We start from the raw sequence: 54,895 nt of genomic DNA, 5'->3' as shown, positions 1-54,895 counted from the left end.
CGCCCGCGCGCCGGACGCAGCCCGTTTTCCGCCGAGCCGCACCAGGGTCGGGCACGGAGGACCGCTTCCTCAGCGGCGGCGATCTGGGGAGGGGTGCCGTTGGCGCCTTGGCCGGGGCGCGGGGCGGGCATTCCGGATGTCGCCGGTGGAGGGGCCGATAGCGTGTCGGGCATGGCGGACATGGCGGGCGATCGGATGCTGGGGTGCCTGTTCGGCGGGGCGGTCGGCGACGCCCTCGGACGGCCCGTCGAGGGTATGTCGCTCGCCGAGATCCGCGCGGCGTACGGGCCCGCGGGCGTCACGGGGCTCCCGAGGCGCGCGGAGATCGGGGAGGCGACGCAGCTGAGCCTGGTCACCGCGCAGGCGGGCGTCCAGGCGTCGATCCGGGCCCGGGCGCGGGGGATCGGCGGCGCGTACTTCGGGCTGGTGCAGGCGAACTACATCGAGTGGCTGCGCGTCCAGGGCGAGCCGATGCCCGAGCAGCACCTGAACACGGGCGGCCCGGCGCAGCGCGACCCCGCGGTGACGGCACCGCGCGGCGCGGGCCGCACGACGCTCGCCGCGCTGCGCATGGCGGCGGCGCGCGGCAAGCCGGGCCATCCGCTCGGCAGGGTGGACGACCCCGTCAACGACTCCAAGGGCTGCGCCGGCACGGTCCGCGCCGCGCCTTGCGGCTTCGGGTACCCCGACCCCGGGGCCGTCTTCACCCGGGGGCAGGGCGTCGCGGCCCTCACCCACGGCCACCCGTCCGGCCACCTGCCCGCGGGCACGCTCGCCGTCGCGGTGTCGGCGCTCGTCAACGGCGTCACCCTCGTCGACGCCCTGGGGCGCGCCATGGCGGAACTGCGCAAGCACGCCGGGCACGAGGAGACGGCCGCCGCGCTGGAGAAGGCGCTGGAGCTGCCGCGCGGCGGCCCGGCGTTCCAGGCGCCCGAGCGGCTGGAGAGCCTCGGGCGCGGCTTCACCGGACCGGAGGCCCTCGCCATCGCCGTGCATGCCGCGCTGGTCGCGGAGGCCGCGGGCGGGTACCCGCTGGAGATCGTCCCGCGCGGGCTGCTGCTCGCCGTCAACCACTCCGGCGACAGCGACTCCACCGGCGCGATCTGCGGGAACCTCCTCGGCGCCCGGTACGGGGCCCGAGCCGTCCCCGAGCACTGGCGCGGCGGCGTCGAGGCCGCCGGGACCATCACCGCGCTCGCCGAGGGCAGCGCCGTGGAGTTCGGCGCGCGTCCGCCCGCCGACTCCTACGGCGAGCCTCCGATGGACTGGCACATGCGCTTCTACTCCTGAGCCGGGCCGTCGATTAATCGAGGGACGCGCGCGGGGGCAGCGCTTACGATCGCGGCATGATGCATGAGGTCCGGACGGCGCGGGACGAGGACCTGCCGGGGCTGGCGGCGATCGAGGACTCGGGCGACGCGATGTTCGGCGAGATCGGGATCGTGTTCCCGCCCGGTCCGACGGTGATCGAGCAGGTGGCCGGCAGGGGCGCCGAGATCGTGGTGGCCGGCGACCCGCCGGTCGGGTTCGCGGCCGTCGAGGAGGTCGACGGCGCCGCGCACCTGGAGCAGATCTCGGTGCGCGGCGACCTGACGGGGCGGGGGATCGGCGTCCTGCTGCTGGAGGAGGTCAAGGCGCGGGCCGCCGCGGCCGGGGCGCCCGGGGTCAGCCTGCTGACGTTCCGGGACGTCCCGTGGAACGGCCCCTGGTACGCCCGGCACGGGTTCGCGGAGCTGCCGGAGGAGCGGTGGGGCCCGGGGATCAGGTCCTACTGGGACGCCGAGATCAAGGCGGGCCTGCACGAGCTGGGGCCGCGGCTCGTCATGTGGGCGCCGCTGGGGCGGCCCACTTAAAGATCTACAATGTAAAGGCGGGAACCCGGGACGGCCGGGAGACGTCTGGCCCATGGGCGTCCCGCGCCATGGACGCCGGGTTCGTCGACGGAGGAGGATGATGATCAGCCCGGTCGCGTGGGTGCGGGGCCGTCTCGGCGAGCGGGGAACGGCGCTCGCCTGCCTGGTGCTGCTGCTGGCGCTGGGGGTCGTCCCGCTGGTGGCGCTGCCGGCGGCCCGGTGCGAGGTCTTCGGCAAGGGGTGCCGGACGCCGGATCCCGAGACGCGGGCGGACCCGGTCGCGGCCACCCGGACGCCCACCCCGGTCGAGGTGGCCACGCGGGGCGCCTACGTCGCGCTGGGGGACTCGTACTCGGCGGGCGTCGGGGCGGAGGCGACCGTGGCCGACCAGAACCCCCTCGAACGGTGCCACCGGACGTCCAAGGCCTACTACCACGAGGTCTCGCGGGCGTTCCGCTTCGCGAAGGGCACCGCGTTCTGGGCGTGCTCCGGCGCCACCACCGACGACGTCCTGGACGGGCGAGGCGGCGAGCCCCCGCAGATCGACCGCATCGGGCGTGACACCAGCCTGGTCACCCTCAGCATCGGCGGCAACGACGTCGGGTTCTCCCGGGTGCTCGCCGGCTGCGTCGTCAAGCTGCCGTGGGGGAGGGGCTGCACCTCGCAGGGCGAGGAGATCGCCCGCCGCCTCTCCGAGCTCCGGCAGGACCTGCCCGCCCTGCTGACCAAGATCACCGCGCGGGCGCCGTACGCGCGGGTGGTCGTGATGTCCTACCCGAAGGCGTTCTCCGAGATCAGCGGCGTGGACGGGGACAACATCACCGTGCCCGACCAGCGCTGGCTGAACGCGCGGGCCTACGAGCTGGGCGGGGTGATCCGGCAGTCGGTGATGGAGGCCGACGCGCGGAAGGCGGCCGGGCGCCGGCACGGCAGCGTCGAGTTCGTGGACGCCTACAGCGCGTTCGCCGGCCACGAGGTCGGCAGCCGCGACGCCTACATGAACGGCCTGACGCTGAACCTCGCGGCGCTGGAGGCGGAGCCGCGCAGCTACCATCCGACGGTCGCCGGGCAGCAGGCGCTCGCCCGGCTCTTCGTCGACCAGATCAAGAAGGGCCCGGGGCGCCCGCTCTCCTGACCGCCGCCGCGCGTTCCGGGGGCCCATATTCATCCGCCCACCGGGTGAGGACCGCCCCCGAGCAGGGCACGACTGTTCAAGGGGTTCTGCGATGCCCATCACGATCGCGCTCGCCGGGGACGCGATGCTGGGACGCGGCGTGGCGGAGGAGATCGCCGCGTCCGGTCCGCACGGCCTGTTCTCCGAGGGGGTGCGCGAGGTCTTCCGCGAGGCCGACCTCGCCCTGGTGAACCTGGAATGCTGCGTGTCCGACCGCGGGCGGCGATGGGACGCGCCGGGCAAGCCCTTCCACTTCCGCGCCCCGCCTGCGGCGGCCGAGGCCCTCGCCGACCTCGGCGTCGACTGCGTGACGCTCGCGAACAACCACGCCCTGGACTACGGACCCGACGCGCTGGCGGACACGCTCGACATCCTGCGGCGGGCGGGCATCCGGACAGTCGGCGCGGGCGAGAGCCTCGGGCGGGCGCGGGAGCCCGCCGTCGTGGAGGCCGGGGGAGTGCGGGTCGCGGTCCTCGGCGTCACCGACCACCCGGCCGATTTCGCCGCGGCCGCCGACCGACCGGGCGTCGCCCTCGCCGATCTGGAGAGCGGCGTCCCCGCCTTCCTGCTGGAGGAGATCCGGCGGCTCCGCGACGGGCACGACGCCGTGCTGGTCATGCCGCACTGGGGCCCGAACATGATCCCGGCGCCGCTGCCGTACGTGCGGCGTGCGGCGGAGAGCCTGGTGGACGCCGGCGCGACGCTCGTCGCCGGGAGTTCCGCGCACGTCTTCCACGCCGTGGTGCGGCCGGTCCTGTTCGACATGGGCGACTTCATCGACGACTACGCGGTGGACCCCCTCCTGCGCAACGACCTCGGCCTGCTGTTCCTGGTCACGCTGGACGCCGCCGGGCCGTCCCGGATCGAGGCGGTGCCGATCCGGCTCGACTTCTGCCGCACCCGCCTGGCCGGCGGCGCCGACCGCGCCTGGATCGCGGACCGGTTCACCGCGGCCTGCGCCGCCTTCGACACGCCGGTGGCCGTCCGCGACGGCCGGCTCGTCGTCGAAGGGCCGTAGCGGCCCCGGAGGCGGGCGACGGTCAGGGCAAGGCGGGCGCGACGACGCCGGCCACCATCCTGCGCACGGCCTCCTCGTCCGGCGGTGCGGCGGCCCGGTCGGCGAACAGCAGGTGGGTCGTGCCGATGAGGGTGGGGGCCAGCAGGTCGACCTCCGCGTCCGCCGCGAGGCGGCCGAGATCGCGTTCGGCGGCGAGGTAGGAGGCGACCAGATCGACGGCCTCCGTCAGCACCGGGACGCCCGCCGGCCAGGTCTCCCGAAGCCGGGCGCGCAGCTCGTCCCGGAAGGTGATCAGGGGCACGATCGCGACGGCGACGGACCCGAACACCGCCGTCAGTGCGGCGGTGAGGTTGCCGACGACGGTGCCGGTGCCCGCCGCGTCGCGCAGGGCGGCGGCCTCGGCGTCCATCCTGTGGACGCGGTCAAGCACGAACTCGGCGAGGAAGGCGTCGAAGTCGTCGAAGTGCCGGTGCAGGACGCCCTTGGCGCAGCCCGCCTCCGCGGTGACGGCCCGGCTGGTCAGCGCGCTCGCCCCCTCCCGGAGCAGGACGCGCTCGGCGGCGTCGAACAGCTGCCTGCGCACGTCGCGCATGGCGACCCCTGTCGGCACGGCGGCCTCCTTGACGAGTGGGCATGCGCCCACTAAGAATGGGCGCATGCCCACTATACCGACCGCCCCTTCCCCCGAGCCGCATCGCGCCCGCGAGGTGGCGGAGTCCTTCGGCGCGGACCCCGAGCGCTACGACCGCGCCCGTCCCCGCTATCCCGACGCCCTCGTGGAGCGGATCGCCGCGGCCTGCCCCGGCCCCGACGTCCTCGACGTCGGCTGCGGCACCGGCATCGAGGCCCGGCAGTTCCAGGCGGCCGGCTGCACGGTGCTCGGCGTCGAGCCCGACGCGCGGATGGCCGCCTTCGCCCGGCGCGGCGGGCTGGAGGTCGAGGTCGCGACGTTCGAGGCTTGGGACCCGGCCGGCCGGGACTTCGACGCCGTGATCGCCGGGACGGCCTGGCACTGGGTGGACCCGGTCGCCGGCGCGGCCAAGGCGGCGCGGGTGCTGCGGCCGGGCGGCCGGCTGGCGGCGTTCTGGCACGTGTTCCAGCTCCCGCCGAGCGTGGCGGACGCCTTCGCCGCCGTCTACCGGCGGGTCGTGCCCGATTCCCCGTTCCAGCTCCAGTCGGACAAGCCGGCCATGGAGATCTACCAGGCGATGTTCACCAAGGCCGCCGACGGGATCACGGCCGCCGGCGGCTTCGGCGAGCCGGAGCAGTGGCGGTTCGACTGGGAGCAGGCCTACACCCGCGACGAGTGGCTGGACCAGATGCCCACCCACGGCACGCTCACGAGGCTCCCGGACGCCGAGCGGGCGGCGGTGCTGGAAGGCGTCGGCGAGGCCATCGACGCCATGGGCGGGAGCTTCACCATGCCCTACGCCACCATGGCCGTCACCGCGTCGAAGGCCGCCGGCCCCGCCTGACGCCCGGTCAGGCAGGCGGGACCGGGTCCACGCGGCGCCGGGTGTCGATGCCCGAGGCGTTGCGCGGGTCCCGGCCCGGCAGGTGCACCTCGTATCCGGTCGCGTCCGCGCGGTAGAGGCGCAGCGGGGCGTCGCCGCTGAGCTCGTCCGGCCGGAAGGCCACGGCACCCGGATCGACCCTGGGGAACGCCTCGGCGCAGCGCTCCGGCAGTTCCTCGTCGGGCACGAGGGAGGCCGCGGCGTCGATGTAGACGGCGCGGCCCTGCCCGATCTCCACCGACGAGTCGAAGATGACGATGGCGACCTCCGGGCGGGCGGCGATGTTGCCCGAGTGCCGCGCCTCCGGAGAGGAGACCCAGTAGAACGTCCGGTAGCCGGCGTGCGTGAAGTACACCGGCGACAGGCGCGGCCGGTGGTCGGCTTCGCTCGTTCCCAGGGTCATGTAGCGGTTCCCGTCGATGACGGTCCGCGCCAGCGCGTCCAAATCCTCTGGAAGGCTCATGGGGCAGGAGTGTGGCCGACGGGTACGACATCGCGGCGGCGGGCGCCGGTGCCGGGCAGCATGATCTGGATCTTTCACGCTCCATCGTCTATCGTCGATGGACGATGGATGTCGAGAAAGGGCCGCTGGACCGGTCCACCGCCGCCGAGTACGCCTCCTGGTTCAGGGCGCTGGCCGATCCCACCCGGATCCAGATCGTCTCGCTGCTGGCGCGCCAGGGCCGGCCGATGGCCGTCGGCGAGATCGTGGACGCGGTCGAGGTCGGCCAGTCGACCGTCTCGGCCCACCTGAAGGTGCTGGCCGGGGTGCGGTTCGTCCTGGCCGAGCGGCGGGGCACCGCTTCCTACTACCGCGTCAACGAGGCCTGCGTGCGCTGCTTCCCGTCCGCTGCCGACGTCGTCATGGGCAGGCCCGTCCCCGCCCTGCCCGCCGGGGCTCCGGGGGGACGGCCATGACCGGGCGGGCGGCGGGCCCCGGCATCGCCGTCAGGCCCATGCGCCCGGACGACGCCGCACGGGTGCTGGCGATCTACCAGGACGGCCTCGACACCGGCCAGGCCAGCTTCGAGACCACGGCTCCGACCTGGGAGGAGTTCGACGCCGCCAAGCTGGAGCGCCACCGGTACGTGGCCGCGGACGCGGCCCCGCCGGGCGAGGTGCTCGGCTGGATCGCCGCCGTTCCGGTGTCCGGCCGCTGCTGCTACAGCGGGGTGGTCGAGCACAGCGTCTACGTCTGCCCGCGCGCCCGGGGGCGGGGCGTCGGGGCCGCCCTGCTGGCCGCGTTCATCGCGTCCACCGAGGCCGACGGCATCTGGACGATCCAGTCGGGCATCTTCCCCGAGAACACCTCAAGTCTCCGGCTGCACGCCAAGGCCGGGTTCCGCACCGTGGGCGTCCGCGAACGCCTGGGCCGCCTCAACGGCCACTGGCGCGACGTCGTCCTCCTCGAACGCCGCAGCCCTCTCGTGCTCTAGCGGGAACGCCCGGCCCCGGCCGGGCGGACCGGCCCGCGAAGCGGCGGCTCAGGGGGCCTCGGTGAGAGGTGCCGGACGGCCGAAGCGCACCGGCACGCCCGGCGAGTACAGCACGCTCGCCGGCGTCCCGAGCGGCCCCGGCAGACCCGCCGCCGCCACGAGGTTCTCCTCGCAGCGCAGGAGCGACGCCCGGTGCAGCGGCCACCGCGGATGGACGTTCGGCAGGAAGGCGACACGTCCGAGCTGGGCGTTGTGCATGCCCCAGCGGGCGGTCAGGAAGTGCTCCAGTTCCGAAGGCTCCTCCACCCGTTCGCCGATCCGCACGGCGATCCGGCTGTAGGCGCCGCGCGGGCCCGGCCAGCGCCGCGAACCGGCGTAACTGATCACGTCGCCCCGCGCCCGGATGGCCATGCGCGACCACTGGTACGGCAGTCCGAGCCCCGCCCGCGCGATCAGCACGGGCAGCAGCCGCGAGGCGTCCAGCGACCGGAAGACCACACCGCGCCGCCCCTGCGCGTCCACCGAGTACAGCCGCACGTTGGTCTCCGGGAACGTCCCGAAGTACGGGACCCCGGGCAGTCGGAACCAGCCGACCCGGTCCATCCAGAACGCGATGAGCCCGACATACGTGGCCCCGTGCAGCGTGTCCGGGACGACGCCCTCCGGCAGCAGCGGCGCCACCCGTCGCGGCTCCACGCGCCAGTGGATGAACGCCAGGTCACGCCACGACTGCGTGACCCACGGCCTGGGGACCACGCCGGGCGGATCGGCCGCGATGGGCTGCGGAATGGGCACGGCCCCATCGTCTCACTGGGAACGTCGCCGATGCCGGTATCCGCGCGGTAACCGAGGGACTCGGAAGTCCCGTCTTCCACGCTCACGGGCGGTGCCGGACGATGTTGCCGGTTACAAGTGGGAACCGGCAGTCACCAGGGGAACCGCCCCGCCCGGTTCCCGTCGAAGGAGAGCCGGGCGACGATGTCGGATTCGAGCGAGCGAATGAACGGGCGCGCGTGGGCCGTCCTGATGGTGCTGTGCGGCGCGATCTTCCTGGAGGGGATCGACGTCGCGATGCTGAACGTCGCGCTGCCGTCGATCCGCGCCGACCTGGGCCTGTCCACGGGGATGCTCGGCGGCGTGGTGAGCGCGTACGTGCTCGGCTACGGCGGCTTCATGCTGCTGGGCGGCCGGGCCGCCGACCTGCTGGGGCACCGGCGGATGTTCGTGCTGTGGCTGTCGGTCTTCCTGGTCTTCTCCGGCGTCGGCGGATTCGCCACCGGGGGGTGGATGCTGCTGGTCGCGCGCTTCCTCACCGGCGTCGCGGCGGCGTTCATGGCGCCCGCCGGGCTGGCGCTGGTCACCTCCGCCTTCCCCGAGGGGCGGGCGCGCACCCGGGCACTGGGCGTGTACGCGGGGACGGCCGCGGGCGGGTTCTCGCTGGGCCTGGTGGCCGGCGGCGTGCTCGCGTCCTTCGGGTGGCGGTGGGTGTTCTTCGCGCCGGTCATCATGGCGGCGGTGATCCTGGTGGCGGCGCTGGTCCTCCTCCCCGGCACGGGCGCGGCGCGGCGCGGGGGCGGTTTCGACGTCGCGGGGGCGCTGGCCGTCACGGGGGCGATGCTGCTGCTGGCGTACGGGGTGGTACGGCTGGAGAACCTCGGCGCGGGCCCCGGCCTGACCGCCGGCGTGTTCGCCGCGGGCCTGGCGCTGCTCGGGCTGTTCGCCGCGATCGAGCGGCGGTCGAGGTCGCCGCTGGTGCGGCTCGGCATCCTGCGGACGGTCCCGCTGGTGCGCGTGAACGCGGCCGCGCTGCTGTTCCTGAGCGCGTTCGCGGGCTTCCAGTTCCTGGCCACCCTGTACTTCCAGGAGGTGCGCGGCTGGAGCACGATGCAGACCGGCCTGGCCATGCTGGTGATCGGCATCGACACGGTGCTCGCGCCCACGCTGACGCCCCGCCTGGTGGAGCGCTTCGGCAACACCCGCGTGCTGTTCGGCGGGATGGTGCTCGCGGCGGTCGCGTACGCGCTGTTCCTTCCAGTCGGGACGGACTGGACCTACGCCGCCATGCTGCCGTCGCTGGTCCTGCTCGGCCTCGCGTTCTCGCTGGCCTACGGACCGCTGACGATGGCGGCGACCGAGGGCGTCCAGGAGGACGAGCACGGCGTGGCGGGCGGCCTGCTCTACACGGCCATGCAGTTCGGGACGGCGCTCGGGCTGTCGGCCGTCACCGCTGTCAGCGTCGCCGCCGGAACGGGCCCGGACGCCCTGCGCACCGCCCTTGCCGTCCCGGTCGCGGCGGCGGCGCTGGGCGCGGTCGTGATCGCGTTCGGCCTCCGCACGCGCCCGGCCCCGGATGGCGCCGCCCCGGAGGCGGCCCTGGACGATGCGGCCGCGAACGGGAACCCGCCCGCCGAAACCGCAAAGACCGCCGTCTGATCTGGAAGGGAGACGACAGTGGCCGCGAAGGTGAAGCCGTTCGCCGAGATCCAGGACCAGTTCGACGCCTACATCGGCGACATCGTGTACGCGACCATGACCACCGTCGACGCGAAGGGCCGGCCCCGCGCACGCGTGCTCATCCCCGTCTGGGAGACCGGTGACGGCGGCCCGCTGACCGGGCACCGCGGAGGCGGTTCCCCGGGCCCTGCCCTCGCTGCGGTGATCACAGCGAGGGCGGGGCTTCGGGGGCCCGCGGTTGCCGGGCCGAACCGGCGGGCCCGGCCTGGTCCTCCAGGGGCGAGCGGTCTACTCCTCGCCGGTGACGCGGTTCAGGCGCTCCACGGCGTTCGCGAAGTCCTCCACCATGTCGTAGACGACCTGGCGGGCGGGCTTGACGGTGTTCATCAGGCCGACACACTGGCCGACGAAGTAGTTCGCGAGCGCGCGGGCGCCCGGGTTGCCGGACTCGGCCACCTTGGTGATCTGCCGCATGGCGCCCTCCGCGACGATCATCTGGAGCGGCATGCCGAGCGGGCCGGGGCTGGCGGGGCCCTCCCACTCCTCCGTCCAGGCGGAGCGCAGCTGTCGGGCGGGCTTGCCGGTCCGCGAGCGCGACCGGATCGTGTCGCGGGACGTGGCGGCGAGCATCTTCTCCTTCACCGCCGGGGGCGTCTCGGCCTCCTCGGTGGTGAGCCACACCGAGCCGCACCACACGCCGGACGCGCCGAGCGCGAGCGCGGCGGCCATCTGGCGTCCGGTGGCGATCCCGCCCGCGGCGAGGACGGGGACCGGCGCGACCGTGTCGACCACCTCGGGGACGAGCACCATCGTGGAGATCTCGCCGGTGTGCCCGCCGGCCTCCCCGCCCTGCGCGACGATGAGGTCGACCCCGGCGGCGACCTGGCGGCGGGCGTGCTCGGAGGTCCCGACCAGCGCGGCGACGGGGATCCCGGCGGCCTTGGCCTTCTCCACCATCAGCGGCGGCGGGGTACCGAGGGCGCTGGCGATGAGGCCGATGGGGTGGGCGAGCGACACGTCGATCAGCTCCGTCGCGCCCTCCTTGGTGACCTGCGAGCCGCCGCGCGCGTTGGACCGCTTGGCCTTCTCGAAGTCGGGCAGCGGGACGTCGTACTTGGCGAACAGGCCGGTGAGGAACGTCCAGTGCTCGTCGGGGACGGCGGCCAGCAGGGCGTCCAGCCCCGCGCCGCCCTCCGCCGCCTTGTCGATCTTGCCGGGGACGAGCACGTCGACGCCGTAGGGGCGGCCGTTCACGTGCTCGTCGATCCAGCGCAGCTCCTCCTCGAGCCGGTCCGGGGTGTACGCGACGGCGCCGAGGACGCCGAACCCGCCGGCGTTGGTGACGGCGGCGACCACGTCGCGGCAGTGGCTGAAGGCGAACAGCGGGAACTCGATACCGAACCGTGCGCAGACCTCGGTGTTCATGCCCCGACGCTAATGGACCGAACGCCATTCGGTCTAGGGGTCGTCAGACGCCGCGGATCTTGAGACGGTCGAGGAGGCTGCTCCAGGCGTCGAGGGTGAAGGTGAGGACGGGACCGTCGGGGTCCTTGGAGTCCCGCACGGCCACCGCCCGCTCGATACTGGCGATCTGCACGCAGTCCGCTCCTTGGGAGCCGCTCCGGCTGCTCTTGCGCCAGTCGGCGCCGGCCAGGTCTGGACGTCTCATAGATCCGACATTATTTGGTGGATCATGTCGCGCGAAGCCTGTTCCGAGAGCGCGGATGCTCGCACCTGCTCAAAGGTGTCCCGGTACTGGGCGATCTCTTTTTCGTCCTCCACGATCCATTGGCCCGTGGGATGATCCGTGAGCACCGCGTTCAGTATCGGCTCGCCGATGTCCAGGAGTTGGAACTGCCCCGCATAGGCAGGACCGGCGTCGACATCCAGCGGGAGGACGTGCAGTAGCACGTTGTCGAGTTCTGACTGGTTGAGCAGTCGCCTCAGTTGCGACCGCATGACGTCGCGCCCCCCGCGCATCCGGCGCAGCGCTGCCTCATCGAGAACGACTTCGAGCCTGGCCGGAGCCTCCCTGTTCAATATGTTCTGCCTCGCGAGGCGAAATTCCACGTAGCGCTCCAACGTGGTCGATGCGTACTGGGGCGTGAGGCCACGGATGACGGCTCGGGCGTAGCTCTCGGTTTGGAGGAGGCCCGGGATGAAGGTGGTCTCAGTGGTGATGATGCGTGATGCGTCGTGCTCCAAGGAGACGCGGTCCAGGGCCTCGGGAGCGGCGAGGTCCTTGTAGGCGTCCCACCAGCCTGGGCGGCGGTCCTGTTCGGCGAGGGTCATCAGGGCCGCGCGCAGGGGGGCCGGGACGGCGTAGCGGTCCAGGATGAAGCCGAGGTCGCGGAGGCGGAGCCACTGCACCCCGTTCTCGATCTGGCTCAGGGACGACGCGGAGCGCTCCAGGTGGCCGCCCGCGGTCTTGAGGGTGTAGCCGGATTCCTCCCTGAGACGGCGGAGCACTCGTCCGATCTTGCGGCGGCGTGTGGTGGAGAGTGTCGATTCCGACATGTGATCAGAATGTCACGCTGCGGAGTCGGATGCCGGAGAATCGGCGACCGCTGAAATTTCAGCGGGGAGTCCTGTCGGAAGGTGCGGAACGTGTTGAGGCGGTTGGCGGAGCGCGAAGAACCTTGGACCCGAGAGAAGGGGTCCTCATGGCGATCGGCGAGGTCATCGCGGCGCTCACGCTGCCGGGCGTGGAACAGTCGGCGAGGTATGCGCGGTGGTTCGCGCGGGACGTGCTGCGGGAGGGTCATCCCTCGCTGGATGACGTCCAGACGTGTGTGAACGAGGCCTTCACGAACGCGGTCGAGCACACCGCGTCCGGACAGGGCGGGAAGGTGACGGTGATGTTCTCGGCGGACGGCGGGGAGATCGTCGCGGAGGTCGTCGACGACGGGGCGGCGGGGGAGCGGCCGGTCATGCGAGATGATCCGCTGGCCGAGGACGGGCGGGGCCTGCGGATCATCGACGGGCTCGCGCTGGCATGGGGCGTGCGGACGGACGGCCCCCGGACGGCGGTGTGGATGCGGTTCCCCGGGCCGCCGCCGCGGAGCGTCCTCGACCCCGGTTAGCCGGGCGTGGGCGACTCATTCGGCGGCGGGGCGGAACAGCACGAACGACTCGCCCTCGTCCGGATGCTCGAACACCGCGCGCAGCGGGAGCCCCTCGCGCAGGTCCGCGCGGGTCACGCCGTCCAGGCGGGTGTGCAGCCACGGCCCCTCTGCCAGCTCGACGAGCGCGAGGAAGACGGGTGGCTCCTTGGGCAGGATCGTCCACGTCACCAGGGTCGCCGCGCCGCTCGCCTCGGCCCAGGCGAGGCTCTCCTCGCCGCAGCCGGGGCAGCCGCTCGCGTCCGGCGCGAACCAGCGGTCGCACGCCTCGCAGCGCCGCACGACCAGCCGGTCGGCGGCGGCGCCGTCGAAGAACGGGTCGGTCCGGCCGTCGCGGCGCAGAATGCCGATGTCCACCGGCTAGGCCCCCTTCGCGTGCGGGCTGACGATCAGCGTGGAGTGGTGGTCGAGGATCCCGCCGTTCCCGCTGACGAGGATCACGTCGGTGGACGGCGCCTGCCGCTCCCCGCCGTCCCCCCGCGCCTGGATCACGGCCTCCGACAGCGGCGTCATGCCCCACATGTAGTACGCCGACAGCTGCCCGCCGCCGGTGTTGGTCGGCAGCGACCCGCCGGGCGCGAGCGCGCCGGACGCGGCGAACGCGCCGCCCTCGCCCTTGGCGCAGAACCCGTAGTCCTCCAGCGTCACGAGGACGGTGTAGGTGTAGCAGTCGTACAGCTCGCACACGTCGACGTCGGCCGCAGTGATCCCGGCCATCTTCATCGCCGTCGCGCCGGACGCCGCGGCGCCCGTCGTCAGGCCGAAGTCGCTGCCGCGCTCCTTGCGGTGCCCCGGGTGGCCCTGCCCCCAGCCCCACAGGTGCACGGGCGGGCGGGCCAGGTCGCGGGCCCGGTCGGCGCTGGTCACGATGACGGCGATCGCGCCGTTGGAGACCAGGCAGCAGTCCAGCAGGTGCAGGGGTTCCGACACCCAGCGGGAGGCCTGGTGGTCCTCGATGGTGATCGGCTCGCGCATCTGCGCCAGGGGGTTTCCGGACGCCCAGGCGCGGGTCGCCACGGCGATCGCGCCGAGCTGCTCGCTCGTCGTCCCGTAGCGGGCCATGTGCCGCTGGGCGGCGAGGGCGTAGTGGGAGTTCACGCTGCGCAGGCCGAGCGCCGCCGTCATCCCCCCGAACCCGTACCATTCGCGCGCGTCCCGGTTGTAGGCCGAGCCCGCCGACTGCTTCGGCTTCAGCGGCGCGTCGGCGAACACGCACGCGACCGTGGTCGCCGATCCGTTCAGCACCGACATCGCCGCGTACGACACCATCGCCCCGGCCGTCGCCCCGTAGGAGTTGACCAGCGCCAGCAGCCGCAGGTCGCGCAGGCCGAGCGTGTCGGCCAGCTCGATCCCGGGCGAGCCGCCCATGCCGTGGCTGACCAGCAGGCCGTCCAGGTCGCCGAGCTCCAGGCCCGCGTCGGCGGTGGCCAGCCGCACCGCGTCGGCCGCGAGCCGCCGGGGGCTGCGCCCGTACACCCTGCCGAGCTCGGTCATCCCGAGCCCCACGATCGAAGTGCCCATCGCCTCGCTCTCCTCGTCCGTAAGCGCAACGGTACAGAATCGCGTTCGGTAGACGCTCGGCGGGGTGATCAGCGGCCCCGGAACGCGCTCCGGTACGCCAGCGGTGAGGCCCCCACCCGCCGGGAGAAATGGGCCCGCAGCGTCACCGGCGACCCGAACCCGGCCTCGGCCGCCACCCGTTCGACCGGCAGGTCCGTGCTCTCCAGGAGCTGCTGGGCCCGGTGGACGCGGGCGCGCGACAGCCACTGCTGCGGCGTCGTCCCCGTCTGGTCGCGGAACCGCCGCGTCAGCGTCCGCACGCTTACGGACGCGTGCCTGGCGATGTCGTCCAACGTCAGCGGGCGGTGCAGGTTCGCCTCCAGCCAGGCCAGGAGCGGCTGGAGGGCGGCCTGCCCGTCCGGCGGATCCTCGTGGCGGATGAACTGGGCCTGGCCGCCGTCCCGCTGCGGCGGCATGATGATGCGCCGCGCGGTCCGCGCGGCCGTCGCGGAGCCGTGGTCGCGGCGGACCATGTGCAGGCACAGGTCGATGCCGGCGGCCACTCCGGCGGACGTGAGGACCTGGCCGCCGTCCACGTACAGCACCGACGGGTCCAGGTCGACGCGGGGGAACCGCCGGGCCAGTTCGTCCGCGAACCGCCAGTGCGTCGTCGCCCGCCGCCCGTCCAGCAGCCCGGCGGCGGCGAGGACGAACGCGCCGACGCAGATCGACGCAATGCGGGCGCCCCGGGACGCCGCGTCGCGCAGCGCGTCCAGCACCGCGGCGGGCGGCGCGGACCGGACGTCGTCGTGCCCCGGCACCACGATCGTGTCGGCCGAGGCCAGCGCGTCGAGCCCGAAGGGGGCCTCGACCCGGATCCGGCCGAGCACGGCGGACGTCTCCACCCCGCCCGGCGGCGTGCACACCCGCGTCTCGTAGAGCGGAACGTCCCCGGACGTGGTCGTTACGCCGAACACCTGGCCCGGGACGGCCAGATCGAACGCGACCACCCCGTCCAGCGCCAGCACCGCCACCACATGCATGGCCGGAATATAGCGGATATCGGCAATCTGGCCACTGGTCGCCCCCGGATCGGTCAGCGGACGATCGAGGACGACCATCCGACCGAGGAGTCCTGATGACCGATGCCTTCGCCGAGTTCTCCCTCCCCGACACCGGCCTCACCCGCGAGGCGTACGACCTGGTGTTCGCCACGGAGACGGCGGCGCTCGCCAACCACAGCGTCCGCACCTACCTGTTCGGCCGCGCGGTGGGGGAGGGCCTCCGCCACCGCCCGGCCGACGGCTACGACGACGAGGTGCTGTTCCTGGCGAGCGTCCTGCACGACCTCGGCCTGACCGAGCGGGGCGACGGCCGCCAGCGCTTCGAGGTGGACGGCGCAGACGCCGCCGCCGAGTTCGTGAGCGGGCACGGTCTGGACGACGCGCGAACGCGCGTCATGTGGGAGGCGATCGCGCTGCACAGCAGCACCGGCATCGCCAACCGGATGCGGCCCGAGATCGCCCTCACCCACGCCGGGACCAGCATCGACATCACCGGTCAGGGTGCTGAAGCCCTCCCCGAGGGCTTCGCCGACCGGGTCCACGCCGCCTTCCCGCGCCTGGAGCGGGACTGCGGCCTCGCCCTGCCCGTCCTCGAACAGATCGCAAGGGACCCGGCCAAGGCGCCCTTCGGCACGCTGCCCGCCGAGATCGCCCGCCAGCACCGCATCGGCCCCGAGGTCCCCGCCTGGGGCGACCTCATGGCGGCGGCCTGGCCCGGCGTCGCCTGAGACCGGGGAGGCCCGGCACCCGCAGAACGAGAGTCGCCCGCGTCCCCGGGGCGACGGGGACGCGGGCGACGCGCGGGGACGCGAGGCCCCGGTCCGGTCAGGAGGCGAGGACGGCCTGCAGGAAGTCGCGGGTGCGCTGCTCGGACGGCTCGCCGAAGATCTGCTCCGGGGGCCCCTCCTCGACGATCTGGCCCTGGTCGAACATCAGGACGCGGTCGGAGATGTCCTTGGCGAAGGCCATCTCGTGGGTGACGCAGAGCATGGTCAGGTCGCTCTGCCGGGCGATGTCGCGCAGCAGGTCCTGGACGCCGACGACGAGCTCGGGGTCGAGCGCCGAGGTGACCTCGTCCAGCAGCAGCACCCTCGGCTGCATGGCCAGCGCCCGCGCGATCGCCACCCGCTGCTGCTGACCGCCCGACAGCTGGGAGGGATGCGCGCTCTCCTTGTCCGACAAGCCGACCATGTCCAGCAGGCCGCGGGCCCGCTCGACCGCCTCGTCCTTGGACACCCCGAGCACGCGCACCGGCCCCTCGGTGAGGTTGCGCAGCACGTTCATGTTCGGGAACAGGTTGAACTGCTGGAACACCATGCCGACCTGCTTGCGCATCTCGTGCAGGTGCTTCTGGTTCGCGGGGACGCGCTTGCCGCCGCGGTCCATGTGCCACAGCGTCTCGTCGCCGATCCAGATCAGGCCCTCGTCGAGGGTCTCCAGGGTCATCAGCAGCCGCAGGATCGTGGTCTTGCCCGACCCGCTCGGCCCGATGAGCGTCACCCGCTCGCCGGGCGCCACGGTGAAGTCGAGTTCGCGGAGCACGACGTTGGAGCCGAACCGCTTGACCACCTTCTCGAAGCGGATGCCCGGCGCCTCACCGCGGGGCAGCCCCGCGGCCGGCTCGGCCTTCGAGGCGGTGCCCTTCCGGAGGGAGGCGCCCGCGTCGGCGGACGCCCCGCCCGCGGCGGGGTTCTGGGACGCGCCTTCGGCGTCCGAAGGGGGGCCCTGCGCCACGCCCCCGGGGTCGGCTTCGTCGGTGTTAGTTGGTGGCATAACGCCTCTCCAAGCGGCGGACGAGTATCGAGGATATGACGCTGACCACGACGAACAACAGGCCGACCATGGTGATCGGCTCCAGGAACTGCAGGGTCCTGGACCCGACCTGGTAGGCCGAGAACAGCAGTTCCGCGACGTTGATCGCCAGCAGCATCGGCGAGTCCTTGAACATCGCGATCAGGTAGTTGCCGAGCGTCGGGATGACCCGCCGGATCGCCTGCGGCAGGACCACGTCCAGCCACACCCGCGAACGCGGCAGGTTCAGCGCGGTGCACGCCTCCCACTGCCCCTTGGGGACGTCGGCGATCCCGGCCCGGTACACCTCGGCCGTGTAGGTCGAGTAGTGGATCCCGAGCGTGATGGTGCCCGCGGTGAGCGACCCGATGGTGACGCCCCACGCGGGCAGCACGAAGAACACGAAGTACAGCTGCGGGATCAGCGGCGTCGACCGGATGAACTCGGTGATCCACCGGATCGTCTGGTTGAAGACCCGGCTCGGCGAGCGGCGCAGCAGCGTCCACACCAGACCGAGGACCAGGGCGATCACGTAGCCCAGCAGCGTCGCGACCAGCGTGTAGCGCAGCCCGTCCAGCAGGTCGGGGAGGATCTCGCCGGAGTAGTGCCAGTCCCAGCTCATCAGGCGCTCACCCCCGCCCCGGGCGCGCCGGCCGCGATCGTCCCGAGGGACGGCTCAGCCGGCAGCCTGCGGCCCAGCATCCGGTCCACGCGCCGCTCGGCGTAGCGGACGAACAGCTGGAGCACCTGCGCGATCACGAAGTACAGGACGAGCACGACCGTGAACGCGGCGACGGTCTGGCCGGTGCTGCCCTGGATGTTCTTGGAGACGCGGGTCAGGTCGACCAGGCCGACCAGGGACACGATCGCCGTGCCCTTCATCAGCTCGATGATCAGGTTGCCGAACGGGGGCAGCATCAGCGCGAACGCCTGCGGCATCAGGACGCGCCGCATGCGCTGGAACGGGGTGAAGTTCAGCGCGATCGTCGCCTCGTACTGGGCCTTCGGGACGGCGTTGATCGAACCGCGCACCACCTCGGCGCCGTAGGCGCCGACGTTCAGGCCGAGGGCCAGTACGGCCGCGAACATCGTGGTGAACCGGAGGCCGATGAGGGGCAGGGCGTAGAAGAACCAGTACAGCAGCACCAGCGTCGCGTTGCCGCGGAAGAACTCCACGTACACGCGGTTGAGCACCCGCACCCAGGGGTGGCGTGACGTGCCCGCCATCCCGAAGACCAGGGCGAGCACCAGCGCCAGCGCGCCGCCGAGGAGGGTGAGCCGGATGGTGACCCACGCCCCGTCCAGCCACTGGGGATAGCTGTCGAGGACCTCGGACACGGGTCAGCCCTGGCAGAACTTGGCGGCGGTGTCCCCCGGGCCGGGCATCTCCGCCTGGGTGAAGCCGAACGGCTGCAGGATCGGCAGCAGCTTGTTGCCCTGCTGGAGCTTCGCGAGCTCGCCGTTCCAGGCGTTCACCAGGTCGGTGTCGGCCTTGCGGAACGCGAACGCGCCTGCGCCGAGCTGCTCCTTGCCGTCGATGACGGGGGTGAACGCGTCGGTGACCTCGAAGCCCTCGCCCTGGTGCTTGGTCAGCAGGTCGGCCAGGGAGATGCGGGTCAGCCAGATGCAGTCGATGCGCCCGGCCTTCAGGCCCTCGTATGCGCTCGCCTGGTCGGCGAACGTCTTGATGTCGCCCTTCTTGACGCCGGTCTTCTCGGCGTACCCGGCCTCGACCGCGCCGGTGAGCACGCCGACCTTGGCGCCCTTCTTGCCCGGGTCCTCGGCGGCCTTGAGGCCCTTGGGGTTGCCCTTCGGCACCATGAAGGCGCTCTTGGCGACGTACTCGGGGTTGGCGAACGCCGCCGAGGCGCACCGCTCCGGCGTGATGAACATGCCGGCGGCGATCGCGTCGAACCGCTTGGCGTTGAGCCCGCCGATGAGCCCGCCGAAGTCGACCTGGACGCCCTTGATCTCGTCGATGCCGAGGTTCTTGAAGATGGCGCGCGCGAGCTCGGGGGCCTCGCCGGTCAGCTTCCCGGACTTGTCGGTGTAGCCGTAGGGGGCCTCGTTGGCGAACCCGACCGTGATCACACCGGCCTTCTTGGCCTTCTCCAGCGTGCCGCCGCCGGCCTTCTCCGTCTCCGGATCCGTCGTGGAGCAGCCCGCCGCGGCCAGCGGCGCCGCGGCGGACAGCAGCACGGCGGTGCGGAGGAAGTCTCGTCTCGAGGAAGTCATCGTTGAACTCCTGATAGGTGTGCTCCGCGCCCGCAAAAAGGCCGAAGTGGCCCCCTTGCGGGCGCGGAGCGGGGTCGGGTTATCGAATTGTTAGGCTCAGGCGCCGGCGGCGCCCTCGGCGGCGGAACGGCCTTCCGCGCCCCCCTGGGCGCTCTCCGCCCCGACGGGAGTGAAGTCGCGGGCGCCGATGAAGGCGGGACGGGGTGCGGGCGCCGAGTACGGCTCGACGCACGTGTTCTCCACGCTGTTGAACACGATGAACACGTTGGAGCGCGGGAACGGGGTGATGTTCCCGTTCGAGCCGTGCATGCAGTTGCAGTCGAACATGGTGGCCGAGCCCGCCGAGCCCGTGAACAGCTCGATCCCGTGCTTGTCGGCCAGGATCGACAGGCTGTTGGGGTCGGGCGTCCCGATCTCCTGTCCGCGCAGGGACTCCTTGTAGTGGTCGTCCGGGGTCTCCCCGACGCAGGCCACGAAGGTCTTGTGCGAGCCAGGCATGATCATTAGCCCGCCATTGTGCACGAAATTCTCGGTGAGCGCGATGGATATGCTCACCGCGCGCATCCGGGGCATGCCGTCCTCCGCGTGCCAGGTCTCGAAGTCCGAGTGCCAGTAGAAGTCCTTGCCAGTGAAACCTGGCTTGTAGTTGACCCGGCTCTGGTGGACGTAAACCTCCGAGCCGAGGATCTGCCGGGCCCGGCCGACGACGCGGGGGTCGCGGACGAGTTCGGCGAACACCTCGCTGATCTTGTGCACCTCGAAGATCGAGCGGACCTCGTCCGAGCCGCGCTCGGTGACCGTGCGCTCGTCGGCCAGGATGCGCGGGTCCGCGGACAGCCGGCGCAGCTCGGCGCGGTAGTCCTCGACCTCCTCCGGCGCGAGCAGCTGGTCGACGGACAGGAAGCCGTTGGCCTCGTAGGCCTCGAGCGTGGCGGCGTCGACGGGCCCGTCCTGGGCCTCGCCGTACACGACCGGGTCCTGGCGGTACAGCAGCGCGGCCTCGGAGGACTTCCGGGTGGGGTAGGCGTCGTCGATCGTCGGATGGGACTCGATGATGCTCATGCGTCCTCCTCGGTCAGCAGCGGGTACACGCCGTTCTCGTCATGGACCTCCCGGCCGGTGCAGGGCGGGTTGAACACGCAGACGGTCCGCACGTCCGTGTGCGCGCGCAGCGTGTGGTGCTCGTGGCCGTCGAGCAGGTACATCACGCCCGGCTCGATCTTGTGCTTCTCGCCCGTCTCGTCGTTGGTCAGCTCGCCCTGGCCCTCGACGCAGTACACGGCCTCGATGTGGTTGGCGTACCACATCTTCGTCTCGGTGCCCGCGTACAGGATCGTCTCGTGCAGCGAGAACCCGACGCCCTCTTTGGCCAGCACGAAGCGGCGGCTGCACCAGGTCGGCGCCTGCACGTCGCGCTCCGTGCCGATGATCTCCCCGAGGGAACGAACGATCATTGAGACTCCCTTGTTCTGTTCGGTGCCCGGCGGCTCAGGCGGTGACCTTTTGGCGGACGGCCTCCACCGAGTCCGCGATGATCTCCAGGCCGGTGGCCAGCTCGGACTCGGTGGTGGTGAGCGGCGGCAGCAGCTTGGCGACCTCGCCCTCGGGCCCGGAGGTCTCCATCAGCAGCCCCCGCGCGAACGCCTCGCCGCACACCTTCGAGGCCGCCTCCGGGTCCTTCATCACCAGGCCCCACGCCAGGCCGCGGCCGCGGACGGAGTCGACGGCGCCGGCGTGCGCGATCGCGATCTCGTTCAGCGCCGCCTGGACCTGCTGGCCCTTGGCGAGGGTCTGCTTCTCGAAGTCGTCGCCGGTCCAGTAGTCCTCCAGCGCGCCGACGGCGGTGACGAACGCGGGGTTGAAGCCGCGGAAGGTGCCGTTGTGCTCTCCCGGGTCCCACACGTCGAGCTCGCGCTTCATCAGCGTGATCGCGAAGGGCAGGCCGTAGCCGCTGAGGGACTTGGACAGGCAGACGATGTCCGGGGTGATCCCCGCCTCCTCGAAGCTGAAGAACGGCCCGGTGCGGCCGCACCCCATCTGCACGTCGTCGACGATGAGGAGGATGTCCTGCCGGCGGCAGAGGTCCTGCAGGCCGCGGAGCCACTCGGCGGTGGCCACGTTGATGCCGCCCTCGCCCTGCACGGTCTCCACGATGACGGCGGCGGGCTTGTCGAGGCCGCTGCCGCTGTCGTCCAGCATCGTCTCGAAGAGCAGGAAGTCGGGCGTCCTGCCGTCGAGGTAGTTGTCGTAGGGCATCGCCACGCCGTGCCCGAGGGGCACGCCCGCGCCGGTGCGCTTCATCGAATTGCCGGTCACGGCGAGCGCGCCGAGCGTCATCCCGTGAAAGGCGTTGGTGAAGCTGACGACGGTCTCGCGGCCGGTGTACTTGCGCGCCAGTTTCAGCGCGGCCTCGACGGAGTTGTTCCCCGCGGGCCCGGGGAACTGGACTTTGTAGTCGAGGCTGCGGGGCTTCAGGACGTACTCGTTGAAGCGTTCCAGGAACTCGCGCTTGGCCGAGGTGTACATGTCGAGTCCGTGCACGACCGCGTCGCCGGCGAGATAATCCAGCAGCCGGCGTTTCAGCTGCGGGTTGTTGTGCCCGTAGTTGAGGGTGCCGGCGCCGGCGAAGAAATCGAGGTAGGTCTTGCCGTCCTCGTCGGTCATGTGGCTGCCCTGGGCCGTGGTGAACACCGTGGGCCAGCTTCTGCAGTAGCCGCGGACTTCCGATTCCAGGCGGTCGAAAACGTCCATGTCTGCCTCCAGGCAGGGTCGGAGAGGAGCGGGTGGGGGGCGTGGCGGGGGGTCAGTTCGCGGCGGTGATCGGGCCGATCCTGAAGAGCACCTCGGGCTCGTGTCCCCCCTCGGGGAAGTGCTCCGCGGCGAACAGCGGGCTGCGGGCGAGTTCGCACCCGCGGGCCCTGGCGAAGGATTCGAACATCGCGGTGGAGGCGGCGTTGTCCGGCGTGACCGTGGCCTCCATGAACCGGTGCCCGCGGGGGGCGAGCCGGTCGGCCAGGCCGTCGAGCATGCGGCGGGCGAGGCCCCTGCCGCGGTGGTCGCGGTCGACCGCGACCTGCCACACGAAGAACGTGTCCGGACGGGACGGGCGGACGTAGCCGGTGATGAAGCCGCAGGGGCCCGCGTCGTCGCGCGCGACGATCGAGGTGTCCGCGAAATCGCGGCACCAGAGCGCGTAGCTGTACGGCGAGTTGACGTCCAGGACCTGAGAGTCCCGGGCGAGCCGCCAAAGCGCGGGTCCATCGGCGAGGCTCGGCTCCTGGAGTAGCACTTCCGCGTTCGTCTCGTTCTTCTCGGGGCGTCGGGTCGGTGATTCCAGGGGTTGCGCTGCCATGTCCAGGCAACTTAGCGAATCTCGCGCGATGATCGCAGATGATTGTTATCGGCGAGATGTTTAGCCGTGCCGATCGCTGGGTATGATTAAGTGCTTTTGCGATTCGGGTGCAATTTCGGCGGTCTCGATGCGGGCCGCGATCCGCGTTTCCCCGTGATACGCAGGCGGTACTGCCGGATGCGCCGGAGATGTTGCGTGCATGCTTCCTGAATGCAACCTTAACGTTTCGCCGCTGCGTCAGGAGTGCTTTTTTATATCGGTTATGTGAGGTAAGTCACATAGATCCGGTGTCAACGGGGCCGGTGCGGCGGGCGTCACTTCGCATCGCGGGAGGTCGAGCCGCGAGCGGCCGGGCTGTGGCGGGAGTGGGCCAAGGCACTCTCCGAGGCCCCGTGTACTTACCTTCAAGGGGCAGGTGCTCCATCCAGAGGGTAAGACCTGGATGGCTTATGAGTTAGGGAATCCGGGTTTCGGTCCGCTTCCGGGGCGGCCGAGGCCCGGCGGGAACGCCGGACGCCGGCCTCCTTGCGGACGTCCTGAATCAGCCTAAAGGTGAGACCGATTCAGGTTCGGCCTTACATCGTCCGATCTCTCTACGTTATCAAATGGTCACGAGGAGTCATGACTTGCCCGCGAAGCGGTCGGTCGCCTCGATCAGGCGGTGCAGGATCCCCGGCTCACTGTAGGCGTGCCCCGCGTCGTCGACGATGTGGAAGTCGGCCTCGGGCCACGCGCGGTGCAGGTCCCACGCCGTCGCGACCGGCGTGCACACGTCGTAGCGCCCCTGCACGATCACGGCCGGGATGTGGCGGATCTTGTCCACGTCCCGGATCAGCTGGTCCTCCTCGAGGAACCCCCCGTTGGTGAAGTAGTGGTTCTCGATGCGGGCGAACGCCACCGCGTACTCCGGCTCGCCGAACCCGCCGGCCATCTCCGGGTCGGGCCGCAGGGTGAGCGTCGAGCCCTCCCACGTCGCCCACGCCTTCGCGGCCGCGACCCGCACCTCGGGGTCCGGCGACTCGAGCCGCTCGCGGAACGCCGAGATGAGGTCCTCGCGCTCGTCCTCGGGGATCGGCTCGACGTACTTCTCCCACAGGTCGGGGAACAGCAGCGACGCCCCCTCCTGGTAGAACCAGTACAGCTCGAACGGCCGCAGGGTGAAGATGCCGCGCAGCACCAGCTCGGTCACCCGGTCGGGGTGCGTCTGCGCGTACGCCAGCGACAGCGCGCTGCCCCAGCTCCCGCCGAACACCAGCCAGCGCTCGATGCCGAGGTGCTCGCGGAGCCGCTCCATGTCGGCGACCAGGTTCCAGGTGGTGTTGCTCTCCAGCGACACCTCCGGGTCCTTCGCGTGCGGCAGGCTGCGGCCGCAGTTGCGCTGGTCGAACAGGACGATCCGGTACGCCTCGGGGTCGAACTGCCGGCGGTGGGCCGGGCTGCACCCGCCGCCCGGCCCGCCGTGCAGCATCACGGCGGGCTTGCCGTCGGGGTTCCCGCAGACCTCCCAGTAGATACGGTTTCCATCGCCGACGTCGAGCAGCCCGGAGTCGTGGGGCTCGATCGGCGGGTACAGCGTGCGAAGCTCCATGGAGCGCGATTGTCCCATCCGGCCCGCGTACCGGCGGGATGTGACCCACCGCACCCCGCGGAAGGGCCGCACGGGGGGTGATCAGGCGTCCTGCGTGCGCGAACACCGGGCGGATGTCGAGAGGGCAAACCCCAAACTGGGCAAACGTTCCGCTGGTCGGGACTAGAGTGCCTCTAGTGAGCGAAGCGAGGAGCCACAGGGCCGGCAGCGGAGCGAACGAGATGTGCACAACGACCCCCGCGAACGCGGCCGTGCGCCGCCGGGCGAGGAGACACGTGAGCGAAGTGACGAGCCGTCGGGCCGGTAACGCTGCGAGCAGGGCGAACGGCGTGCCGCCGGTCGGCCCGCTCCCGTCCGGGAGGCGAGGAGACCGGTGAGCGAGCTGAACGGATCCGGCGGTTCCCGGGGCGTCCCCGAGGGGGCGGCCCCCTGGCCCGCCATGGGACGCGACCCGGGCGGCGCGCAGCAGGCGCTGCCGTCCGCCCAGCAGCCCATCCAGATGTCCAAGCCCGGACAGCCCGGACAGCCCGGACAGCCCGGCCAACCGGGCCAGCCCGGCAGGCACGGGCAGACGGGGGAGATGGTGCGCCCCGACGTCGAGCAGACCGAGGCCCAGCCCTGGGACATTGTCGAGCGGCTCCGCCAGATGGCCGACCTCATCGGCGACGCGCTCGCCGCCGGGGAGCGCAAGGTCAACGAGGCGCAGACCGAGACGGCGTCGCAGATCGCCGCCGTCCAGGCGGAGAAGGAGTCCGCGCAGCGCGACGCGGCCGCCGCCTGGGGCGAGGTGCAGCGTGCCCGCGGCCAGGCCGAGCAGGCTGACCGCCGCGCCGTGGAGGCCGAGCGCCGCCTCACCGAGGCCCAGAACGAGAGCGCCTCGCAGGTCGCGGCCGTCCAGGCGGAGAAGGAGTCCGCGCAGCGCGACGCCGCGGCCGCGTGGGGCGAGGTGCAGCGCGCTCGCGGCCAGGCCGAGCAGGCTGACCGCCGCGCCGTGGAGGCCGAGCGCCAGGTCGCCGAGGCCGAGCGCCGCACCGCCGAGGTCCAGAACGAGGCCGTCACGCAGATCGCGGCGCTCCAGACCGAGAAGGAGAACGCCCAGCGCGACGCGGCCGCCGCCTGGAACCAGGCCCAGCAGGGCCGCGCCCAGGCCGACCAGGCCCGCGGCCAGGCCGAGCAGGCGCGCGTCCAGGCCGACCAGGCCCGCGCGCAGGCCGAGCAGACCCGCGCGCAGATGGAGCAGCTGCAGGCCCAGGTCGAGCAGGCCGAGCGCCGCGTCGCCGAGGCCGAGGCGACGGTCCGGCAGGCGATCCAGCAGCGCGACGCCATGAGCGAGGCCCGCGACGACGCCCTGCGCGCCGTCGAGGACGCCGTCGGCGCCCGCCGCTCCGCCGAGGCCGAGCGCGACCGCGTCGCAGAGCAGGCGGGGGAGCTGTCCCGCGCGCTGGAGACCGCGCACAGCGAGCTGTCGGCGCTGCGCGCCAAGGTCACCGACGCCGAGATGACCGCGCAGAACCTGCAGCACGCCGTCGTCGCCGCCGGCAAGGAGGCCGACGAGTCCCGGCGCCGCGCCGAGGTCGCCGAGCGCCGCGCGCAGGAGAACGAGCGCCGCGCCCAGGAGGCCGAGCGGCGGGTGCAGGACGCCGAGCGCCGCGCCCAGGAGGCCGCCGCGCGCGCCGACGCCGCCGAGGCCGAGCGGCAGCAGGCCCTCGACACGGCCGCCCAGTCGCTGGAGGCCGCCAAGAAGGCCGAGCGGGAGCGCGACGGCAGCGCCAAGGCGCGCGAGGCCGCCGAGCGGGGCCGCGAGGCCGCCGTCCAGGCGCAGGCGCGCGCCGAGTCCGAGCTCACCCTGGCCCGCGGCCGCGCCGACCAGGCCGGGCGCGAGCGCGACAAGACCGTCGCCGCGATGCGCCAGCTGGCCGCCGAACGCGACGCCGTCGCCGAGAAGCTCGCCGAGCGCGACCAGTGGGTTGACCAGCTGGCCCAGGCCGTCACCGAGCAGCGCGCCCAGATCGCCGAACTCTCCCAGGAACGCGACGCCGCCCGCCAGGCCGCCGACCAGGCCCGCTCCCTGATCGACGAGCTGACCAGGCAACTCCGCACCATCATGCCCACCGCCGCCACCCCCCGCCTCTAGGCGGCGCGCACCCACCCGGAGCCAGCAAAAGCCAGAGCCGCCCGCCGCGCCCCCCAGGCGCGGCGGCCGCGTCGCCCCAGCCATCGCCGCGACGCCGCGGCCCTCGCAAGGACTCCGATCACGCCCGACGGCAGGCGAGGGACCGCCAAGCCCTACGGGTGTGCCGCACCCGACGCCCTGACCCGCCGCCGCAACCACGCAACGATCCGCCGGTCGTGCTCGGGTCTGTAGGCGGTTGGTTTGAAGGGCCCATCGTCGTGCTAGGCGGGCGTGGCGGCCACGACGACCACGTCGATACCGGCCGGCGCAGCGACCACGCGGCGCTCCTGGGGCTGTGATCGCGTCCGTTGGCGGGTGCGGCCCGCCGAGCTGTGCGAGTGCGGCGCAGCGACACCTGAGCCGGCGTCGCGGCCACACGACGATCCGCCGGTTGTCCTTGGGGCTGTAGGCGGGGCCAGTTGTAGGGCCCGTCGTCCGTGCTGGGCAGGTGTGGCCGGCGCGACGACATCAGCCGTCGCCGCAACCACGCGACGACCGGAAGGTTGCGATCGCGTCCGAAGGCAGGTTCGAGCGAAGCGAGAACCTGATCGCGCAGTGAGCCGCTAGGCGAGTCGGAGCGATGCCAGCGATCGCCCGCGTTTCTCGACGATGGAGGCCCCCCGGGGCCGAAGGAGGAGAGAAATGCAATAAGCTAGAACCCCGTGGACAGTGCGGTACCGTCCGCCTCGCAACGACCACGGGAGCGCCTTCTTGCCATCGGCTACCACTGGTAGATCACGTCCTACCAAGCATCTCTTCGTCACCGGCGGTGTCGCCTCCAGCCTCGGCAAGGGTCTGACGGCGTCCAGCCTCGGGCGGCTCCTGGCCCTCCGCGGGCTCCGGGTCACCATGCAGAAGCTCGACCCCTACCTCAACGTCGACCCGGGCACGATGAACCCGTTCCAGCACGGCGAGGTCTTCGTCACCGACGACGGCGCCGAGACGGACCTGGACATCGGGCACTACGAGCGGTTCCTCGACACCGAGCTGCACGGGTCCGCGAACGTCACCACCGGTCAGGTGTACTCGAACGTGATCGCCAAGGAGCGGCGCGGGGAGTACCTCGGCGACACCGTCCAGGTGATCCCGCACATCACCAACGAGATCAAGGACCGGATCCGCGGGATGGCCGACGACGGCGACGTCGACATCGTCATCACCGAGGTGGGCGGGACGGTCGGCGACATCGAGTCGCTGCCGTTCCTGGAGTCGGTCCGGCAGATCCGGCACGAGATCGGGCGGGAGAACTGCTTCTTCCTGCACGTGTCCCTGCTGCCCTACATCGGCCCGTCCGGGGAGCTGAAGACCAAGCCGACGCAGCACTCGGTCGCGGCGCTGCGCTCCATCGGCATCCAGCCCGACGCGATCGTGTGCCGGTCGGACCGGCCGATCACCGACGGGCTCAAGCACAAGATCAGCCTGATGTGCGACGTGGACCGCGAGGCCGTGGTGTCCGCGGTGGACGCCGCCAGCATCTACGACATCCCGAAGGTGCTGCACTCCGAGGGCCTGGACGCCTACGTGGTGCGCCGCCTGGACCTGCCGTTCCGCGACGTCGACTGGGGCGCGTGGGACGAGCTGCTCCGCCGCGTCCACAAGCCCGCCCGCGAGGTCACGATCGCGCTGGTCGGCAAGTACATCGACCTGCCCGACGCCTACCTGTCGGTCACCGAGGCGCTGCGGCACGGCGGGTTCGGCAACGACGCCAAGGTGCACATCCGCTGGGTGAAGAGCGACGACTGCGAGACGCCCGAGGGCGCCAAGCGGGAGCTCGACGGCGTCGACGGCGTCCTCGTCCCCGGCGGGTTCGGCGTCCGCGGCATCGAGGGCAAGCTCGGCGCGGTCCGGTACGCGCGGGAGAACCGCGTCCCGCTGCTCGGCATCTGCCTCGGGCTCCAGTGCATGGTCATCGAGGCGGCGCGGAACCTCGGGGGGCTCGGCGACGCCGGGAGCGCCGAGTTCGACGCCACCACCGCCCACCCGGTCGTCGCCACGATGGCCGACCAGCTCGACGTCGTCGCCGGGGAGCGCGACATGGGCGGCACGATGCGGCTCGGCCTCTACCCGGCGGACCTGGCCGACGGCTCGGTCGTGCGGGACCTGTACGGGGAGGCGAAGGTGTCCGAGCGGCACCGGCACCGCTACGAGGTCAACAACGCCTACCGCGACCGGCTGGAGGAGGCGGGGCTCCGGTTCTCGGGCCTGTCGCCCGACGGCCGCCTGGTCGAGTACGTCGAGCTGCCCCGCGAGCAGCACCCGTTCTTCGTCGGGACGCAGGCGCACCCGGAGTTCCGGTCCCGCCCGACCCGGCCGCATCCGCTGTTCACCGGGCTCGTCTCGGCCGCCCTCGACTACGCCGAGGCGCGCGCGGGCGAGGGCGAGGCCGGGACGGTGGCGGCGTCATGAGCGGCGAGGAGCTCGGCCCGGACGACGTCCGAGACCGCCCTGACAGATGGAAGGTCGTGGAGTCGTCCACGGTCTACCAAGGGCGCGTCTTCAGCGTCCGCAGCGACCGGGTGGAGATGCCGCGCGGCGACGCCACGGAGGCCGTCGGCCGCGACGTGATCGAGCACATCGGCTCGGTCGGCGTCATCGCGGTCGACGACCGCGACCGGGTGCTGCTGCTGCGCCAGTACCGGCACCCGGTGTCGCGGCTGCTGTGGGAGGCGCCCGCCGGGCTGCGCGACGTCGACGGCGAGCCCCTGCACAAGCTCGCGGAGCGCGAGCTGCTGGAGGAGGCCGGGTACCGCGCCGAGCGCTGGGACACCCTGCTCGACGTGTACCCCTCGCCGGGCATGGCCGACGAGCGCATCCGGATCTTCCTGGCGCGCGGCCTCACCGAGGTGCCCGCCGACCAGATCGACTTCGAGCGCGTCCACGAGGAGGCCGACATGCCGGTCGTGTGGGTGCCGCTGGAGGAGGCGGTCCGCAAGGTGTTCGCCGGCGAGCTGCACAACATGATCGCGTGCATGGGGATCCTCGCGGTGCACGCGGCCCGCGGCTCGGACTTCGCGGACCTGCGCCCCGTCGACGCGCCGGAGGACTGAGCCGGATGAGGTCCCCCTCCGGCGGCCGGAGGGGGCATGATGGGCGGGTCCCCGGACCCCACGGCCGGAAGAGGTGCCGCCCTGTCCCCGAGCCCGTCCTCCCGGAGCACCGCGCGGCGCCCCGCCCCTGACCCCGGCGCGGGTTCCGCGCTCGACTCGGCGGTGCGCGGGTACCTGGGGCACCTCGCGGTCGAGCGCGGTCTCGCCGCCAACACGCTCAGCTCCTACCGCCGCGACCTGCGCCGGTACGCGCGGGTGCAGGAGGAGCGGGGGCGCGGGTCGATCGGGGAGATCACCGAGGACGACGTCCGCGCGTTCCTGGTGGGGCTGCGCGAGGGCGACGACGACCATCCGCCGCTGTCGGCGGGCTCGGCGGCGCGGGCGCTCGTGGCCGTCCGCGGGCTGCACCGGTTCGCACTGCGCGAGGGCCTCGCCGCCGGCGACCCCGCGCACGACGTCAAGCCGCCGACGCCGCCGCGCCGGCTGCCGAAGGCGATCTCGCTGGAGGAGGTCGAGCGGCTGCTCGCGGCGGCGGCCGGGCCGTCCGGCGACCCCGGCACCGCGCGCGGCCTGCGCGACCGGGCGCTGCTGGAGCTGCTGTACGGGTCGGGCGCGCGCATCTCCGAGGCCGTCGGCCTGGACGTCGACGACCTCGATCTGCGGGACGGGTTCGCGCGCGTCGCCGGCAAGGGCGGCAAGGCCCGGGTGGTGCCCATCGGCGACTACGCCCGCGAGGCCGTGGACGCCTACCTCGTGCGGGCCCGGCCCGAGCTGGCCGGGGCCGGGCGGGGCGGCCCGGCGCTGTTCCTGAACGCGCGGGGCGGGCGGCTGTCGCGGCAGGGCGCCTGGATGGTGCTGCGCGCCGCGGCCGACCGGGCGAAGCTGTCGGAGGTGTCCCCGCACACGCTGCGGCACTCGTTCGCCACCCACCTGCTGGACGGGGGCGCCGACGTCCGCGTCGTCCAGGAGCTGCTCGGGCACGCGTCGGTCACCACCACGCAGGTCTACACGCTCGTCACCGTCCAGCTGCTGCGCGAGGTCTACGCGACCTCGCACCCGCGGGCGCGGAACTGACCGCCCGGCGGGCGCAGCGGACACGCACTAAGGGACGAATCGGATCATCCGCCCCATCGACAAATCGCGACGTTCGTTGCGCGTCGGCTTGAGCGACGGGGTGGACGGCCCTAGAGTCCCCGTTCTGGATGGCATTTCCGGGCCGTCGGGGAGGGATCTGGTGACCAGCACTAACAGTGCGGATGGAGTCCTCTCCTCCGCCACCATAGAGACCGATCCGAGCCGCGCCCTCGGGCCCACGCAGCGCCCCGTCCCGGTGTTCCCGGAGCCGGAGCCGCTGGCCGAGCACGGGCCCGCGCGGATCGTGGCCGTCTGCAACCAGAAGGGCGGGGTCGGCAAGACCACCACGACGATCAACCTGGGCGCCGCGCTCGCCGAGTACGGCCGCCGCGTCCTGCTCGTCGACTTCGACCCGCAGGGCGCCCTGTCGGTCGGCCTCGGCAAGGGCGACCCGCGCCAGCTCGACGTGACGATCCACAACCTGCTGCTCGAACGCGACACCGAGTGGGAGGACGTCGTCATCGAGACCGGCGTCGACGGGATGGACCTGCTGCCGAGCAACATCGACCTGTCCGGCGCCGAGGTCCAGCTCGTCCACGAGGTCGGCCGCGAGTACATCCTGCAGGGCGCGCTTAAGTCTGCCGTCGAGCACTACGACTACATCCTCATCGACTGCCAGCCGTCGCTCGGCCTGCTCACCGTGAACGCGCTGGCAGCCAGCGAGGGCGTGCTGATCCCGCTGGAGTGCGAGTACTTCGCGATGCGCGGCGTCGCGCTGCTGATGGAGACGATCGAGAAGGTGCAGGGCCGGATCAACCCGGGCCTGGTCATCGACGGGGTCCTCGGCACCATGTACGACTCGCGGACGCTGCACACCCGCGAGGTCCTCGGGCGCATCGTCGAGGCGTTCGGCGACACGGTGTTCCACACCGTGATCAACCGCACGGTGCGGTTCCCCGACGCGACCGTGGCGGGGGAGCCGATCACGTTCTTCGACCCCAGCTCGATGGGCGCCAACGCCTACCGCAGCCTGGCCCGGGAGGTCTTGGTCAGGTGGGCGGAGACCGAGTGACGCCGTCCGGCGCCCCCTGACCCCCGACGGAGCGCACATGGGCACCCCCCCGCCCCTGCCTTACGACCCGCCGCCGGGCCCGCCGCCCGGCGCCCTGCCGCCGCCCCCGCCCCGCCGGGGCCTGGGCACGCCGGCCATCGTGCTGATCGTCGTCGCGGCCGTGGTGCTCGTCGCGGTCGGCGGCACGGGGGCCTACCTGGCCATGCGCGACAAGGACGACGGGTCCTCGTCCGGGCCGGTCGACCTGCGCGTGCCGCTGACGTTCCGGCTCCTGGCGGGCGTCTCGGCCCCGCCGTGCGCGGGCGTCACCGTCTCCGGCTCCTCCGAGTGCTACGTCCTGGGTCCGGACGCGCTGACGGTGCACCGGCTGGAAGGGGTCAAGGCCGTCCCGCCCGATCCCGCGCGCGGCAGCCCTGCCTGGTCGGTCGAGCTGACGCTGACCTCGGCGGACGCGCCCCGGTTCGCCGCCCTGACCCGCAAGGCCGCCGACGCCTCCGCCGCCCAGGCGCCCGGCGGGCGGATGGCCATGCTGGTCGGCGGGTCGCTCGTGTCCCAGCCCGCGCAGGTGATGGAGGCCATCACCGGCGGCAGAGTCCAGATGACCGGACCCGCCGGCGGCTTCACCCGCGAGGACGCAAGGGCCGTCGTCCGGAAGCTGACCGGCGAGTAGCGCCCGGCCCGCCGCGTCACCGCCCGTGGCCGCCGGAGTGCGCGGGCACGCGCCGGGCATGGGACGATGGGGCCGGTGAGCACAGCGCACGAGGAGCTCTCCGCTACCGTGAGCGACGTGGACGCGACGTCGCCCGAACCGGGGCAGGAGACCGAGGAGGAGCAGGGGTTCCGCGTCCGCCTGGACAACTTCGAGGGCCCCTTCGACCTGCTGCTCGGGCTGATCTCCAAGCACAAGCTCGACATCACCGAGGTGTCGCTGCACAAGGTCACCGACGACTTCATCGCCCACATCCGCTCGCACGGCGCCGACTGGGACCTCGACCAGGCCAGCCACTTCCTGCTGGTCGCCGCGACCCTGCTGGACCTCAAGGCCGCGCGGCTGCTGCCGTCCGGTGAGGTCGACGACGAGGAGGACCTGGCGCTGCTGGAGGCCCGCGACCTGCTGTTCGCGCGGCTGCTGCAGTACCGGGCCTACAAGGAGGTGGCGCGGGTGTTCGCCGCGCGCGCCGCCGACGCGAGCCGCCGGTTCCCGCGCCTGGTCCCGATGGAGCCGAAGTTCGCGAACCTGCTGCCGGAGGTGCTGCTCGGCCTCGGCCCCGACGAGTTCGCCCGGCTCGCCGCCAAGGCGCTCACGCCGAAGGCGCCGCCGGCGGTCTCGGTCGAGCACATGTACCAGCCGAAGGCCAGCGTCAAGGAGCAGGCCGCGATCGTCGTGGAGCGGCTCCGCCGGCTGCGGCAGACCACGTTCCGGGTGCTGGCGGCCGACGCGGAGGGCACCTACGAGGTGGTCGCGCGGTTCCTGGCGCTGCTGGAGCTGTACCGGGAGCAGGCGGTCACGTTCGAGCAGCACGAGCCCCTCGGCGAGCTCCACATCACCTGGACCGGCACCGACGCGGGCGACGTGGAGGTCGGCGACGACTACGAGGGCGCCCCGAAGAAGGACCCCGCGGAGGGCGCCGGGGACGCCGCCGGAGCCGACGGGAAGAGCCGGAAGGACGAGGAAGACGATGAGTGAGGAACCCGGCGCGGACGCGCCGGAGCTTCCGGGGCTGCGCGCCTCGATCGAGGCGATCCTGCTCGTGGTGGACGAGCCGGTCACCGAGATGACGCTCGCGCAGCTGCTGGAGCGCCCCCGCGGGGAGGTCGCGGAGACGCTGCGGGAGCTGGCCGCGGAATACACCGAGCAGGGCCGGGGGTTCGACCTCAGGGAGGTCGCCGGCGGCTGGCGGTTCTACACCCGGGACGTCTGCGCCCCGGTGGTGGAGCGGTTCGTCACCGACGGGCAGCAGGCGCGGCTGACCCAGGCCGCGCTGGAGACGCTCGCCGTCGTCGCCTACCGGCAGCCGGTGAGCCGGGCCCGCGTGTCGGCGATCCGCGGCGTCAACAGCGACGGCGTCATGCGGACGCTGACGCTGCGGGGCCTGATCGAGGACGCCGGGCAGGATCCGGAGTCGCAGGCCCACCTCTACCGGACCACCGGCTACTTCCTGGAGCGGCTGGGGCTGCGCGACCTCGACGAGCTTCCCGAGCTCGCCCCCTACCTCCCCGATGACCTGCCAGACGACATAGTTGAGGACGCGTGAGCGAAGTGACGAGCCCCTGGGCGGGGAACGCAGCGAACCGGGCAGGCGCGGCGGCGCCCGCTCCCCGGCCACGAGCCGCCAGGTGAGGGGACCAGTGAACGAGAAGGAGGGCGTGCGCCTGCAGAAGGTCCTGGCCGAGGCCGGGATCGGCAGCCGCCGCCACTGCGAGGAGCTGATCGGCGAGGGCCGCGTCACCGTCAACGGGAAGAAGGTCTTCCGGTTCGGTGAGCGCGTCGACCCCCAGCGCGCCGTCATCCACGTGGACGGCAAGCGGGTCGAGACCCGCTCCGAGATGCGCTACTACGCGATCAACAAGCCGCGCGGCGTGGTGTCCACGATGGCCGACGAGCGGGGCCGCAAGTCCCTGGCCGACTACGTGGAGGTGCCCGAGCGGCTGTTCCACGTCGGGCGGCTGGACACCGACACCGAGGGACTGATCCTGCTCACCAACGACGGCGAGCTGTCGCACCGGCTGACCCACCCGTCCTACGGGGTGTTCAAGACCTACCTGGCGGAGATCCACGGCCCGATCCCGCGCGACCTCGGCAAGCGCCTCAAGGCCGGCGTCGTCCTGGACGACGGGCCCGCGAAGGCCGACAAGTTCCGCGTGTTCGACCAGGTCGGGCGCCGCGTCCTGGTCGAGATCACCCTGCACGAGGGGCGCAAGCACATCGTCCGGCGGCTGCTGAAGGAGGTCGGCTTCCCCGTACAGCAGCTCGCCCGCGTCGAGTTCGGCCCGATCAAGCTGGGCCAGCTGAAGCCGGGCGGCATGCGGGCGCTCACCGTCCAGGAGGTCGGCGAGCTCTACAAGGCCGTCGGGCTCTAGCGCGCCCGGGCACGGCGAGAGCACGGCACCACGAGAACACGGCACCACGAGGGACACCGGGACCAGAGGGGGTACGACTGTGGCGGTACGCGCGGTCCGTGGCGCAACGCAGATCGACGCCGACGACCGGGACCAGATCCTGGAGGCGACGACCGAGCTCGTCTCCGAGGTGATGGCCCGCAACGGGCTGTCCACCGACGACGTGATCAGCGTTGTCTTCACGGTGACGCCGGACCTGACGGCGGAGTTCCCGGCGCTCGCCGCCCGCAAGCTCGGGTTCCACGAGGTGCCGCTGCTGTGCGCCACCGAGATCGGCGTCCCCGGCGCGCTGCCGCGGGTCATCCGGCTCATGGCGCACATCGCGACGGACCGGTCCCGCTCGGAGGTCCAGCACGTGTACCTGCGCGGCGCGACGGCGCTCCGGCTGGACATCGCACAGTAGGGTTTCGAGCGTGAACGAGGACGTGGTGCCGCGGCGGATCGTCGTGGTCGGGACCGGCCTGATCGGGACGTCGATCGCCCTGGCGATGCGGGAGCGCGGCGTCGAGGTGCTGCTGACCGACCGGGACTCGGCCGCACTGGCCCTGGCCGTGGAGCTCGGCGCGGGCGAGGCCCTGCCGGACGGCGCGCGTGCGGAGCCCGCCGACCTGGCGGTCCTCGCGGTGCCGCCGGCGGCGGTGGCGGTGACGCTGCTGGACGCGCAGAAGCGCGGCCTGGCGACCGCCTACACCGACGTGGCGAGCGTGAAGGCGCTGCCGCTGGCGCAGGCCGCCGAGCTGGGCTGCGACCTGACGACGTTCGTGGCGGGCCATCCCCTCGCCGGGAGCGAGCGGTCCGGGCCGAGCGCGGCGCGGCCGGACCTGTTCCTCGGCCGGCCGTGGGCGCTGTGCGCGACGCCGGAGGCGACGCCGGAGACGGTCGAGGTCGTCACCGGCCTGGCGAAGGCGTGCGGCGCGATGCCGGTGCAGGTGGACGCCGACGAGCACGACCGGGCGGTCGCGCTCGTCTCGCACGCCCCGCACGTGGTGTCGGCCGCGGTCGCCGCCCGCCTGACCGGCGCCGACGACGTGGCGCTCGGCCTGTCCGGGCAGGGCGTGCGGGACGTCACCCGGATCGCGGCGAGCGACCCGCGGCTGTGGATCGGGATCCTGTCGGCCAACTCCCAGCCCGTCGCCGACGTGCTGGAGGCCGTCGCCACCGATCTCGCGGTGGCGGCGTCGCTGCTGCGCGACGGCAGCGAGGAGGCCGCCACGCACGTCGCCGACCTGCTGCTGCGCGGGAACGCGGGCCGGTCGCGCATCCCGGGCAAGCACGGCGGCGACCAGCCCGCCTACGCGACGGTCCAGGTGGTCATCCCCGACCGGCCGGGCGAGCTGGCGATGATCTTCCAGGCGGCGGGGATCGCGCAGGTCAACATCGAGGACGTGACGATCGAGCACTCGCCGGGCCGCCCGCTCGGCGTGCTGGAGCTGTCGGTCGTCCCGGAGGCGGCCGAGCGGCTGGCGCAGGAGCTGCGCGGGCGCGGCTGGTCCGTGCCCGGCTAGGCCCCAGTGGTACCGGCGGGCCGGTAACCTGGAGCGCTAAAGGCTTGTTCCGGGGGACTTCTGCGCGCCGGCGCGGCGACGAGCGCCGCCCGCTTCACGACGAACAGAGAGGGAGCGATCGTGCCGCTCGTCATCGCCATGGACGGTCCGTCCGGGTCGGGGAAGTCCAGCGCGTCCAAGGGCGTCGCCCGGGCGCTCGGGCTGCGCTACCTCGACACGGGCGCCATGTACCGCGCCATGACGTGGTGGATGCTGGAGAACGGCGTGCCGGTCGAGGACGGCGCCGCCGTCGCGGCCCGCGCGCAGGACCCGGTGATCGAGTCCGGCACCGACCCGGCGGCGCCGACGATCACGGTGGACGGGACGGACGTGTCCGGCCCGATCCGCACCCGCGCGGTCACCAACGCGGTCAGCGCCGTCAGCTCCGTCCCGGCGGTGCGCGCCCGGCTCGTGGAGCTGCAGCGCGAGATCATCGGGAGCGGCGGCATCGTGGTGGAGGGGCGCGACATCGGGACGGTCGTCGTTCCGGAGGCGCCGGTCAAGGTGTTCCTGACGGCGAGTCCCGAGGTGCGCGCGGCGCGGCGCGCGAAGGACCTGGCCGCCGACCCGGGCGCGTCGGTGACGGTCACGCAGGCCGAGCAGGAGCGGCGCGACCGGCTCGACTCGACGCGCAAGGCGTCGCCGCTGGCGAAGGCGGCGGACGCGCACGAGATCGACTCGTCCGGGCTGGGCTTGGACGAGGTCATCGAGGCGGTCGTCCGCCTCGCCAAAGAGCATGAGTGAGCGGGCGGCCTGAGGGCCCCCGCCGGGGAATGTGACAGTGAGCGATTTCGAGATCGAGACGGTGGACGCCGTCCTGGACGTCGACCAGGACCTCGACCAGGACGCGGGCCCGGCGCCGGTCGTGGCCGTGGTGGGGCGGCCGAACGTCGGCAAGTCCACACTGGTCAACCGGATCCTCGGCCGCCGCGAGGCCGTCGTGGAGGACGTCCCGGGTGTGACCCGCGACCGGGTCGCCTACGACGCGACGTGGAGCGGGCGCCGGTTCACCGTCGTCGACACCGGCGGCTGGCTGCCGGACTCCTCCGGCCTGGCCGCGGCGATCGCCGAGCAGGCCCGGCTGGCGGTCGACCTCGCCGACGTCGTGATGTTCGTGGTGGACGCGACGGTGGGCGCCACGGACGTGGACGAGGCCGTGGTGGAGATCCTGCGCCGGTCCGGCAAGCCGGTGATCCTGGTCGCCAACAAGGTCGACGGCGTGGGCGCCGAGTCCGACGCGGCGCTGCTGTGGTCGCTCGGCATCGGCGAGCCGCGCCCGGTCAGCGCCCTGCACGGGCGCGGCAGCGGCGACCTGCTCGACGCGGTGCTGGAGGCGCTGCCCGAGGAGCCCCCGGCGGAGACGTTCGCCGAGACGGGCGGGCCGCGCCGGGTGGCGCTGCTGGGCCGCCCGAACGTCGGCAAGTCGAGCCTGCTGAACAAGCTGGCGGGGGAGAACCGCGCCGTCGTGGACTCGGTGGCGGGCACGACCCGCGACCCGGTCGACGAGCTGATCGAGCTCGGCGGCAAGACGTGGCGGTTCATCGACACCGCCGGGATCCGGCGCCGGCACCGCGAGAACCAGGGCGCCGACTTCTACGCGACGCTGCGCACGCGGTCGGCGCTGGAGCGCGCCGAGGTCGCGGTCGTGCTGGTGGACGCCGACCAGCCGCTCGCCGAGCAGGACCTGCGGATCATCTCCATGGTCATCGAGTCGGGCCGGTCGCTGGTCATCGCCTACAACAAGTGGGACCTCCTGGACGAGGAGCGCCGCCACTACCTCGAACGCGAGATCGACCGGCAGTTGCACAACGCGCGGTGGGCGCCGCGGGCGAACATCTCCGCCAAGACCGGCCGGCACATGGAGAAGCTGGTGCCGGCCATCGAGACGGCGCTGGAGGGCTGGGGCACCCGCGTCCCGACGTCCAAGCTGAACCAGTTCTTCGCCGACCTGGTGAACTCGCATCCGCACCCGGTGCGGGGCGGCAAGCAGCCGCGCGTGCTGTTCGCGACGCAGGCGGGGGTGCGGCCGCCGCGGTTCGTGCTGTTCACGTCGGGCTTCCTCGAGGAGGGCTACCGGCGGTTCATCGAGCGGCGGCTGCGGGAGGAGTTCGGGTTCGACGGGACGCCCCTCGACATCACCATGAAGATCCGCGAAAAGCGCGGCAAGGGCAAGAAGTAGCCGAAATACCGCGCCCGCGGCCCGCCGGGGATCTTTCCCGGCGGGCCGTTCGCATGGCAGGATGCCCATGCGGGATGAGTAAGTCTTCCATTACTCACTGATCTCGCGACGGACGCGTTAGCACGTCCGGGGTACCGGGGCTCCCGGACGCCCGGGCGCGGTCGAGGGGTGTGACGTGAAGCTGCTGCTGCTCATCTCCGTCGCCGTCGTCTGCGTGGCGCTCAGCTTCGCGTGGCGGGAGCCCTGGATCGGGGGCGTCGGCCTGCTGGTGGCCTTCGTCGCCATGTTCACCGACCGCGACGACGTGCGGCTCGACGACGAGCGCGGCAGCTACGAGACCACCAAGTCCGTCCGCAACATGCGGCGCCGGGGCCGCTAGCGCTCCCAGCGCGGCTCGCCCGCGACGTGCTGGTCACCGGTCGGCGGCGGGCCCTGCCCGGGCTGGTTCTCCCGCGCGTAGCGCCCGTACACGAGCGGTTGGGTGGTGTTCGAGCCGGACGGTTCGGGCTCGTCGAGCAGCCGTTCGCGGACGCCGACCACCGCGAACCTGCCGAGCGCGAGCGCGGCGAGGAACACGATCACGACGCCGAGGCCGGTGAAGCCGGCGAGATACTCGGCGACGTGCCGCCCCTCGGTGGTCCCGAGCGGGGCGCCGACGCCCCGCGCGTCCCACAGCGGGGACAGGACCGGTCCGACGGCGAACCAGGCGCCGCCGAGCGCGGCCAGCCAGCCGCCGAACATCCCGGCCGCGCGGTTGGCGCTGAACAGCAGGATCAGCCCGCCGAGCGCGGCGGCGGCTCCGGGGGCGATGCTGAGCTGCAGGCGGTCGGTGTTGTAGACCCAGGTGTCGTCCGGCGCGAATCCGAAGTCGAAGTAGGGGCCGGCGAGAGGCAGCAGTGCCCCCCACAGCCCCAGCAGGATGAGCAGGATTCCGCTGAGGGCGCCCCGGGTGCGCGGAACTCGCATGGTCCCAGCCATGATCGATTCCTCCTGACCGGGCGTGTGATTCTGTTATGAACAGCGTTTACCCCTTAGTAGGCGGTCCACACGACCGGATAGGAGGCGCCGCATGGACAACGACGTCATCGTCGTCCACGCGCGGGAGGAGCCGCCGGATCGCTGGGACGCGGCCGTCTTCCTCGCCGGGCCCACGCCCCGGGCGCCCGGCGTCGCCTCGTGGCGGCCGGACGCGCACGTCGAGCTCCGGGCCCGCTGGCAGGGCGGCGGGCGGCTCGTGGTGTTCGACCCCGAGCACCGGGACGGCCGCTACGACGACTACGACGGCCAGATCGAGTGGGAGGAGAGCTGCCTGCACCTGGCCGACGAGGTCGTCTTCTGGGTTCCGCGCGACCTCGCGACCATGCCCGCCTTCACCACGAACGTGGAGTGGGGGATGTGGCACGACAGCGGCCGGGTGGTCTTCGGGGCGCCGCCGGACGCGCCGAGGAACGGCTACCTGCTGCACTACGCGGAGAAGTCCGCGGTGCCGACGGCCGCCGGCCTGCCGGAGACGGTCGCGGCGGCGCTGCGCCGGATCGGCGCGGGCGCGCCCCGGGCCGGCGGCGAGCGCGAGGTCCCGCTGCTGCTGTGGCGGGACGCGGCGTTCCAGCGCTGGTACACCGGGCAGCGGGACGCGGGCAACGAGCTGCTCGGGGCGCGGGTCGTGTTCCGGTTCGGGGTGTGCTGGGGCCTGCACGTCCGGGTCCGCGTCGCCGCGGAGGACCGGGTCAAGGACAACGAGATCGTCATCGGGCGCCCGGACATCTCGGCCGTCGTGCTGTACCGGCCCGGCGCGACGCTCGACGAGACGGAGGTCGTGCTCGTCCGGGAGTTCCGGAGCGCGGGCGCCGACGGGGCCGTCCGCGAACTGCCGGGCGGCTCGGGGCCGGGCCGCCCGCTGGAGGTGGCGGTCGCCGAGGTCGCCGAGGAGACCGGGCTCGCGCTGGAGCCGGGCCGGCTGCGCGAGCACCGCTCGCGGCAGCTGAACGCGACGCTGACCGCGCACCGCGCCCACCTGTTCTCCGCCGAGGTCACCGCCGGCGAGCTGGAGCGGCTCCGGGGCGCAGGGCCGTACGGGGTGGCGGCGGCGGGCGAGCGCACCTACGTCGAGGTGGCCTCCTTCGGGCGGATCAGGCGGGAGGGGCTCGTGGACGCCGCCAACCTCGGGATGATCGCCGAGGCGCTGCTGGAGGCGCGCTGACTCAGCCGTCCAGGGCGTCGCGGACGAACGCGCCGAGCGCGGCGATCGCCGCGCGCGACTCCGGCAGGTACGGCCCGAACATCTGGAACACGTGGAGCTGCCGGTCCCACACCTGGAGCGTGACCGGGACCCCCGCCTCGGCGAGCCGCCGCGCCATCAGCTCGGAGTCGCAGTACAGCAGCTCGGTGGACCCGGCCGTGAGCAGCACGGGCGGCAGCCCGGCGAGGTCGGCGCGGACGGGGGAGACCGCCGGGTCGGTGAGGTCGAGATGCCCGAGGAACCCCTCGACGAGGCGTTCCAGCAGCGGCCCGGGGTCGGACGGGTCGAGGCCCATGTTGGCGTGCGCGAGCTTGCTCGTCAGGTCCATGTCGAGCATGGGGGACAGGGCCGCGAGCGCGGCGGGCATCGGCAGCCCCTCGTCGCGGGCGCGCAGCGCCGTGGCGAAGGTGAGGTGGCCGCCCGCCGAGTCCCCCATGATCACGACGCGCGCGGGGTCGATCCCGCGCTCCTCCAGCAGCCACCGGTAGGCGGTGACGCAGTCCTCGACCTCCCGCTCGAACGGGACCGCGGGGATCATCCGGTAGTCCACCGACAGCGCCGCGACGCCGGCCGCGGCGGCGAACGAGGCGATCATCCGGCGGTGCGTGTTGAGGCCGCAGGCGATCCAGCCGCCGCCGTGCAGGTACAGGATCGCCCGGTCCCGGGGCGGTGCGGTGTCGGGCGTGCGCACCCACTCCGCGCCGAAGCCGTCGAAGTCGACCTTCTCCACGCGGATCCGCCGCGGGGTCCAGACCCGCGCCGCGAGCCGGTCGAGGTGCGCGGCGCGGCGCAGCGCCGCCTCGTCGAACGGGCGGCCCGCGTACCGGGCGAGGCCGGGCCGGACGAGCCGCCGGACGCCGGCCGAGATCGCCCGGGAGCGCAGGCTCGCCGTCCCGTGCCGCTCGATCACCAGGGTCGCGGGCCCTCGCCCCGTCCCGGCCTGCATCGTCTCGGCCTGCACCGTCTCGGCCTGCACCGTCTCGCCTTGCGCCGTCTGGTCCTGCGCTGTCACGGGGGTCCTCCTCGCGGACGGGGGATGTAAGTAGATGGTGACATTCGGAGGGAGGGGCCGGGAAGGCGGGGGAGGTGCCTGTAGTACTTACAAGCTTTGCAACGTGACATGCCTTGCATTATCAAGTTCGAAACCACTCTTTCTCTCGCATATGCGGCTGGCTAGGCTGGGCCGGGTGACGACGTTCAGCATCAGCGAGGCCGCCGCGCTCCTCGGGGTCAGCGCGGACACCGTCCGCCGGTGGGTGGACGGCGGCCGGCTCCCGGCGTCCCGGGACGAGCACGGCCACCGGCGGGTGCCGGGGGCGGAGCTGGCCGCCTTCGTGCGCGACCAGGCGCGCGGCGGGCCGCCCGACCAGGCCGAGCGCTTCTCCTCGGCGCGCAACCGGATGCGCGGGATCGTCACCGACGTCCGACGGGACGGGGTGATGGCCAAGGTCGAGATCCAGGCGGGGCCGTTCCGCGTCGTGTCGCTGATGAGCCGCGAGGCGGCCGACGACCTCGGCCTGGAGCCGGGCGTGGTCGCCGACGCCGTCGTCAAGTCCACGAACGTCGTCGTCGAAGTGCCGGACCAGGGCTGAGGAGGGACCGTGCTCAAGCGCACCGCCGCGATGGCGGCCCTGTCGCTCGCCTTGCTGGCCGGCTGCGGTGACGTCGCAGACGGAGGCTCCTCGGGGAAGCAGAAGGCGGGCGGCGGTGAGACCCTGACGGTCTTCGCGGCGGCCTCGCTCACCGAGGCGTTCACCGCGCTCGGCAGGACGTTCGAGGGCGCGCATCCCGGTGTGAAGGTCAGGTTCCAGTTCGGCGGCAGCTCGACGCTGGCCCAGCAGATCACGCAGGGCGCCCCGGCGGACGTGTTCGCGGCCGCGAGCCCCGCCACCATGAAGACGGTGACCGCCGCCGGGGACGCGTCCGGGCAGCCGCGGGTGTTCGCCCGCAACCGCCTGGTCATCGCCGTCCCGAAGGGGGATCCCGGCAAGGTCGCGAAGGTGGGCGACCTCGGCAGGCCGGGGTTGAAGGTCGTCCTGTGCGCGGTGCAGGTGCCGTGCGGCGCCGCCGCCAAGACGGCCCTGGCCGCGGCCGGGGTCGGGGTCAAGCCGGTGTCGCGCGAGCAGGACGTCAAGGCCGTGGTGACGAAGGTGGGGCTGGGGGAGGCCGACGCGGGGCTCGTCTACCGCACCGACGTGAAGGCCGCGGCCGGCAAGGTGACGGGCATCGAGTTCCCGGAGGCCGCGAAGGCGGTCAACGACTACCCGATCGTCGAGGTCGCCAAGGCGCCGCACAGCGGGCTAGCCAAGGAGTTCATCGGGCTGGTGGCCGGTGAGCAGGGCAGGTCCGCGCTGGGCGGGGCGGGCTTCGAGCTGCCGTGACGCGTCCGCGGAAGGCGTTCCAGGCGGCGGGGGAGGTCGACCGGCTGCCGGGCAGGCCGCCCTGGGTGCTGCTCGTGCCCGCGCTCGCCGGGCTCGCCTTCCTTGTGCTGCCGCTGCTCGGCCTGCTCCTCAGGGCGCCGTGGTCGACGCTCGGCACGCGGCTCCTCCAGGCGCAGGTCCTGGAGGCGCTCCGCCTGTCCCTGCTCACCGCCACCCTCGCCACCGGCCTGTGCCTGCTGCTGGGCGTCCCGCTCGCCTGGACGCTCGCCCGGGTCCGCTTCCCCGGCGTCCGGCTCGTCCGGGCCCTGGTGACCGTGCCGCTGGTCCTGCCGCCGGTGGTCGGCGGCGTCGCGCTGCTGCTCGTGCTCGGCCGGCGCGGGCTGGTCGGCGGGTGGCTGGACCGCGCCTTCGGACTGACGTTCCCGTTCACCACCGCGGGCGTCGTGCTCGCCGAGGCGTTCGTGGCGATGCCGTTCCTGGTGATCAGCGTGGAGGGCGCGCTGCGCGCGGCCGACCTGCGCTACGAGGAGGCCGCCGCGACCCTCGGCGCCGGCCGCTGGACGGTCTTCCGGCGGGTCACACTGCCGCTGGTCGCGCCCGGCGTCGCGGCCGGGGCGATCCTGTGCTGGGCGCGGGCGCTCGGCGAGTTCGGCGCGACGATCACGTTCGCGGGCAACTTCCCCGGCCGGACGCAGACCATGCCGCTCGCGGTGTACCTGGCCCTGGAGACCGACCCGCAGGCGGCGATCGTGCTCAGCCTGGTCCTGCTCGCCGTCTCGGTCGTCGTCCTGGCCGCGCTCCGGGACCGGTGGGTGGACGGCACCAGATGAGCGGACGCACCCGGACGGGCGGGCACGGCGTGACACACGGGACGGGCGGAGCGGCCCGGTCCGGGGCCGGGAGCGGCTCCCGGGGGCTGGACGCGCGGCTCGTCGTCCGGCGCGCCGCGTTCGACCTCGACCTCGCGCTCACCGCGGGGCCGGGCGAGGTCGTGGCCCTGCTCGGCCCGAACGGCGCCGGCAAGAGCACCGCGCTGCGCGCCCTGGCCGGGCTCGTCCCGATGGCGGGCGGGCACGTCCGGGTGGACGGCGCGGACCTGCGCCCGCTGCCGCCCGACCGCCGCGGCATCGGCATGGTCTTCCAGGACTACCTGTTGTTCCCGCACCTCACGGCGCTGGACAACGTCGCCTTCGGGCCGCGCTCCCAGGGCGCCGGGCGCCGCGCGGCGCGGCGGATCGCCGCCGGCTGGCTGGAGCGGGTGGGGCTCGCCGAGTACGTCTCCGCCCGCCCGCGGGCCCTGTCGGGCGGGCAGGCGCAGCGGGTCGCCCTCGCCCGCGCGCTCGCCGTCGAGCCGCGCCTGCTGCTGCTGGACGAGCCGCTCGCGGCGCTCGACGCGCACACCCGGCTGGAGATCAGGGCCGCGCTCCGCCGCCACCTCGCCGGGTTCGAGGGCGCGGCCGTGCTCGTCACGCACGACCCGCTGGACGCCATGGTGCTCGCCGACCGCATCGCCGTCGTCGAGGGCGGGCGGCTCGTCCAGGAGGGGACGCCCGCCGAGGTGGCGCGCCGCCCCCGCACCGGCTACGTCGCGCGGCTGGTGGGGCTGAACCTCTACCGGGGCCGGGCCGAGGCGGGCACGGTCGTGCTGGCCGGCGGCGCCGCCACCCTCGACACTGTCGACTCGCTCGAAGGTGAGGTGTTCCTCGCCTTCTCGCCATCGTCGGTGGCGCTGTACCGGACGCGTCCCGACGGCAGCCCGCGCAACCTCTGGCGCACCCGCGTGGGCGCGGTCGAACGGCACGGGGACCGTGTGCGGGTGCGGCTGACGGGACCGCCTTTCGACGCCGTCGCGGACGTCACTCCGGCCGCCGTCGCGGAGCTCCAATTGTCGGAGGGAACCTCCATATGGGCGGCCGTGAAGGCCACGGAGACCCACGTTTACCCAGCTTGAGCGCGTCCATGCCGGGAGGTGGCCGAGTGCCGCCGACCGGTACCGACGCTTGGTGATATCCCTCACAAAATCGGGCACCATGCCCCAAAAGCGGACGTGATTGGTCCAGACCAAATGGCAAAAACGACGGGTCTTGTTCATCATGCAAACATCCTGCGAACAGCTGAAGGAGACGCCCGTGTCCAACCAGGTCCCCGGCCTCGACCAGGCCCCTACCGGCCACACCGAACTGATTGAGTGGGTACGCGGGATCGCCGAGCTGACCCGACCCGACCGGGTCGAGTGGTGTGACGGCTCGGAGGAGGAGTGGGAGCGGCTGACCGGTCTCCTCGTCGAGCAGGGCACCCTGACCCGGCTCGACCCGGCCAAACGGCCCAACAGCTTCCACGCGGCCTCCGACCCCACCGACGTCGCCCGCGTGGAGGACCGGACGTTCATCTGCTCCGAGAAGGAGGAGGACGCCGGCCCGACGAACAACTGGATCGCCCCCACCGAGATGCGGGAGACCCTGAACGGCCTCTTCGACGGCTGCATGAAGGGCCGCACCATGTACGTGGTGCCGTTCTGCATGGGCCCGCTCGGGGGCAACATCTCGCAGCTGGGCGTTGAGATCACCGACTCCGCCTACGTCGCCGTCTCCATGCGGATCATGACGCGGATGGGCGAGGGCGCGCTGCGGCTCATCGAGGAGCGCGGGTCGTTCGTCAGGGCCGTCCACTCCGTCGGCGCCCCCCTGGAGCCGGGCCAGGAGGACGTCAAGTGGCCGTGCAACTCCACCAAGTACATCACGCACTTCCCCGAGACCCGGGAGATCTGGTCCTACGGGTCCGGGTACGGCGGCAACGCGCTGCTCGGCAAGAAGTGCTACGCGCTGCGCATCGCCTCGACCATGGCCCGCGACGAGGGCTGGATGGCCGAGCACATGCTCGTGCTGAAGCTGACCCCGCCGTCCGGTGAGACCCGCTACGTCGCCGCGGCGTTCCCCTCGGCGTGCGGCAAGACCAACCTCGCCATGCTGGAGCCGACCATCCCCGGGTGGAAGGTCGAGACCATCGGCGACGACATCGCCTGGATGCGCTTCGGCGACGACGGCCGCCTGTACGCGATCAACCCGGAGGCCGGCTTCTTCGGCGTCGCGCCCGGCACCGGCGAGAGCACCAACGCCAACGCCGTGAAGACGCTGTGGGGCAACAGCATCTTCACCAACGTCGCCCTCACCGACGACGGCGACGTGTGGTGGGAGGGCCTCACCGACGAGCCGCCCGCGCACCTGACCGACTGGAAGGGCAACGACTGGACGCCGGACTCCGAGAGCCCGGCGGCCCACCCGAACGCCCGCTTCACCACCCCGGCCGGGCAGTGCCCGATCATCGCCGACGAGTGGGAGGACCCGAAGGGCGTCCCGATCTCGGCGATCCTGTTCGGCGGCCGCCGCGCCTCCGCCGTCCCGCTCGTCACCGAGTCGTTCGACTGGCAGCAGGGCGTGTTCCTCGGCGCCAACGTCGCGTCCGAGAAGACCGCCGCCGCCGAGGGCACCGTCGGCGAGCTGCGCCGCGACCCGTTCGCGATGCTGCCGTTCTGCGGCTACAACATGGGCGACTACTTCGGCCACTGGCTGGAGATCGGCAAGGCGACCGACCCCGAGAAGCTGCCGCGGATCTACTACGTCAACTGGTTCCGCAAGAACGCCGACGGCAAGTTCATCTGGCCCGGCTTCGGCGAGAACAGCCGCGTGCTGAAGTGGATCGTCGAGCGCCTCAACGGGAAGGCCGACGCGGCCAAGTCCCCGATCGGGCACCTGCCGACCAAGGAGGCGCTCGACACCGAGGGCCTCGACCTCGACGACGCCGACCTCGAGACGCTGCTGTCGGTCGACACCGAGGTGTGGAAGCAGGAGGCCGCCCTCGTGCCGGAGTTCCTGGAGAAGTTCGGCGACCACACGCCGAAGGCGCTGTGGGACGAGTACCACGACCTGGTGCGCCGCCTGGAGAACTGACCCGCAGGCGGCACCCGGGCCGCCGGCCGCATGCACGGGCCGGTCGCGGACTTTGCGAAGTCCGCGACCGGCCTTGGCGTTTCCCACAGGGAGCGGGGGTCAACACTGGAAAGAGTCCTCGTCCCCGGGAGGCCGGAATGTTCGACCTGATGACCCGCCACTGGTGGGTTCTCGCGCTGCGCGGCACATTCGCGATCATCTTCGGCATCGTCGCCTGGGTGTGGCCGGGCATCACCGTCTTCGCGCTGGTCCTGCTGTTCGGCGCGTACGCCCTGGTGGACGGCGTGTTCGCGGTGGCCCAGGCGATCCGCGGCACCTCCGGCGGGCCGCGCGGGCTGCTGGCCCTGTCCGGGGCCGCCGGGGTCGCGCTCGGCATCGCGGCGCTGGTGTGGCCCGGCATCACCGCGTTCGTCCTGCTGATGCTGATCGCCGCCTGGGCGGTCGCCACCGGCGTGCTGGAGATCGGGGTCGCGCTCGCGCTGCGCAAGGAGCTGAAGGGCGAGTGGGCGTACGTCCTCACCGGCGCCGTCTCGCTGATCTTCGGGATCATGCTGTTCGCCTGGCCCGTCTCCGGGGCGATCGCCATCGTCTGGCTGATCGGGCTGCTGGCCGTCCTGACCGGCGCCGCCATGATCGGCGCGGCCTTCAGGCTCCGCAGGCTCGGCCAGGTGGCCGAGCGGCCCGGCGGCACGAGCCCGGCCGCCCACCACTTCTAGGCGGGCCCCGCCCCGGCCCGGCCTGATCACGGCCGGGCCCGACCCTCGGCCGCCCGGTGCGGCGGGCCGCACGACGGAACCTCAAGTGCAGTTGAGGAACGCGTAGGATGCGGTGCATGACGCGGCTGGAGCACCGGGTGCACGAACTGACCGTCGGGCAGCTCGCCGAGCGGAGCGGCGTGGCCGTCTCGGCGCTGCACTTCTACGAGTCCAAGGGGCTGATCAGGAGCCGCCGCACGGCGGGCAACCAGCGGCGGTTCAGCCGGGACACGCTCCGCCGCGTCTCGTTCATCAAGGTCTCCCAGCGCGTCGGGATCCCGCTCAGCGACATCCGCGAGGCGCTCGCCACCCTCCCCGAGGAGCGCACCCCCACCGCGGCGGACTGGGCGCGGCTGTCGGAGGCGTGGCGCAGCGACCTCGATCAGCGCATCCGGCAGCTCGAACGGCTCCGCGACGACCTCACCGAGTGCATCGGCTGCGGCTGCCTGTCGATCAGCAAGTGCGCGCTGGCCAACCCCTACGACCGGCTCGGGGACGAGGGACCGGGCCCGCGCCGGCTGCTCGTCCGCGCCGGCGCGGGCGAGGCCGCGCCCCGCCCGGCGGGCGGGACGCGCCACGCCCCGCCCGACGACGGCTGCGAGGGCCCCTGCCCTCCGGAGGGCGGCCCCGCCTAGCGGCCCCGCCTAGCGGCGGCGGGGGTCGCGGCCGTGCGGGTCGATGCGCCGTGGGGCCGGCTCCCGCCCCGCCGGCTGCGTCACCGGCGGGCACACCGGGATCTGCTCGATCGGCAGCTCGACGGGCTCGTCGGCGAGGGTGAACCGCTCGCCGTGGTGCCACAGCGTGAGGCCCTTGCCGTCCAGCAGCTCGTAGCGGGCCGCCTCACCGGTCACGCTGACCTTGATCCGGTTGCCCCGGTACCGCATCCGGAACGCCAGCCGGCTGATCCCGCCGGGCAGCCGCGGGGCGAACCGCAGCGTGCCCTTGCCCGCCCGCATGCCGCCGAACCCGGCGACGAGCCCGCTCCACGCGCCCGCCATCGAGGCGATGTGCAGGCCGTCGCGGGTGTTGTGGTTGAGGTCGTGCAGGTCCATCAGCGCGGTCTCGCCGAGGTAGTCGTGCGCCAGCTCCAGCTGGCCGACCTCGGCGGCGACGACCGCCTGCGTCTGCGCCGACAGGGAGGAGTCGCGGACGGTCAGGCCCTCGTAGTAGGCGAAGTCGCGCTCCTTCTGCTCGTCGGTGAACGCGTCCCCGCACAGGTGCAGGGCGAGCACCAGGTCCGCCTGCTTGACCACCTGCTTGCGGTAGAGGTCGAAGTACGGGTAGTTGAGCAGCAGGGGATAGTGGTCGGGCTTGGTCGCCGAGAAGTCCCAGCGGGCGTGGTTGGTGAAGCTCTCGCTCTGCGGGTGGACGCCGAGCCGCTCGTCGTAGGGGATGAGCATCGCCGCCGCCGCGTCCCGCCACGACGCCGCCTCCTCGGCGTTCACGCCGAGCCGGTCGGCCACGTCCGGGTGGCGCATCGCCGTCTCGGCGGCCTCCTGGAGGTTCCGGCGCGCCATCAGGTTGGTGTAGACGTTGTTGTCCACGACCGCGCTGTACTCGTCGGGGCCGGTGACGCCGTCGATGCGGAACACCCCGCCCACGTCGTGGTGGCCGAGGCTCCGCCACAGCCGGGCCGTCTGCACCAGGATGTCGAGGCCGATCTCCCGCTCGAACTGCTCGTCCTGCGTGGCGTCCACGTACCGGACGACGGCGTCGGAGATGTCGGCGTTGATGTGGAACGCGGCCGTGCCCGCGGGCCAGTAGCCCGAGCACTCGTGCCCGCGGATCGTCCGCCAGGGGAACGCGGCGCCCTCCAGGCCGAGCTGGTTGGCACGGTCCCGTGCCAGCGGCAGCGTCATGTGCCGCCAGGCCAGGGCGTCGGCCGCGGCGCCGGGGGAGGTGTAGGTGAGGACCGGCAGCACGAACGTCTCGGTGTCCCAGAACGTGTGCCCGTCGTAGCCCGGCCCCGTCAGCCCCTTGGCCGGGATCATGCGGCGCTCCGCGCGGGCGCCCGCCTGCAGCACGTGGAACAGCCCGAACCTGACCGCCTGCTGGATCTCGGCGTCGCCGTCGACCTCGACGTCCGCGCCCTCCCAGAACTCGTCGAGGTACTCGCGCTGCTCGTCCAGCAGGCCCTGCCAGCCGGTCTGCCGCGCGCCCGCCAGCGCCCCCACCACCTGGTCGTGCAGCGCGGGGCGCGACCGCCGGCTGGACCAGCCGTAGGAGATGTACTTGACGATGCGCAGCCGCTGCCCCGGCTCCAGCCGTGTCGCGACCGTCAGCCGCCCCACGTCCTTGGAGCTCTCGGTGTCGATCGCCATCGACTCCGGGCCCTCGATGTCGTGCGACATCCCCGCGGCCATCCGCAGGCCGCTCTGCCGCGTCCGGTGCAGCAGCAGCACCTTCGTGCCGTTGGAGACGTGCTCCTCGCTGACGAGCGGGCTGCTCAGGATCGCCGAGGCGCGCGGGTCCTTGCCGCCGCCGGGCAGCGCCTCGTTGGCCACCAGCTCCGACTGGGCGACCACCCGGACCGCCGCGTCGACCGGCTCGACCTCGTAGCAGATCGCCGCCACGGCCCGCTGGGTCAGCGACACCATCCGGACCGACGTCACCCTGATCGTCCGGTCGGCGGGGGACGTCCACTCCACGTGCCGGGTCAGCGTCCCCGCGCGCATGTCGAGGATCCGCTCGTGGTGGTGGAGGCGGCCGTAGCGCACGTCGAGCGGCTCGTCGTCGACGAGCAGCCGGATCACCTTGCCGTTGGTGACGTTGATGACCGTCTGGCCCATCTCGGGGTAGCCGTAGGCGGTCTCGGCGTGCGGCAGCGGGCGCTGCTCGTAGAAGGAGTTCAGGTAGGTGCCGGGCAGCCCGTGCGGTTCGCCCTCGTCGAGGTTGCCGCGCATGCCGACGTGCCCGTTGGAGAGGGCGAACACCGACTCGGTCTGGGCCAGCCGGTCGAGCCGCAGCTCCGGCTCGCGCACGCACCAGGGCTCGACCGAGAACACGGGTCGGTCGGCGTTCATCTGGCTGTCGCTCACGGCGCCTCCAGCAGTTCGGACAGGTCGTCGACCACCACGTCGGCGCCGTTCTCGGCGAGCGCCTTCGCGTGCTCGTCGCCGACCCGGTTGACGCCGACGACGTAGGCGAACCCGCCGGCCCGGCCCGCCTGGACGCCGGCGAGCGCGTCCTCGAAGACGACGGCCTTCTCGGCCGGGACGCCCAGCTCCTCGGCGCCCGCGAGGAACGTGTCGGGGGCGGGCTTGCCGGGCAGGTGCCGCTCCGCCGCGACGACGCCGTCCACGCGCGCGTCGAACAGGTCGGTGATGCCCGCCGTCCGCAGGACCTGGACGGTGTTGGCGCTGGAGGAGACCACGGCCGTCTTCAGCCCGGCCTCGCGCGCCTTGCGGACGTAGTCGATCGACCCGTCGAACGTCTCGACGCCCTTCTCCTCGATGAGCTTCAGGACGAGGGCGTTCTTGCGGGTCCCGAGGCCCCTGACGGTCTCCTTCTCGGGCGGATCGTCCGGGTCGCCCTCGGGCAGCGTGATGCCGCGCGACTCCAGGAAGGAGCGCGTCCCGTCCTCGCGCCGCTTGCCGTCGACGTACCGGCCGTAGTCGCGCACGGGGTCGAACTCGGTGAACGGCTCACCGGTCCGCTCCGCGCGCTCGCGCAGGTAGCCGTCGAACATCTCCTTCCACGCCGCCGCGTGAACGGCGGCGGTACGGGTCAGCACCCCGTCGAGATCGAAGAGACACGCGGCCGCCCCGTCCGGCAGTCCCAGCATCGCACCCCCTGGCAGATGGCAGTATCGAAGTGATCCTTTTAAGCGCGACCCGTTCCCGCGCCGAGCGCGGACATGCGGGCCCGGGCGCTCGAACGGGGGGATCATGAGCCGCGTACAACCCCTTGGCCAGGGTCGCACACGAGGAGGAGTCAGCCAATGCACAAGGCGCGAATCGGTGTCACCGGACTCGCGGTGATGGGACGGAACCTGGCCCGCAACCTCGCCCGGCACGGGCACCCGGTGGCCGTGCACAACCGCACGTCCGCCCGGACCAAGGCGCTGGTGGAGGAGTTCGGCGGCGAGGGGACGTTCCTGCCGGCGGAGACGCCGGAGCAGTTCGTCGAGTCCCTGGAGCGGCCACGGCGGCTCGTCATCATGGTGAAGGCGGGCGGTCCGACCGACGCCGTCATCGACGAGTTCGCGCCGCTGCTCGAACCCGGCGACATGATCGTGGACGGCGGCAACGCCAACTTCGCCGACACCCGCCGCCGGGAGGCCGCGCTCCGCGAGCGCGGGATCCACTTCGTCGGCACCGGCATCTCCGGCGGCGAGGAGGGCGCGCTGCACGGCCCGAGCATCATGCCGGGCGGCTCCGCGGAGTCCTATGAGGCGCTCGGCCCGCTGCTGGAGGACATCTCCGCCAAGGTCGACGGGACGCCCTGCTGCGTCCACGTCGGCCCCGACGGCGCCGGGCACTTCGTGAAGATGGTGCACAACGGCATCGAGTACGCCGACATGCAGCTGATCGCCGAGTCCTACGACCTGCTGCGGCACGCCGCCGGGCTCGCGCCCGCCGAGATCGCCGAGGTCTTCCGCACCTGGAACACCGGCCGCCTGGAGTCCTACCTGATCGAGATCACCGCCGAGGTCCTCGCGCACACCGACGCCGCGACCGGCAAGCCGTTCGTGGACGTCGTCCTGGACCAGGCCGAGCAGAAGGGCACCGGCCGCTGGACCGTGCAGACCGCCCTCGACCTCGGCGTGCCCGTCGGCGGCATCGCCGAGGCCGTGTTCGCCCGGTCCGTGTCCGGCCACGCCGCCCTGCGCGAGGCCGCGCGGGGCCTGCCCGGGCCGTCCCGCACGGCCGTCGCGGGCTCCGGCTTCGCCGACGCCGTGGAGAAGGCCCTGTACGCCTCGAAGATCGTCGCGTACGCGCAGGGGTTCCACGAGATCCAGGCGGGCAGCGCCGAGTACGGCTGGAACATCGACCTCGGCGCGATGGCCACGATCTGGCGCGGCGGCTGCATCATCCGGGCCCGCTTCCTGGACCGCATCCGGGCCGCCTACGAGGCCGACCCGGAGACGCCGACGCTGCTGACCGACGACCACTTCGCCGAGGCCGTCGGCGACGCGCAGGACGCCTGGCGCGAGGTGGTCGCCACCGCCGCGCGCCTCGGCATCCCCGCGCCCGGCTTCTCCACCGCCCTGGCCTACTACGACTCGCTGCGCGCCGACCGCCTGCCGGCCGCGCTCACCCAGGGCCAGCGCGACTTCTTCGGAGCCCACACCTACCGCCGCACCGACCGCGACGGCTCCTTCCACACCCTGTGGGGCGGCGACCGCACCGAGGTGGGCGCCTGACGGTCAGCCCTCCAGGCCCGCCGGGAACGCGAGCGCGCTCGCCTTCCCGGCCCCTGGGGCAGAGACCGCGAGGACGGCGGCGCGGTCGCGGGTCACGACTCGTCGTCGGCGTCGAGTTCGACGCCCGCGATCGGGTTGCCGTCGCGGGTCCCGCTTTCGGCGTCGCTCTCGTAGCCCTCATCGGCGCTGTCGGTGCCGGGGACGACCCGCTCGTGCGGCTGGTCCTCCCGCCCCGAACCGGCCCCGGGCCCCCGCTTCTCCGGCTCCCTCTCCTCCATCGCTCGGCTCCTCTCGTGCGCCTCGTTTCGTTCCGCCCTTTCTTGCCGATCGGTCCGCCCCTAACCACCCGCGGGGCCGCCCCGGCCTAAGGTCGTGGGGTGGAGATTCCAGGGACCGACGAGATCCGGGCCTTGCACGAGCGGTACGCGCCCGGGGCCGCGGCGTTCGAGGCGGTATGGACGCACTGCGTCATCGTGAGCGAGATCGCCGAGCGGCTCGTGGAGGAGGCCGGGCTCGCGGTCGACGCCGACCTCGTGCGGGCCGGGTGCCTGCTGCACGACCTCGGCGTCTACCGGCTGTACGGCCCGTCGGGGCAGATCGACCTCACGGGATACGTCCGGCACGGGGTGCTCGGCCACGCCATACTCCGGGAGGAGGGGTTCCCCGAGGAGATCTGCCGGTTCTGCTCGTGCCACACCGGTGTCGGCCTGACCCGCGACGACATCGCGCGGCAGGGGCTCCCGGTGCCCCCGGGCGACTACGTGGCCGTGACCGGGGAGGAGCGGCTCGTCATGTACGCCGACAAGTTCCACAGCAAGACCGAACCGCCGACCTTCGTGTCCGCCGGCACCTATGCCGGACGCGTCCGGCGGTACGGGGAGGACAAGGTCACCGTGTTCGAGGCCATGCGGGAGTCCTTCGGCGAGCCCGACCTCGGCCCCCTCATGGAGAAGTACGGCCACGGGGTGGTCTAGGACGCGGGGCGCCGTCACCAGGGCACGGGGTGCCATCACCAGGACGCGGGGCGCCGTCCGGCGCGGGCAGTGGGCGATCGGGGGCAGGATGGAGGGGTGAGCCTTATCGATGAGCTTCCTTCCGGAAACGACGCCGACGCCGACTCGCTCTTCGAGGCGTTCGAGCGGTGGGTGTCGGGACGCGGGATCACCCTGTACCCCGCCCAGGAGGAGGCGCTCATCGAGGTGGTCTCCGGCGCGAACGTGATCCTGTCGACGCCGACCGGGTCGGGCAAGAGCCTGGTGGCGGCGGGGGCGCTGTTCGCGGCGCTCGGCAAGGACCAGGTCGGGTTCTACACGGCGCCGATCAAGGCGCTGGTGTCGGAGAAGTTCTTCGACCTGTGCGAGATGTTCGGGCGCGACAACGTCGGGATGATGACCGGCGACGCCAGCGTGAACGCCGACGCGCCGATCATCTGCTGCACGGCCGAGGTGCTGGCGAACATCGCGCTCAGGGACGGCGCGGACGCCGACATCGGCGTGGTCGTGATGGACGAGTTCCACTTCTACGCCGAGCCCGAGCGGGGATGGGCGTGGCAGATCCCGCTGCTGGAGCTGCCGCAGGCCCAGTTCCTGCTCATGTCGGCCACCCTGGGGGACGTCTCGTTCTTCCAGAAGGACCTGGCGCGGCGGACGGGGCGGCCGACGGCCCTGGTGACCTCGGCGGAGCGGCCCGTCCCTCTCATCTACGACTACCGGGTCACGCCGCTGCACGAGACGATCGAGGAGCTGCTGGCCGAGCAGAAGGCGCCGATCTACCTGGTGCACTTCACGCAGGCGGCGGCGATCGAGCGGGCGCAGGCGCTGATGAGCATCAACGTGTGCACCAAGGCGGAGAAGGCGCGGATCGCCGAGCTGATCGGCAACTTCCGGTTCACCACGAAG

The 54,895-nt window shown here is 72.7% G+C and carries 58 protein-coding genes (1 of these 58 cut by a window edge); 35 read left to right on the top strand and 23 right to left on the bottom strand.

The window, feature by feature from the left end; genetic code table 11:
* Nucleotides 1-171 precede the first annotated feature (171 nt).
* From K4S16_RS02875 to K4S16_RS02860, 4 genes are all read left to right on the top strand, one after another.
* Nucleotides 172-1,290 carry an ADP-ribosylglycohydrolase family protein gene (locus tag K4S16_RS02875; protein WP_200841657.1) on the top strand — a complete coding sequence of 373 codons (1,119 nt, stop codon included), beginning with the start codon at nucleotides 172-174 and terminating at the stop codon, nucleotides 1,288-1,290.
* Nucleotides 1,291-1,346: 56 nt separating this feature from the next.
* A complete protein-coding gene (locus K4S16_RS02870; protein ID WP_149257216.1) occupies nucleotides 1,347-1,853 on the top strand; it encodes a GNAT family N-acetyltransferase in 507 nt (168 codons plus the stop codon).
* 97 nt (nucleotides 1,854-1,950) lie between these two features.
* Nucleotides 1,951-2,988 carry an SGNH/GDSL hydrolase family protein gene (locus K4S16_RS02865; protein ID WP_235036525.1) on the top strand — a complete coding sequence of 346 codons (1,038 nt, stop codon included), beginning with the start codon at nucleotides 1,951-1,953 and terminating at the stop codon, nucleotides 2,986-2,988.
* Nucleotides 2,989-3,079: 91 nt separating this feature from the next.
* The gene (locus tag K4S16_RS02860; protein ID WP_149257214.1) at nucleotides 3,080-4,045 is read left to right on the top strand and encodes a CapA family protein; all 966 of its coding nucleotides are present in this window, start codon (nucleotides 3,080-3,082) and stop codon (nucleotides 4,043-4,045) included.
* Between the two features lie 22 nt (nucleotides 4,046-4,067).
* Here K4S16_RS02860 and K4S16_RS02855 read toward each other — a convergent pair whose 3' ends face one another.
* Complete coding sequence (locus tag K4S16_RS02855) at nucleotides 4,068-4,655, bottom strand: TetR/AcrR family transcriptional regulator (protein ID WP_149257213.1); 588 nt, start codon at nucleotides 4,653-4,655, stop codon at nucleotides 4,068-4,070.
* A gap of 46 nt (nucleotides 4,656-4,701) precedes the next feature.
* On the opposite strand from K4S16_RS02855, the gene K4S16_RS02850 reads away from it, so the two are divergent.
* On the top strand, nucleotides 4,702-5,520 hold the full coding sequence (locus tag K4S16_RS02850; RefSeq protein WP_149257212.1) for a class I SAM-dependent methyltransferase: 819 nt from the start codon (nucleotides 4,702-4,704) through the stop codon (nucleotides 5,518-5,520).
* A 7-nt stretch (nucleotides 5,521-5,527) separates the two neighbouring features.
* Here K4S16_RS02850 and K4S16_RS02845 read toward each other — a convergent pair whose 3' ends face one another.
* Complete coding sequence (locus K4S16_RS02845) at nucleotides 5,528-6,022, bottom strand: pyridoxamine 5'-phosphate oxidase family protein (RefSeq protein ID WP_149257211.1); 495 nt, start codon at nucleotides 6,020-6,022, stop codon at nucleotides 5,528-5,530.
* Nucleotides 6,023-6,126: 104 nt separating this feature from the next.
* Between K4S16_RS02845 and K4S16_RS45510 the strand changes: the two genes are divergently transcribed.
* Together K4S16_RS45510 and K4S16_RS45505 are read left to right on the top strand one after the other, a co-directional pair.
* Complete coding sequence (locus K4S16_RS45510) at nucleotides 6,127-6,477, top strand: metalloregulator ArsR/SmtB family transcription factor (RefSeq protein ID WP_149257210.1); 351 nt, start codon at nucleotides 6,127-6,129, stop codon at nucleotides 6,475-6,477.
* Nucleotides 6,474-6,995: a GNAT family N-acetyltransferase gene (locus tag K4S16_RS45505; protein WP_149257209.1), complete on the top strand. Its 522-nt coding sequence runs from the start codon at nucleotides 6,474-6,476 to the stop codon at nucleotides 6,993-6,995. The genes K4S16_RS45510 and K4S16_RS45505 overlap by 4 nt, the downstream gene beginning before the upstream one ends.
* A 48-nt stretch (nucleotides 6,996-7,043) precedes the next feature.
* Here K4S16_RS45505 and K4S16_RS02830 read toward each other — a convergent pair whose 3' ends face one another.
* On the bottom strand, nucleotides 7,044-7,790 hold the full coding sequence (locus tag K4S16_RS02830) for a YqjF family protein (RefSeq protein WP_149257208.1): 747 nt from the start codon (nucleotides 7,788-7,790) through the stop codon (nucleotides 7,044-7,046).
* 183 nt (nucleotides 7,791-7,973) lie between these two features.
* On the opposite strand from K4S16_RS02830, the gene K4S16_RS02825 reads away from it, so the two are divergent.
* Entirely contained in the window at nucleotides 7,974-9,428 is a 1,455-nt protein-coding gene (locus tag K4S16_RS02825) for an MFS transporter (protein WP_200841656.1), read from the top strand.
* A gap of 309 nt (nucleotides 9,429-9,737) precedes the next feature.
* Here K4S16_RS02825 and K4S16_RS02815 read toward each other — a convergent pair whose 3' ends face one another.
* From K4S16_RS02815 to K4S16_RS02805, 3 genes are read right to left on the bottom strand one after another with little or no spacing between them, the layout of a single operon-like run.
* Nucleotides 9,738-10,874: a nitronate monooxygenase family protein gene (locus K4S16_RS02815; protein WP_149257207.1), complete on the bottom strand. Its 1,137-nt coding sequence runs from the start codon at nucleotides 10,872-10,874 to the stop codon at nucleotides 9,738-9,740.
* Nucleotides 10,875-10,917: 43 nt separating this feature from the next.
* Entirely contained in the window at nucleotides 10,918-11,118 is a 201-nt protein-coding gene (locus tag K4S16_RS02810) for a DUF397 domain-containing protein (RefSeq protein WP_149257206.1), read from the bottom strand.
* Nucleotides 11,115-11,966 (bottom strand): helix-turn-helix transcriptional regulator, encoded by an 852-nt coding sequence (locus K4S16_RS02805; protein WP_149257205.1) that lies wholly within the window; start codon nucleotides 11,964-11,966, stop codon nucleotides 11,115-11,117. The genes K4S16_RS02810 and K4S16_RS02805 overlap by 4 nt, the downstream gene beginning before the upstream one ends.
* A gap of 146 nt (nucleotides 11,967-12,112) precedes the next feature.
* On the opposite strand from K4S16_RS02805, the gene K4S16_RS02800 reads away from it, so the two are divergent.
* Entirely contained in the window at nucleotides 12,113-12,532 is a 420-nt protein-coding gene (locus tag K4S16_RS02800) for an ATP-binding protein (RefSeq protein WP_160160840.1), read from the top strand.
* Between the two features lie 15 nt (nucleotides 12,533-12,547).
* On the opposite strand, the gene K4S16_RS02795 is transcribed toward K4S16_RS02800, so the two are convergent.
* From K4S16_RS02795 to K4S16_RS02785, 3 genes are all read right to left on the bottom strand, one after another.
* Nucleotides 12,548-12,928, bottom strand: coding sequence for a Zn-ribbon domain-containing OB-fold protein (locus tag K4S16_RS02795; RefSeq protein ID WP_149257203.1), 381 nt, complete (start codon nucleotides 12,926-12,928; stop codon nucleotides 12,548-12,550).
* A 3-nt stretch (nucleotides 12,929-12,931) separates the two neighbouring features.
* Entirely contained in the window at nucleotides 12,932-14,092 is a 1,161-nt protein-coding gene (locus K4S16_RS02790) for a thiolase family protein (RefSeq protein WP_149257202.1), read from the bottom strand.
* Between the two features lie 68 nt (nucleotides 14,093-14,160).
* Nucleotides 14,161-15,114: a GlxA family transcriptional regulator gene (locus K4S16_RS02785; RefSeq protein ID WP_149257201.1), complete on the bottom strand. Its 954-nt coding sequence runs from the start codon at nucleotides 15,112-15,114 to the stop codon at nucleotides 14,161-14,163.
* 95 nt (nucleotides 15,115-15,209) lie between these two features.
* Between K4S16_RS02785 and K4S16_RS02780 the strand changes: the two genes are divergently transcribed.
* A complete protein-coding gene (locus K4S16_RS02780) occupies nucleotides 15,210-15,863 on the top strand; it encodes an HD domain-containing protein (RefSeq protein WP_149257200.1) in 654 nt (217 codons plus the stop codon).
* A gap of 97 nt (nucleotides 15,864-15,960) precedes the next feature.
* Here K4S16_RS02780 and ehuA read toward each other — a convergent pair whose 3' ends face one another.
* From ehuA to pip, 9 genes are all read right to left on the bottom strand, one after another.
* On the bottom strand, nucleotides 15,961-16,908 hold the full coding sequence (ehuA, locus tag K4S16_RS02775) for an ectoine/hydroxyectoine ABC transporter ATP-binding protein EhuA (protein ID WP_235036524.1): 948 nt from the start codon (nucleotides 16,906-16,908) through the stop codon (nucleotides 15,961-15,963).
* Nucleotides 16,895-17,548, bottom strand: coding sequence for an ectoine/hydroxyectoine ABC transporter permease subunit EhuD (gene ehuD / locus K4S16_RS02770; RefSeq protein WP_200841655.1), 654 nt, complete (start codon nucleotides 17,546-17,548; stop codon nucleotides 16,895-16,897). The genes ehuA and ehuD overlap by 14 nt, the downstream gene beginning before the upstream one ends.
* Nucleotides 17,548-18,264 (bottom strand): ectoine/hydroxyectoine ABC transporter permease subunit EhuC, encoded by a 717-nt coding sequence (gene ehuC, locus K4S16_RS02765; RefSeq protein ID WP_149257198.1) that lies wholly within the window; start codon nucleotides 18,262-18,264, stop codon nucleotides 17,548-17,550. The genes ehuD and ehuC overlap by 1 nt, the downstream gene beginning before the upstream one ends.
* Nucleotides 18,265-18,267: 3 nt before the next feature.
* Nucleotides 18,268-19,161: an ectoine/hydroxyectoine ABC transporter substrate-binding protein EhuB gene (ehuB, locus tag K4S16_RS02760; RefSeq protein ID WP_149257197.1), complete on the bottom strand. Its 894-nt coding sequence runs from the start codon at nucleotides 19,159-19,161 to the stop codon at nucleotides 18,268-18,270.
* Between the two features lie 96 nt (nucleotides 19,162-19,257).
* Complete coding sequence (thpD, locus tag K4S16_RS02755; protein WP_149257196.1) at nucleotides 19,258-20,223, bottom strand: ectoine hydroxylase; 966 nt, start codon at nucleotides 20,221-20,223, stop codon at nucleotides 19,258-19,260.
* Nucleotides 20,220-20,615: an ectoine synthase gene (locus K4S16_RS02750; RefSeq protein WP_089312209.1), complete on the bottom strand. Its 396-nt coding sequence runs from the start codon at nucleotides 20,613-20,615 to the stop codon at nucleotides 20,220-20,222. Before K4S16_RS02750 ends, thpD begins: the two co-directional genes overlap by 4 nt.
* Nucleotides 20,616-20,649: 34 nt before the next feature.
* Nucleotides 20,650-21,912, bottom strand: a complete 1,263-nt coding sequence (gene ectB, locus K4S16_RS02745; RefSeq protein ID WP_149257195.1) for a diaminobutyrate--2-oxoglutarate transaminase — start codon at nucleotides 21,910-21,912, stop codon at nucleotides 20,650-20,652.
* Between the two features lie 52 nt (nucleotides 21,913-21,964).
* Nucleotides 21,965-22,513, bottom strand: a complete 549-nt coding sequence (ectA, locus tag K4S16_RS02740) for a diaminobutyrate acetyltransferase (protein ID WP_149257194.1) — start codon at nucleotides 22,511-22,513, stop codon at nucleotides 21,965-21,967.
* Between the two features lie 619 nt (nucleotides 22,514-23,132).
* Nucleotides 23,133-24,101, bottom strand: a complete 969-nt coding sequence (pip, locus tag K4S16_RS02735; protein WP_149257193.1) for a prolyl aminopeptidase — start codon at nucleotides 24,099-24,101, stop codon at nucleotides 23,133-23,135.
* Nucleotides 24,102-24,474: 373 nt separating this feature from the next.
* Between pip and K4S16_RS02730 the strand changes: the two genes are divergently transcribed.
* The 14 genes from K4S16_RS02730 (at nucleotide 24,475) to K4S16_RS02665 (ending at nucleotide 38,689) form a co-directional block, all read left to right on the top strand.
* Nucleotides 24,475-26,235, top strand: a complete 1,761-nt coding sequence (locus tag K4S16_RS02730) for a hypothetical protein (RefSeq protein ID WP_149257192.1) — start codon at nucleotides 24,475-24,477, stop codon at nucleotides 26,233-26,235.
* Nucleotides 26,236-26,985: 750 nt separating this feature from the next.
* Nucleotides 26,986-28,680 carry a CTP synthase gene (locus tag K4S16_RS02725; protein WP_149257191.1) on the top strand — a complete coding sequence of 565 codons (1,695 nt, stop codon included), beginning with the start codon at nucleotides 26,986-26,988 and terminating at the stop codon, nucleotides 28,678-28,680.
* Nucleotides 28,677-29,321 carry an NUDIX hydrolase gene (locus K4S16_RS02720; RefSeq protein WP_149257190.1) on the top strand — a complete coding sequence of 215 codons (645 nt, stop codon included), beginning with the start codon at nucleotides 28,677-28,679 and terminating at the stop codon, nucleotides 29,319-29,321. Before K4S16_RS02725 ends, K4S16_RS02720 begins: the two co-directional genes overlap by 4 nt.
* Before the next feature lie 36 nt (nucleotides 29,322-29,357).
* Complete coding sequence (locus K4S16_RS02715; RefSeq protein WP_235036523.1) at nucleotides 29,358-30,395, top strand: site-specific tyrosine recombinase XerD; 1,038 nt, start codon at nucleotides 29,358-29,360, stop codon at nucleotides 30,393-30,395.
* A 205-nt stretch (nucleotides 30,396-30,600) separates the two neighbouring features.
* Nucleotides 30,601-31,467 carry a ParA family protein gene (locus K4S16_RS02710; protein ID WP_305790869.1) on the top strand — a complete coding sequence of 289 codons (867 nt, stop codon included), beginning with the start codon at nucleotides 30,601-30,603 and terminating at the stop codon, nucleotides 31,465-31,467.
* A 37-nt stretch (nucleotides 31,468-31,504) separates the two neighbouring features.
* The gene (locus K4S16_RS02705; RefSeq protein ID WP_149257189.1) at nucleotides 31,505-32,137 is read left to right on the top strand and encodes a hypothetical protein; all 633 of its coding nucleotides are present in this window, start codon (nucleotides 31,505-31,507) and stop codon (nucleotides 32,135-32,137) included.
* Between the two features lie 117 nt (nucleotides 32,138-32,254).
* A complete protein-coding gene (locus K4S16_RS02700; RefSeq protein ID WP_235036624.1) occupies nucleotides 32,255-33,154 on the top strand; it encodes a ScpA family protein in 900 nt (299 codons plus the stop codon).
* The gene (gene scpB / locus K4S16_RS02695) at nucleotides 33,147-33,722 is read left to right on the top strand and encodes an SMC-Scp complex subunit ScpB (RefSeq protein WP_149257187.1); all 576 of its coding nucleotides are present in this window, start codon (nucleotides 33,147-33,149) and stop codon (nucleotides 33,720-33,722) included. The genes K4S16_RS02700 and scpB overlap by 8 nt, the downstream gene beginning before the upstream one ends.
* A 94-nt stretch (nucleotides 33,723-33,816) precedes the next feature.
* Nucleotides 33,817-34,548 carry a pseudouridine synthase gene (locus K4S16_RS02690; RefSeq protein ID WP_149257186.1) on the top strand — a complete coding sequence of 244 codons (732 nt, stop codon included), beginning with the start codon at nucleotides 33,817-33,819 and terminating at the stop codon, nucleotides 34,546-34,548.
* A gap of 79 nt (nucleotides 34,549-34,627) precedes the next feature.
* A complete protein-coding gene (gene aroH / locus K4S16_RS02685) occupies nucleotides 34,628-34,990 on the top strand; it encodes a chorismate mutase (RefSeq protein WP_149257185.1) in 363 nt (120 codons plus the stop codon).
* Nucleotides 34,991-35,000: 10 nt separating this feature from the next.
* Nucleotides 35,001-36,092 carry a prephenate dehydrogenase gene (locus tag K4S16_RS02680; RefSeq protein ID WP_235036522.1) on the top strand — a complete coding sequence of 364 codons (1,092 nt, stop codon included), beginning with the start codon at nucleotides 35,001-35,003 and terminating at the stop codon, nucleotides 36,090-36,092.
* A 120-nt stretch (nucleotides 36,093-36,212) separates the two neighbouring features.
* Nucleotides 36,213-36,875, top strand: a complete 663-nt coding sequence (cmk, locus tag K4S16_RS02675; protein ID WP_235036521.1) for a (d)CMP kinase — start codon at nucleotides 36,213-36,215, stop codon at nucleotides 36,873-36,875.
* A gap of 37 nt (nucleotides 36,876-36,912) precedes the next feature.
* Nucleotides 36,913-38,310 (top strand): ribosome biogenesis GTPase Der, encoded by a 1,398-nt coding sequence (der, locus tag K4S16_RS02670; RefSeq protein WP_375708317.1) that lies wholly within the window; start codon nucleotides 36,913-36,915, stop codon nucleotides 38,308-38,310.
* Nucleotides 38,311-38,485: 175 nt separating this feature from the next.
* Nucleotides 38,486-38,689, top strand: a complete 204-nt coding sequence (locus K4S16_RS02665) for a hypothetical protein (protein ID WP_149257184.1) — start codon at nucleotides 38,486-38,488, stop codon at nucleotides 38,687-38,689.
* Here K4S16_RS02665 and K4S16_RS02660 read toward each other — a convergent pair.
* Nucleotides 38,686-39,288 (bottom strand): hypothetical protein, encoded by a 603-nt coding sequence (locus tag K4S16_RS02660; protein WP_149257183.1) that lies wholly within the window; start codon nucleotides 39,286-39,288, stop codon nucleotides 38,686-38,688. The two genes, K4S16_RS02665 and K4S16_RS02660, sit on opposite strands and share 4 nt — an antisense overlap.
* A 91-nt stretch (nucleotides 39,289-39,379) precedes the next feature.
* Here K4S16_RS02660 and K4S16_RS02655 point away from each other — a divergent pair, with 91 nt between their 5' ends.
* The gene (locus K4S16_RS02655; protein ID WP_149257182.1) at nucleotides 39,380-40,510 is read left to right on the top strand and encodes a nucleoside 2-deoxyribosyltransferase domain-containing protein; all 1,131 of its coding nucleotides are present in this window, start codon (nucleotides 39,380-39,382) and stop codon (nucleotides 40,508-40,510) included.
* A gap of 1 nt (nucleotide 40,511) precedes the next feature.
* Here K4S16_RS02655 and K4S16_RS02650 read toward each other — a convergent pair whose 3' ends face one another.
* Entirely contained in the window at nucleotides 40,512-41,561 is a 1,050-nt protein-coding gene (locus K4S16_RS02650; RefSeq protein WP_235036520.1) for an alpha/beta hydrolase, read from the bottom strand.
* Between the two features lie 175 nt (nucleotides 41,562-41,736).
* Here K4S16_RS02650 and K4S16_RS02645 point away from each other — a divergent pair, with 175 nt between their 5' ends.
* From K4S16_RS02645 to soxR, 7 genes are all read left to right on the top strand, one after another.
* Nucleotides 41,737-42,141, top strand: a complete 405-nt coding sequence (locus tag K4S16_RS02645) for a molybdopterin-binding protein (RefSeq protein WP_149257181.1) — start codon at nucleotides 41,737-41,739, stop codon at nucleotides 42,139-42,141.
* 30 nt (nucleotides 42,142-42,171) lie between these two features.
* Nucleotides 42,172-42,930 carry a molybdate ABC transporter substrate-binding protein gene (gene modA / locus K4S16_RS02640; RefSeq protein WP_149257970.1) on the top strand — a complete coding sequence of 253 codons (759 nt, stop codon included), beginning with the start codon at nucleotides 42,172-42,174 and terminating at the stop codon, nucleotides 42,928-42,930.
* Nucleotides 42,927-43,760 (top strand): molybdate ABC transporter permease subunit, encoded by an 834-nt coding sequence (modB, locus tag K4S16_RS02635; RefSeq protein ID WP_149257180.1) that lies wholly within the window; start codon nucleotides 42,927-42,929, stop codon nucleotides 43,758-43,760. The genes modA and modB overlap by 4 nt, the downstream gene beginning before the upstream one ends.
* On the top strand, nucleotides 43,757-44,881 hold the full coding sequence (locus K4S16_RS02630; RefSeq protein WP_149257179.1) for an ABC transporter ATP-binding protein: 1,125 nt from the start codon (nucleotides 43,757-43,759) through the stop codon (nucleotides 44,879-44,881). Before modB ends, K4S16_RS02630 begins: the two co-directional genes overlap by 4 nt.
* A gap of 178 nt (nucleotides 44,882-45,059) precedes the next feature.
* Entirely contained in the window at nucleotides 45,060-46,877 is a 1,818-nt protein-coding gene (locus K4S16_RS02625; RefSeq protein WP_235036518.1) for a phosphoenolpyruvate carboxykinase (GTP), read from the top strand.
* A 137-nt stretch (nucleotides 46,878-47,014) separates the two neighbouring features.
* Nucleotides 47,015-47,593: an HdeD family acid-resistance protein gene (locus K4S16_RS02620; protein WP_149257177.1), complete on the top strand. Its 579-nt coding sequence runs from the start codon at nucleotides 47,015-47,017 to the stop codon at nucleotides 47,591-47,593.
* 116 nt (nucleotides 47,594-47,709) lie between these two features.
* On the top strand, nucleotides 47,710-48,267 hold the full coding sequence (gene soxR / locus K4S16_RS02615; RefSeq protein ID WP_149257176.1) for a redox-sensitive transcriptional activator SoxR: 558 nt from the start codon (nucleotides 47,710-47,712) through the stop codon (nucleotides 48,265-48,267).
* 9 nt (nucleotides 48,268-48,276) lie between these two features.
* Here the strand turns inward: soxR and K4S16_RS02610 are convergent, their stop codons facing one another.
* Together K4S16_RS02610 and K4S16_RS02605 are read right to left on the bottom strand one after the other, a co-directional pair.
* On the bottom strand, nucleotides 48,277-50,670 hold the full coding sequence (locus K4S16_RS02610) for a glycoside hydrolase family 65 protein (protein ID WP_235036517.1): 2,394 nt from the start codon (nucleotides 50,668-50,670) through the stop codon (nucleotides 48,277-48,279).
* Entirely contained in the window at nucleotides 50,667-51,416 is a 750-nt protein-coding gene (locus tag K4S16_RS02605; RefSeq protein WP_149257175.1) for an HAD family phosphatase, read from the bottom strand. The genes K4S16_RS02610 and K4S16_RS02605 overlap by 4 nt, the downstream gene beginning before the upstream one ends.
* A gap of 156 nt (nucleotides 51,417-51,572) precedes the next feature.
* Here K4S16_RS02605 and gndA point away from each other — a divergent pair, with 156 nt between their 5' ends.
* Nucleotides 51,573-52,997, top strand: coding sequence for an NADP-dependent phosphogluconate dehydrogenase (gene gndA / locus K4S16_RS02600; protein WP_149257174.1), 1,425 nt, complete (start codon nucleotides 51,573-51,575; stop codon nucleotides 52,995-52,997).
* Nucleotides 52,998-53,089: 92 nt separating this feature from the next.
* On the opposite strand, the gene K4S16_RS02595 is transcribed toward gndA, so the two are convergent.
* Nucleotides 53,090-53,275, bottom strand: a complete 186-nt coding sequence (locus tag K4S16_RS02595) for a hypothetical protein (RefSeq protein WP_149257173.1) — start codon at nucleotides 53,273-53,275, stop codon at nucleotides 53,090-53,092.
* A 99-nt stretch (nucleotides 53,276-53,374) separates the two neighbouring features.
* Here K4S16_RS02595 and K4S16_RS02590 point away from each other — a divergent pair, with 99 nt between their 5' ends.
* Complete coding sequence (locus tag K4S16_RS02590; protein WP_149257172.1) at nucleotides 53,375-53,971, top strand: HD domain-containing protein; 597 nt, start codon at nucleotides 53,375-53,377, stop codon at nucleotides 53,969-53,971.
* Between the two features lie 96 nt (nucleotides 53,972-54,067).
* Nucleotides 54,068-54,895, top strand: partial view of an RNA helicase gene (locus tag K4S16_RS02585; RefSeq protein ID WP_149257171.1) — the 5' end (the start) only. The gene runs 1,680 nt beyond the window's last position; the window shows 828 of its 2,508 coding nt (coding positions 1-828); its start codon is at nucleotides 54,068-54,070; its stop codon lies beyond the right edge, outside the window.

It is taken from the genome of Actinomadura sp. K4S16 (assembly GCF_008327685.1).
Taxonomy (GTDB): Bacteria; Actinomycetota; Actinomycetes; order Streptosporangiales; family Streptosporangiaceae; genus Spirillospora.
This window is presented reverse-complemented; position numbering and strand designations above follow the sequence as displayed.

Excerpts from the sequence above, each read along its gene's own strand:
- K4S16_RS02875 (WP_200841657.1), top strand. The coding sequence starts at position 172 with ATGGCGGACATGGCGGGCGATCGGATGCTGGGGTGCCTGTTCGGCGGG.
- K4S16_RS02870 (WP_149257216.1), top strand. The coding sequence starts at position 1,347 with ATGATGCATGAGGTCCGGACGGCGCGGGACGAGGACCTGCCGGGGCTG.
- K4S16_RS02865 (WP_235036525.1), top strand. The coding sequence starts at position 1,951 with ATGATGATCAGCCCGGTCGCGTGGGTGCGGGGCCGTCTCGGCGAGCGG.
- K4S16_RS02860 (WP_149257214.1), top strand. The coding sequence starts at position 3,080 with ATGCCCATCACGATCGCGCTCGCCGGGGACGCGATGCTGGGACGCGGC.
- K4S16_RS02850 (WP_149257212.1), top strand. The coding sequence starts at position 4,702 with ATGCCCACTATACCGACCGCCCCTTCCCCCGAGCCGCATCGCGCCCGC.
- K4S16_RS02845 (WP_149257211.1), bottom strand. The coding sequence starts at position 6,022 with ATGAGCCTTCCAGAGGATTTGGACGCGCTGGCGCGGACCGTCATCGAC.
- K4S16_RS45510 (WP_149257210.1), top strand. The coding sequence starts at position 6,127 with ATGGATGTCGAGAAAGGGCCGCTGGACCGGTCCACCGCCGCCGAGTAC.
- K4S16_RS45505 (WP_149257209.1), top strand. The coding sequence starts at position 6,474 with ATGACCGGGCGGGCGGCGGGCCCCGGCATCGCCGTCAGGCCCATGCGC.
- K4S16_RS02825 (WP_200841656.1), top strand. The coding sequence starts at position 7,974 with ATGTCGGATTCGAGCGAGCGAATGAACGGGCGCGCGTGGGCCGTCCTG.
- K4S16_RS02815 (WP_149257207.1), bottom strand. The coding sequence starts at position 10,874 with ATGAACACCGAGGTCTGCGCACGGTTCGGTATCGAGTTCCCGCTGTTC.
- K4S16_RS02810 (WP_149257206.1), bottom strand. The coding sequence starts at position 11,118 with ATGAGACGTCCAGACCTGGCCGGCGCCGACTGGCGCAAGAGCAGCCGG.
- K4S16_RS02805 (WP_149257205.1), bottom strand. The coding sequence starts at position 11,966 with ATGTCGGAATCGACACTCTCCACCACACGCCGCCGCAAGATCGGACGA.
- K4S16_RS02800 (WP_160160840.1), top strand. The coding sequence starts at position 12,113 with ATGGCGATCGGCGAGGTCATCGCGGCGCTCACGCTGCCGGGCGTGGAA.
- K4S16_RS02790 (WP_149257202.1), bottom strand. The coding sequence starts at position 14,092 with ATGGGCACTTCGATCGTGGGGCTCGGGATGACCGAGCTCGGCAGGGTG.
- K4S16_RS02785 (WP_149257201.1), bottom strand. The coding sequence starts at position 15,114 with ATGCATGTGGTGGCGGTGCTGGCGCTGGACGGGGTGGTCGCGTTCGAT.
- K4S16_RS02780 (WP_149257200.1), top strand. The coding sequence starts at position 15,210 with ATGACCGATGCCTTCGCCGAGTTCTCCCTCCCCGACACCGGCCTCACC.
- ehuA (WP_235036524.1), bottom strand. The coding sequence starts at position 16,908 with ATGCCACCAACTAACACCGACGAAGCCGACCCCGGGGGCGTGGCGCAG.
- ehuD (WP_200841655.1), bottom strand. The coding sequence starts at position 17,548 with ATGAGCTGGGACTGGCACTACTCCGGCGAGATCCTCCCCGACCTGCTG.
- ehuB (WP_149257197.1), bottom strand. The coding sequence starts at position 19,161 with ATGACTTCCTCGAGACGAGACTTCCTCCGCACCGCCGTGCTGCTGTCC.
- thpD (WP_149257196.1), bottom strand. The coding sequence starts at position 20,223 with ATGAGCATCATCGAGTCCCATCCGACGATCGACGACGCCTACCCCACC.
- K4S16_RS02750 (WP_089312209.1), bottom strand. The coding sequence starts at position 20,615 with ATGATCGTTCGTTCCCTCGGGGAGATCATCGGCACGGAGCGCGACGTG.
- ectB (WP_149257195.1), bottom strand. The coding sequence starts at position 21,912 with ATGGACGTTTTCGACCGCCTGGAATCGGAAGTCCGCGGCTACTGCAGA.
- ectA (WP_149257194.1), bottom strand. The coding sequence starts at position 22,513 with ATGGCAGCGCAACCCCTGGAATCACCGACCCGACGCCCCGAGAAGAAC.
- pip (WP_149257193.1), bottom strand. The coding sequence starts at position 24,101 with ATGGAGCTTCGCACGCTGTACCCGCCGATCGAGCCCCACGACTCCGGG.
- K4S16_RS02720 (WP_149257190.1), top strand. The coding sequence starts at position 28,677 with ATGAGCGGCGAGGAGCTCGGCCCGGACGACGTCCGAGACCGCCCTGAC.
- K4S16_RS02715 (WP_235036523.1), top strand. The coding sequence starts at position 29,358 with ATGATGGGCGGGTCCCCGGACCCCACGGCCGGAAGAGGTGCCGCCCTG.
- K4S16_RS02705 (WP_149257189.1), top strand. The coding sequence starts at position 31,505 with ATGGGCACCCCCCCGCCCCTGCCTTACGACCCGCCGCCGGGCCCGCCG.
- scpB (WP_149257187.1), top strand. The coding sequence starts at position 33,147 with ATGAGTGAGGAACCCGGCGCGGACGCGCCGGAGCTTCCGGGGCTGCGC.
- K4S16_RS02660 (WP_149257183.1), bottom strand. The coding sequence starts at position 39,288 with ATGGCTGGGACCATGCGAGTTCCGCGCACCCGGGGCGCCCTCAGCGGA.
- K4S16_RS02655 (WP_149257182.1), top strand. The coding sequence starts at position 39,380 with ATGGACAACGACGTCATCGTCGTCCACGCGCGGGAGGAGCCGCCGGAT.
- modA (WP_149257970.1), top strand. The coding sequence starts at position 42,172 with ATGGCGGCCCTGTCGCTCGCCTTGCTGGCCGGCTGCGGTGACGTCGCA.
- K4S16_RS02630 (WP_149257179.1), top strand. The coding sequence starts at position 43,757 with ATGAGCGGACGCACCCGGACGGGCGGGCACGGCGTGACACACGGGACG.
- K4S16_RS02620 (WP_149257177.1), top strand. The coding sequence starts at position 47,015 with ATGTTCGACCTGATGACCCGCCACTGGTGGGTTCTCGCGCTGCGCGGC.
- soxR (WP_149257176.1), top strand. The coding sequence starts at position 47,710 with ATGACGCGGCTGGAGCACCGGGTGCACGAACTGACCGTCGGGCAGCTC.
- K4S16_RS02605 (WP_149257175.1), bottom strand. The coding sequence starts at position 51,416 with ATGCTGGGACTGCCGGACGGGGCGGCCGCGTGTCTCTTCGATCTCGAC.
- gndA (WP_149257174.1), top strand. The coding sequence starts at position 51,573 with ATGCACAAGGCGCGAATCGGTGTCACCGGACTCGCGGTGATGGGACGG.
- K4S16_RS02595 (WP_149257173.1), bottom strand. The coding sequence starts at position 53,275 with ATGGAGGAGAGGGAGCCGGAGAAGCGGGGGCCCGGGGCCGGTTCGGGG.